The organism is Burkholderia sp. MSMB0856 (genome assembly GCF_001524645.2).
Classification (GTDB): Bacteria; Pseudomonadota; Gammaproteobacteria; order Burkholderiales; family Burkholderiaceae; genus Burkholderia; species Burkholderia diffusa.
Window position 1 is genome coordinate 285,826 of record NZ_CP013427.1, and the last position, 55,767, is coordinate 341,592.

At 63.5% G+C, this 55,767-nt stretch carries 60 protein-coding genes (2 of these 60 cut by a window edge); 56 read left to right on the plus strand and 4 right to left on the minus strand.

The annotated features are described in order from the left end of the window. From rplJ to dsbD, 40 genes are all read left to right on the plus strand, one after another. Positions 1-451: the 3' portion of a 50S ribosomal protein L10 gene (gene rplJ, locus WS87_RS02310; RefSeq protein ID WP_038715103.1), read on the plus strand. The gene continues 47 nt to the left of window position 1, outside the view; 451 of the gene's 498 nt are visible here — the last part of the coding sequence; its start codon lies off the left edge, out of view; the stop codon is at positions 449-451. Between the two features lie 63 nt (positions 452-514). After that, positions 515-889: a 50S ribosomal protein L7/L12 gene (rplL, locus tag WS87_RS02315; RefSeq protein WP_021161757.1), complete on the plus strand. Its 375-nt coding sequence runs from the start codon at positions 515-517 to the stop codon at positions 887-889. A 377-nt stretch (positions 890-1,266) separates the two neighbouring features. Continuing rightward, complete coding sequence (gene rpoB / locus WS87_RS02320; protein WP_059820865.1) at positions 1,267-5,373, plus strand: DNA-directed RNA polymerase subunit beta; 4,107 nt, start codon at positions 1,267-1,269, stop codon at positions 5,371-5,373. A gap of 21 nt (positions 5,374-5,394) precedes the next feature. Continuing rightward, on the plus strand, positions 5,395-9,636 hold the full coding sequence (gene rpoC, locus WS87_RS02325) for a DNA-directed RNA polymerase subunit beta' (RefSeq protein ID WP_059820866.1): 4,242 nt from the start codon (positions 5,395-5,397) through the stop codon (positions 9,634-9,636). A 241-nt stretch (positions 9,637-9,877) separates the two neighbouring features. Next, entirely contained in the window at positions 9,878-11,725 is a 1,848-nt protein-coding gene (gene recQ / locus WS87_RS02330) for a DNA helicase RecQ (protein ID WP_059535570.1), read from the plus strand. Positions 11,726-11,952: 227 nt separating this feature from the next. Beyond that, positions 11,953-12,333: a 30S ribosomal protein S12 gene (rpsL, locus tag WS87_RS02340; protein WP_006400662.1), complete on the plus strand. Its 381-nt coding sequence runs from the start codon at positions 11,953-11,955 to the stop codon at positions 12,331-12,333. A gap of 172 nt (positions 12,334-12,505) precedes the next feature. Further along, a complete protein-coding gene (rpsG, locus tag WS87_RS02345; protein WP_034209730.1) occupies positions 12,506-12,976 on the plus strand; it encodes a 30S ribosomal protein S7 in 471 nt (156 codons plus the stop codon). Positions 12,977-13,099: 123 nt separating this feature from the next. After that, entirely contained in the window at positions 13,100-15,202 is a 2,103-nt protein-coding gene (gene fusA / locus WS87_RS02350) for an elongation factor G (RefSeq protein ID WP_059535572.1), read from the plus strand. A gap of 41 nt (positions 15,203-15,243) precedes the next feature. After that, on the plus strand, positions 15,244-16,434 hold the full coding sequence (tuf, locus tag WS87_RS02355; RefSeq protein ID WP_006482910.1) for an elongation factor Tu: 1,191 nt from the start codon (positions 15,244-15,246) through the stop codon (positions 16,432-16,434). 286 nt (positions 16,435-16,720) lie between these two features. Beyond that, entirely contained in the window at positions 16,721-17,032 is a 312-nt protein-coding gene (rpsJ, locus tag WS87_RS02360; protein ID WP_004199280.1) for a 30S ribosomal protein S10, read from the plus strand. Between the two features lie 178 nt (positions 17,033-17,210). Beyond that, the gene (rplC, locus tag WS87_RS02365) at positions 17,211-17,861 is read left to right on the plus strand and encodes a 50S ribosomal protein L3 (protein WP_006752926.1); all 651 of its coding nucleotides are present in this window, start codon (positions 17,211-17,213) and stop codon (positions 17,859-17,861) included. Further along, positions 17,861-18,481, plus strand: a complete 621-nt coding sequence (gene rplD / locus WS87_RS02370) for a 50S ribosomal protein L4 (RefSeq protein WP_006477192.1) — start codon at positions 17,861-17,863, stop codon at positions 18,479-18,481. Before rplC ends, rplD begins: the two co-directional genes overlap by 1 nt. Continuing rightward, positions 18,478-18,792: a 50S ribosomal protein L23 gene (rplW, locus tag WS87_RS02375; RefSeq protein WP_004199275.1), complete on the plus strand. Its 315-nt coding sequence runs from the start codon at positions 18,478-18,480 to the stop codon at positions 18,790-18,792. Before rplD ends, rplW begins: the two co-directional genes overlap by 4 nt. A gap of 2 nt (positions 18,793-18,794) precedes the next feature. Next, positions 18,795-19,622, plus strand: a complete 828-nt coding sequence (gene rplB / locus WS87_RS02380) for a 50S ribosomal protein L2 (protein WP_006482900.1) — start codon at positions 18,795-18,797, stop codon at positions 19,620-19,622. Positions 19,623-19,632: 10 nt separating this feature from the next. Beyond that, positions 19,633-19,908 carry a 30S ribosomal protein S19 gene (gene rpsS / locus WS87_RS02385; protein ID WP_004199273.1) on the plus strand — a complete coding sequence of 92 codons (276 nt, stop codon included), beginning with the start codon at positions 19,633-19,635 and terminating at the stop codon, positions 19,906-19,908. A gap of 12 nt (positions 19,909-19,920) precedes the next feature. Beyond that, positions 19,921-20,250 carry a 50S ribosomal protein L22 gene (rplV, locus tag WS87_RS02390; protein WP_004199272.1) on the plus strand — a complete coding sequence of 110 codons (330 nt, stop codon included), beginning with the start codon at positions 19,921-19,923 and terminating at the stop codon, positions 20,248-20,250. A gap of 11 nt (positions 20,251-20,261) precedes the next feature. After that, positions 20,262-21,062, plus strand: coding sequence for a 30S ribosomal protein S3 (gene rpsC / locus WS87_RS02395; protein WP_006482899.1), 801 nt, complete (start codon positions 20,262-20,264; stop codon positions 21,060-21,062). Positions 21,063-21,064: 2 nt separating this feature from the next. Beyond that, on the plus strand, positions 21,065-21,481 hold the full coding sequence (rplP, locus tag WS87_RS02400) for a 50S ribosomal protein L16 (protein ID WP_059468475.1): 417 nt from the start codon (positions 21,065-21,067) through the stop codon (positions 21,479-21,481). 9 nt (positions 21,482-21,490) lie between these two features. Further along, positions 21,491-21,685 carry a 50S ribosomal protein L29 gene (gene rpmC, locus WS87_RS02405; protein ID WP_006400652.1) on the plus strand — a complete coding sequence of 65 codons (195 nt, stop codon included), beginning with the start codon at positions 21,491-21,493 and terminating at the stop codon, positions 21,683-21,685. Next, entirely contained in the window at positions 21,682-21,954 is a 273-nt protein-coding gene (gene rpsQ / locus WS87_RS02410; protein ID WP_006752928.1) for a 30S ribosomal protein S17, read from the plus strand. The genes rpmC and rpsQ overlap by 4 nt, the downstream gene beginning before the upstream one ends. Before the next feature lie 309 nt (positions 21,955-22,263). Then, complete coding sequence (gene rplN, locus WS87_RS02415; protein WP_006752929.1) at positions 22,264-22,632, plus strand: 50S ribosomal protein L14; 369 nt, start codon at positions 22,264-22,266, stop codon at positions 22,630-22,632. A gap of 9 nt (positions 22,633-22,641) precedes the next feature. Beyond that, positions 22,642-22,950 (plus strand): 50S ribosomal protein L24, encoded by a 309-nt coding sequence (gene rplX, locus WS87_RS02420; RefSeq protein ID WP_006477187.1) that lies wholly within the window; start codon positions 22,642-22,644, stop codon positions 22,948-22,950. Positions 22,951-22,966: 16 nt separating this feature from the next. Next, the gene (rplE, locus tag WS87_RS02425; RefSeq protein WP_006482882.1) at positions 22,967-23,506 is read left to right on the plus strand and encodes a 50S ribosomal protein L5; all 540 of its coding nucleotides are present in this window, start codon (positions 22,967-22,969) and stop codon (positions 23,504-23,506) included. A 7-nt stretch (positions 23,507-23,513) separates the two neighbouring features. Then, on the plus strand, positions 23,514-23,819 hold the full coding sequence (gene rpsN / locus WS87_RS02430; protein ID WP_006482884.1) for a 30S ribosomal protein S14: 306 nt from the start codon (positions 23,514-23,516) through the stop codon (positions 23,817-23,819). Between the two features lie 14 nt (positions 23,820-23,833). Beyond that, the gene (gene rpsH, locus WS87_RS02435) at positions 23,834-24,229 is read left to right on the plus strand and encodes a 30S ribosomal protein S8 (RefSeq protein WP_006477185.1); all 396 of its coding nucleotides are present in this window, start codon (positions 23,834-23,836) and stop codon (positions 24,227-24,229) included. 18 nt (positions 24,230-24,247) lie between these two features. Beyond that, the gene (gene rplF / locus WS87_RS02440) at positions 24,248-24,778 is read left to right on the plus strand and encodes a 50S ribosomal protein L6 (protein ID WP_006758786.1); all 531 of its coding nucleotides are present in this window, start codon (positions 24,248-24,250) and stop codon (positions 24,776-24,778) included. 12 nt (positions 24,779-24,790) lie between these two features. Continuing rightward, positions 24,791-25,156: a 50S ribosomal protein L18 gene (gene rplR / locus WS87_RS02445; protein ID WP_006477183.1), complete on the plus strand. Its 366-nt coding sequence runs from the start codon at positions 24,791-24,793 to the stop codon at positions 25,154-25,156. A gap of 14 nt (positions 25,157-25,170) precedes the next feature. Continuing rightward, positions 25,171-25,689, plus strand: a complete 519-nt coding sequence (gene rpsE / locus WS87_RS02450; RefSeq protein ID WP_006752931.1) for a 30S ribosomal protein S5 — start codon at positions 25,171-25,173, stop codon at positions 25,687-25,689. A 15-nt stretch (positions 25,690-25,704) separates the two neighbouring features. Next, positions 25,705-25,887 carry a 50S ribosomal protein L30 gene (rpmD, locus tag WS87_RS02455; protein WP_006400644.1) on the plus strand — a complete coding sequence of 61 codons (183 nt, stop codon included), beginning with the start codon at positions 25,705-25,707 and terminating at the stop codon, positions 25,885-25,887. Between the two features lie 26 nt (positions 25,888-25,913). After that, the gene (rplO, locus tag WS87_RS02460) at positions 25,914-26,348 is read left to right on the plus strand and encodes a 50S ribosomal protein L15 (RefSeq protein WP_006482880.1); all 435 of its coding nucleotides are present in this window, start codon (positions 25,914-25,916) and stop codon (positions 26,346-26,348) included. A gap of 42 nt (positions 26,349-26,390) precedes the next feature. Further along, on the plus strand, positions 26,391-27,740 hold the full coding sequence (gene secY, locus WS87_RS02465; RefSeq protein WP_006400642.1) for a preprotein translocase subunit SecY: 1,350 nt from the start codon (positions 26,391-26,393) through the stop codon (positions 27,738-27,740). A gap of 9 nt (positions 27,741-27,749) precedes the next feature. Then, the gene (gene infA / locus WS87_RS02470; protein ID WP_004521905.1) at positions 27,750-27,968 is read left to right on the plus strand and encodes a translation initiation factor IF-1; all 219 of its coding nucleotides are present in this window, start codon (positions 27,750-27,752) and stop codon (positions 27,966-27,968) included. 20 nt (positions 27,969-27,988) lie between these two features. Continuing rightward, positions 27,989-28,105 carry a 50S ribosomal protein L36 gene (gene rpmJ / locus WS87_RS02475; protein ID WP_004199844.1) on the plus strand — a complete coding sequence of 39 codons (117 nt, stop codon included), beginning with the start codon at positions 27,989-27,991 and terminating at the stop codon, positions 28,103-28,105. 38 nt (positions 28,106-28,143) lie between these two features. Continuing rightward, positions 28,144-28,509, plus strand: a complete 366-nt coding sequence (gene rpsM, locus WS87_RS02480) for a 30S ribosomal protein S13 (RefSeq protein ID WP_039323572.1) — start codon at positions 28,144-28,146, stop codon at positions 28,507-28,509. Positions 28,510-28,537: 28 nt separating this feature from the next. Beyond that, on the plus strand, positions 28,538-28,939 hold the full coding sequence (rpsK, locus tag WS87_RS02485) for a 30S ribosomal protein S11 (protein WP_004197937.1): 402 nt from the start codon (positions 28,538-28,540) through the stop codon (positions 28,937-28,939). 155 nt (positions 28,940-29,094) lie between these two features. Further along, positions 29,095-29,718, plus strand: a complete 624-nt coding sequence (gene rpsD / locus WS87_RS02490; protein WP_012362893.1) for a 30S ribosomal protein S4 — start codon at positions 29,095-29,097, stop codon at positions 29,716-29,718. Between the two features lie 124 nt (positions 29,719-29,842). Continuing rightward, on the plus strand, positions 29,843-30,820 hold the full coding sequence (locus WS87_RS02495) for a DNA-directed RNA polymerase subunit alpha (protein WP_006477176.1): 978 nt from the start codon (positions 29,843-29,845) through the stop codon (positions 30,818-30,820). Between the two features lie 136 nt (positions 30,821-30,956). Continuing rightward, the gene (gene rplQ / locus WS87_RS02500) at positions 30,957-31,352 is read left to right on the plus strand and encodes a 50S ribosomal protein L17 (protein ID WP_006477175.1); all 396 of its coding nucleotides are present in this window, start codon (positions 30,957-30,959) and stop codon (positions 31,350-31,352) included. A 208-nt stretch (positions 31,353-31,560) separates the two neighbouring features. After that, complete coding sequence (cutA, locus tag WS87_RS02505) at positions 31,561-31,887, plus strand: divalent-cation tolerance protein CutA (RefSeq protein WP_059820867.1); 327 nt, start codon at positions 31,561-31,563, stop codon at positions 31,885-31,887. After that, positions 31,880-33,727, plus strand: a complete 1,848-nt coding sequence (gene dsbD, locus WS87_RS02510) for a protein-disulfide reductase DsbD (protein ID WP_059820868.1) — start codon at positions 31,880-31,882, stop codon at positions 33,725-33,727. Before cutA ends, dsbD begins: the two co-directional genes overlap by 8 nt. A 115-nt stretch (positions 33,728-33,842) precedes the next feature. Here the strand turns inward: dsbD and hemB are convergent, their stop codons facing one another. Beyond that, complete coding sequence (gene hemB, locus WS87_RS02515; RefSeq protein WP_059686546.1) at positions 33,843-34,841, minus strand: porphobilinogen synthase; 999 nt, start codon at positions 34,839-34,841, stop codon at positions 33,843-33,845. A 253-nt stretch (positions 34,842-35,094) separates the two neighbouring features. Continuing rightward, positions 35,095-35,754 (minus strand): ribosome biogenesis GTP-binding protein YihA/YsxC, encoded by a 660-nt coding sequence (gene yihA / locus WS87_RS02520; protein WP_059505749.1) that lies wholly within the window; start codon positions 35,752-35,754, stop codon positions 35,095-35,097. A gap of 218 nt (positions 35,755-35,972) precedes the next feature. Between yihA and WS87_RS02525 the strand changes: the two genes are divergently transcribed. The 5 genes from WS87_RS02525 to msrQ all read left to right on the plus strand — a co-directional run bounded on the left by WS87_RS02525 (position 35,973) and on the right by msrQ (position 42,098). After that, positions 35,973-36,626 carry a c-type cytochrome gene (locus tag WS87_RS02525; protein WP_059820869.1) on the plus strand — a complete coding sequence of 218 codons (654 nt, stop codon included), beginning with the start codon at positions 35,973-35,975 and terminating at the stop codon, positions 36,624-36,626. A gap of 202 nt (positions 36,627-36,828) precedes the next feature. After that, complete coding sequence (locus tag WS87_RS02530; protein ID WP_059820870.1) at positions 36,829-39,045, plus strand: cytochrome c biogenesis protein ResB; 2,217 nt, start codon at positions 36,829-36,831, stop codon at positions 39,043-39,045. Positions 39,046-39,049: 4 nt separating this feature from the next. After that, the gene (gene ccsB / locus WS87_RS02535; protein ID WP_059692389.1) at positions 39,050-40,240 is read left to right on the plus strand and encodes a c-type cytochrome biogenesis protein CcsB; all 1,191 of its coding nucleotides are present in this window, start codon (positions 39,050-39,052) and stop codon (positions 40,238-40,240) included. Positions 40,241-40,398: 158 nt separating this feature from the next. Beyond that, complete coding sequence (gene msrP / locus WS87_RS02540; RefSeq protein ID WP_059702643.1) at positions 40,399-41,394, plus strand: protein-methionine-sulfoxide reductase catalytic subunit MsrP; 996 nt, start codon at positions 40,399-40,401, stop codon at positions 41,392-41,394. Between the two features lie 20 nt (positions 41,395-41,414). Continuing rightward, complete coding sequence (gene msrQ / locus WS87_RS02545; protein ID WP_059820912.1) at positions 41,415-42,098, plus strand: protein-methionine-sulfoxide reductase heme-binding subunit MsrQ; 684 nt, start codon at positions 41,415-41,417, stop codon at positions 42,096-42,098. An 86-nt stretch (positions 42,099-42,184) separates the two neighbouring features. Here the strand turns inward: msrQ and lptM are convergent, their stop codons facing one another. Further along, positions 42,185-42,466, minus strand: a complete 282-nt coding sequence (lptM, locus tag WS87_RS02550) for an LPS translocon maturation chaperone LptM (protein WP_059535586.1) — start codon at positions 42,464-42,466, stop codon at positions 42,185-42,187. A 36-nt stretch (positions 42,467-42,502) separates the two neighbouring features. Between lptM and cyaY the strand changes: the two genes are divergently transcribed. Then, on the plus strand, positions 42,503-42,829 hold the full coding sequence (cyaY, locus tag WS87_RS02555) for an iron donor protein CyaY (protein ID WP_059820871.1): 327 nt from the start codon (positions 42,503-42,505) through the stop codon (positions 42,827-42,829). 97 nt (positions 42,830-42,926) lie between these two features. Here cyaY and WS87_RS02560 read toward each other — a convergent pair whose 3' ends face one another. Beyond that, positions 42,927-45,314 carry a penicillin-binding protein 1A gene (locus WS87_RS02560; RefSeq protein ID WP_107938097.1) on the minus strand — a complete coding sequence of 796 codons (2,388 nt, stop codon included), beginning with the start codon at positions 45,312-45,314 and terminating at the stop codon, positions 42,927-42,929. 226 nt (positions 45,315-45,540) lie between these two features. Between WS87_RS02560 and WS87_RS02565 the strand changes: the two genes are divergently transcribed. The 10 genes from WS87_RS02565 to ugpE all read left to right on the plus strand — a co-directional run. After that, positions 45,541-46,464, plus strand: a complete 924-nt coding sequence (locus WS87_RS02565) for a hypothetical protein (RefSeq protein ID WP_059820873.1) — start codon at positions 45,541-45,543, stop codon at positions 46,462-46,464. Then, a complete protein-coding gene (locus WS87_RS02570; RefSeq protein ID WP_236873223.1) occupies positions 46,464-47,096 on the plus strand; it encodes a fimbrial protein in 633 nt (210 codons plus the stop codon). Before WS87_RS02565 ends, WS87_RS02570 begins: the two co-directional genes overlap by 1 nt. Beyond that, complete coding sequence (locus WS87_RS02575; protein ID WP_059820874.1) at positions 47,093-47,962, plus strand: hypothetical protein; 870 nt, start codon at positions 47,093-47,095, stop codon at positions 47,960-47,962. Before WS87_RS02570 ends, WS87_RS02575 begins: the two co-directional genes overlap by 4 nt. Further along, entirely contained in the window at positions 47,959-49,602 is a 1,644-nt protein-coding gene (locus WS87_RS02580; protein ID WP_059820875.1) for a type IV pilus secretin PilQ, read from the plus strand. The genes WS87_RS02575 and WS87_RS02580 overlap by 4 nt, the downstream gene beginning before the upstream one ends. A 40-nt stretch (positions 49,603-49,642) precedes the next feature. After that, positions 49,643-50,197 (plus strand): shikimate kinase, encoded by a 555-nt coding sequence (locus tag WS87_RS02585; protein WP_082750778.1) that lies wholly within the window; start codon positions 49,643-49,645, stop codon positions 50,195-50,197. After that, positions 50,194-51,273 carry a 3-dehydroquinate synthase gene (aroB, locus tag WS87_RS02590; protein ID WP_059820877.1) on the plus strand — a complete coding sequence of 360 codons (1,080 nt, stop codon included), beginning with the start codon at positions 50,194-50,196 and terminating at the stop codon, positions 51,271-51,273. The genes WS87_RS02585 and aroB overlap by 4 nt, the downstream gene beginning before the upstream one ends. Positions 51,274-51,314: 41 nt before the next feature. Further along, positions 51,315-52,523, plus strand: a complete 1,209-nt coding sequence (locus WS87_RS02595; protein ID WP_059820878.1) for a deoxyguanosinetriphosphate triphosphohydrolase — start codon at positions 51,315-51,317, stop codon at positions 52,521-52,523. A 90-nt stretch (positions 52,524-52,613) separates the two neighbouring features. Further along, positions 52,614-53,948: a sn-glycerol-3-phosphate ABC transporter substrate-binding protein UgpB gene (ugpB, locus tag WS87_RS02600; RefSeq protein ID WP_059820879.1), complete on the plus strand. Its 1,335-nt coding sequence runs from the start codon at positions 52,614-52,616 to the stop codon at positions 53,946-53,948. Positions 53,949-54,047: 99 nt separating this feature from the next. Continuing rightward, a complete protein-coding gene (ugpA, locus tag WS87_RS02605) occupies positions 54,048-54,932 on the plus strand; it encodes a sn-glycerol-3-phosphate ABC transporter permease UgpA (RefSeq protein ID WP_057924841.1) in 885 nt (294 codons plus the stop codon). Further along, positions 54,929-55,767: the 5' portion of a sn-glycerol-3-phosphate ABC transporter permease UgpE gene (gene ugpE / locus WS87_RS02610; RefSeq protein WP_059820880.1), read on the plus strand. 7 nt of this gene lie beyond the right edge of the window; only the first 839 of its 846 coding nucleotides appear in the window; the start codon lies at positions 54,929-54,931; its stop codon lies beyond the right edge, outside the window. Before ugpA ends, ugpE begins: the two co-directional genes overlap by 4 nt.

Here is a 55,767-nt window from a genome sequence, read left to right on the forward strand (position 1 = left end):
CGCGCAAGTCGCGAAGGCCCAGACCGTTGTGCTGGCTGAGTATCGTGGAATTGCGGTTGGCGATCTGACCAAGCTGCGCGCGAAAGCGCGTGAGCAACAGGTTTACCTGCGCGTGTTGAAGAACACGCTGGCGCGTCGCGCTGTTGAAGGTACGCCGTTTGCTCCGCTGGCAGAGCAGATGACTGGCCCCCTGATCTACGGCATCTCGGAAGATGCAATTGCTGCTGCTAAGGTCGTCAACGACTTCAGCAAGAGCAATGACAAGTTGGTCATCAAGGCTGGTTCGTTCGATGGCAAGGTGATGGACAAGGCTGGCGTGCAAGCGCTGGCAAGCATCCCGAGCCGTGAAGAACTGCTCTCGAAGCTGCTGTTCGTTATGCAATCGCCTGTTTCGGGCTTCGCGCGTGCTCTTGCCGCGCTGGCCGAGAAGAAGCAAGCAGAAGCTGCGTAATCGAGCGTGCATCAGCGTCACTGATCGCTGGCTGTATCCGAATTCAATTTAGGAGTATTTCAAATGGCAATCGCAAAAGAAGACATCCTGGCAGCAGTCGAAGGGATGACCGTTCTGGAACTGAACGAACTGGTCAAGGCATTCGAAGAGAAGTTTGGCGTGTCGGCAGCTGCAGTGGCAGTCGCTGGCCCGGCAGGCGGCGGCGCTGCTGCTGCTGCAGAAGAGAAGACCGAATTCACGGTCGTCCTGGCTGAAGCAGGCAGCAACAAGGTTGCAGTCATCAAGGCAGTTCGCGAACTGACGGGCCTGGGCCTGAAGGAAGCGAAGGACGTCGTTGACGGCGCACCGAAGGCTGTCAAGGAAGGCGTCGACAAGGCTGCTGCTGAAGAAGCCAAGAAGAAGCTGGAAGAAGCAGGCGCGAAGGTCGAAGTCAAGTAAGTTTCGACGCGCTGTGCGAAGGCTGGCGGTATTTTCACCGCCGGCCTTTTTGTGCTTTGTGGGGACGTTATTCTGGCACTCATTCGGGAGCCCGAATAATCGGCCCCAGAAGCCAAAGAAAACCGCCGAATCGTAAGCGATGGTCGCGATCGGCGTTTCTCTTTGTCTTCTGAAGCGACTGCAGAAGGCAAGTTTGGTCGGGTAGCGGGCAACACAGGCATCCGCTGCCGTCAGCCAGCGGTTGGTAGCGGCCAACCACCAAGCTTCTCGGCTCGTTCAAGCCATCGGGCGGCCATCGGGTCTCAGTCGGTGAACACTCGGGTTCGAAACGTCCAGGTATCCCGCCTCGACAGCACCCGCCGTGATTCGGAGATCGTATGCAATATTCCTTCACCGAGAAGAAGCGCATTCGCAAGAGTTTCGCGAAGCGCCCCATCGTTCACCAAGTTCCGTTCTTGCTGGCCACCCAGCTTGAATCATTCAGCACGTTTCTGCAAGCCGATGTGCTTGGCACGCAACGCAAGCCTGAAGGTTTGCAAGCCGCATTCACATCGGTATTTCCCATTGTTTCGCACAACGGTTTCGCGCGCCTCGAGTTCGTGAGCTATGCACTGTCCGCGCCGGCATTCAATATCAAGGAATGCCAGCAGCGTGGCCTGACGTACTGCTCCGCGCTGCGCGCGAAGGTCCGCCTCGTCATCCTCGACAAGGAATCGCCGAACAAGCCGGTCGTCAAGGAAGTGAAGGAGCAGGAAGTGTACATGGGCGAAATTCCGCTCATGACGCCGACGGGCTCGTTCGTCATCAACGGCACCGAGCGTGTCATCGTCTCGCAGCTGCACCGTTCGCCGGGCGTGTTCTTCGAACACGACAAGGGCAAGACGCACAGCTCGGGCAAGCTGCTGTTCTCGGCACGGATCATTCCGTACCGCGGCTCGTGGCTCGACTTCGAATTCGATCCGAAGGACATCCTGTACTTCCGCGTCGACCGTCGCCGCAAGATGCCGGTCACGATCCTGCTGAAGGCCATCGGCCTCACGCCGGAACAGATCCTCGCGAACTTCTTCGTGTTCGACAACTTCACGCTGATGGACGAAGGCGCGCAACTCGAGTTCGTGCCCGAGCGCCTGCGTGGTGAAGTCGCGCGCTTCGACATCACGGATCGCGACGGCAAGGTCATCGTCCAGAAGGACAAGCGGATCAACGCGAAGCACATTCGCGACCTCGAAGCCGCGAAGACCAAGTACATCTCGGTGCCGGAAGACTATCTGCTCGGCCGCGTGCTGGCGAAGAACGTCGTCGACGGCGACACCGGCGAAGTGATCGCGACCGCGAACGACGAAGTCACGGAAAGCGTGCTCGAAAAGCTGCGCGAAGCGGGCATCAAGGATATCCAGACGCTCTACACGAACGATCTGGACCAGGGTCCGTACATCTCGTCGACGCTGCGTGTCGACGAAACGACCGACAAGACGGCCGCGCGCATCGCGATCTACCGCATGATGCGTCCGGGCGAGCCGCCGACCGAAGAAGCGGTCGAGGCGCTGTTCAACCGTCTGTTCTACAGCGAAGAAGCGTACGACCTGTCGAAGGTCGGCCGTATGAAGTTCAACCGCCGCGTCAGCCGTGACGAGATCACCGGCCCGATGACGCTGCAGGACGACGACATCCTCGCGACGATCAAGATCCTCGTCGAACTGCGCAACGGCAAGGGCGAAGTGGACGACATCGACCACCTCGGCAACCGTCGCGTGCGTTGCGTCGGCGAACTGGCGGAAAACCAGTTCCGCGCGGGTCTCGTGCGTGTCGAGCGCGCGGTCAAGGAACGCCTCGGCCAGGCCGAAAGCGAAAACCTGATGCCGCACGACCTGATCAACTCGAAGCCGATTTCGTCGGCGATCCGCGAGTTCTTCGGTTCGTCGCAGCTGTCGCAGTTTATGGACCAGACCAACCCGCTGTCGGAAATCACGCACAAGCGCCGTGTTTCCGCACTGGGCCCGGGCGGTCTGACGCGCGAACGCGCAGGCTTCGAAGTTCGTGACGTGCACCCGACCCACTATGGCCGCGTGTGCCCGATCGAAACGCCGGAAGGTCCGAACATCGGCCTGATCAACTCGCTCGCACTGTACGCGCACCTGAACGAGTACGGCTTCCTCGAGACGCCGTACCGCAAGGTCGTGGACAGCAAGGTGACCGACCAGATCGACTACCTGTCGGCGATCGAGGAAGGCCGCTACATGATCGCGCAGGCGAACGCCGCGATCGACGAGAACGGCACGCTGGTCGACGAACTCGTGTCGTCGCGTGAAGCCGGCGAAACGATGATGGTCACGCCGGACCGCATCCAGTACATGGACGTCGCGCCGTCGCAGATCGTGTCGGTTGCTGCTTCGCTGATCCCGTTCCTCGAGCACGACGATGCGAACCGTGCACTGATGGGTTCGAACATGCAGCGTCAGGCCGTGCCGTGTCTGCGTCCGGAAAAGCCGGTCGTCGGTACGGGCATCGAGCGCACCTGCGCGGTCGACTCGGGCACGACCGTTCAGGCGTTCCGCGGCGGCGTCGTCGACTATGTCGACGCAGGCCGTATCGTGATTCGCGTGAACGACGACGAAGCGGTCGCAGGTGAAGTCGGCGTCGACATCTACAACCTGATCAAGTACACGCGTTCGAACCAGAACACGAACATCAACCAGCGTCCGATCGTGAAGATGGGCGACAAGGTCTCGCGCGGCGACGTGCTGGCCGACGGCGCCTCGACGGACCTGGGCGAGCTCGCGCTCGGCCAGAACATGCTGATCGCGTTCATGCCGTGGAACGGCTACAACTTCGAGGACTCGATCCTGATCTCGGAGAAGGTCGTGGCCGACGATCGCTACACGTCGATCCACATCGAAGAGCTGAACGTCGTTGCACGCGACACGAAGCTCGGGCCGGAAGAAATCACGCGCGACATCTCGAACCTGGCGGAAGTCCAGCTCGGCCGTCTCGACGAATCGGGCATCGTGTACATCGGTGCGGAAGTCGAAGCGGGCGACGTGCTGGTCGGCAAGGTCACGCCGAAGGGCGAGACCCAGCTGACGCCGGAAGAGAAGCTGCTGCGCGCGATCTTCGGCGAGAAGGCTTCGGACGTGAAGGACACGTCGCTGCGCGTGCCGTCGGGCATGAGCGGTACCGTGATCGACGTCCAGGTGTTCACGCGTGAAGGCATCCAGCGCGACAAGCGTGCGCAACAGATCATCGACGACGAACTGAAGCGCTACCGTCTCGACCTGAACGACCAGCTGCGCATCGTGGAAGGCGACGCGTTCCAGCGTCTCGCACGGATGCTGGTGGGCAAGGTCGCGAACGGCGGTCCGAAGAAGCTCGCGAAGGGCACGAAGATCGACCAGGCTTACCTGGAAGATCTCGACCACTACCACTGGTTCGACATCCGCCTCGCGGACGACGAAGCAGCGGCATCGCTCGAAGCGATCAAGAACTCGATCGAAGAAAAGCGTCACCAGTTCGATCTCGCGTTCGAAGAGAAGCGCAAGAAGCTCACGCAAGGCGACGAATTGCCGCCGGGCGTGCTGAAGATGGTCAAGGTGTACCTCGCGGTGAAGCGCCGCCTGCAGCCTGGCGACAAGATGGCAGGCCGCCACGGTAACAAGGGTGTCGTGTCGAAGATCGTCCCGATCGAAGACATGCCGTACATGGCCGATGGCCGCCCGGCAGACGTCGTGCTGAACCCGCTCGGCGTGCCGTCGCGGATGAACGTGGGTCAGGTTCTGGAAGTGCACCTCGGCTGGGCCGCGAAGGGCCTCGGCTGGCGTATCGGCGAAATGCTGCAGCGTCAGGCGAAGATCGAGGAACTGCGCGTGTTCCTGACGAAGATCTACAACGAGTCGGGCCGCCAGGAAGACCTGGAAAGCTTCACCGACGACGAGATCCTCGAACTCGCGAAGAACCTGCGCGAAGGCGTGCCGTTCGCAACGCCGGTGTTCGACGGTGCGACCGAGGAAGAAATGGGCAAGATGCTCGACCTCGCGTTCCCGGACGACATCGCAGAACAACTCGGCATGAACCCGTCGAAGAACCAGGTCCGCCTGTACGACGGCCGCACGGGCGAGATGTTCGAACGTCGCGTGACGCTGGGTTACATGCACTACCTGAAGCTGCACCACTTGGTCGACGACAAGATGCACGCGCGTTCGACCGGCCCGTACTCGCTCGTCACGCAGCAGCCGCTGGGTGGTAAGGCGCAGTTCGGTGGCCAGCGTTTCGGTGAAATGGAAGTGTGGGCACTCGAAGCGTACGGCGCGTCCTACGTGCTGCAGGAAATGCTGACGGTGAAGTCGGACGACGTGACCGGCCGGACGAAGGTTTACGAGAACCTCGTGAAGGGCGATCACGTGATCGATGCAGGCATGCCGGAATCCTTCAACGTGCTCGTGAAGGAAATCCGCTCGCTCGGTATCGACATCGATCTCGACCGCAATTAATCGGACTACGGAGAGAAAGCAATGAAAGCTCTGCTCGATCTATTCAAGCAAGTCCAACAGGAAGAAGTTTTCGACGCGATCAAGATCGGTCTGGCCTCGCCGGACAAGATCCGTTCGTGGTCGTTCGGTGAAGTGAAGAAGCCGGAGACCATCAACTACCGTACGTTCAAGCCGGAACGCGATGGTCTCTTCTGCGCGAAGATCTTCGGGCCGATCAAGGACTACGAGTGCCTGTGCGGCAAGTACAAGCGTCTGAAGCACCGCGGCGTGATCTGCGAGAAGTGCGGCGTCGAAGTGACGCTGGCGAAGGTGCGTCGTGAACGGATGGGCCACATCGAACTGGCCTCGCCGGTCGCGCACATCTGGTTCCTGAAGTCGCTGCCGTCGCGTCTGGGCATGGTGCTCGACATGACGCTGCGCGACATCGAACGCGTGCTGTACTTCGAAGCATACGTCGTGATCGAACCGGGCATGACGCCGCTGAAGGCGCGGCAGATCATGACCGAAGAGGATTACTACAACAAGGTCGAGGAATACGGCGACGAATTCCGTGCCGAAATGGGCGCGGAAGGCGTGCGTGAACTGCTGCGCGCGATCAACATCGACGAGCAGGTCGAGACGCTGCGCACCGAGCTGAAGAACACCGGCTCGGAAGCGAAGATCAAGAAGTACGCGAAGCGCCTGAAGGTCCTCGAGGCATTCCAGCGCTCGGGCATCAAGCCCGAGTGGATGATCCTCGAAGTGCTGCCGGTGCTGCCGCCGGAACTGCGTCCGCTCGTGCCGCTGGACGGCGGCCGTTTCGCGACGTCGGACCTGAACGACCTGTATCGCCGCGTGATCAACCGTAACAACCGGTTGAAGCGTCTGCTCGAGCTGAAGGCCCCTGAAATCATCGTCCGCAACGAAAAGCGGATGCTGCAGGAAGCCGTCGACTCGCTGCTCGACAACGGTCGTCGCGGCAAGGCGATGACGGGCGCGAACAAGCGTCCGCTGAAGTCGCTCGCCGACATGATCAAGGGCAAGGGCGGTCGTTTCCGTCAGAACCTGCTGGGCAAGCGCGTCGACTACTCGGGCCGTTCGGTCATCGTGGTCGGCCCGACGCTGAAGCTGCACCAGTGCGGTCTGCCGAAGCTGATGGCGCTCGAGCTGTTCAAGCCGTTCATCTTCAACAAGCTGGAAGTGATGGGCGTCGCGACGACCATCAAGGCTGCGAAGAAGGAAGTCGAGAACCAGACGCCGGTGGTGTGGGACATCCTCGAAGAGGTGATCCGCGAGCATCCGGTGATGCTGAACCGTGCGCCGACGCTGCACCGTCTCGGTATCCAGGCGTTCGAGCCCGTGCTGATCGAAGGCAAGGCGATCCAGCTGCACCCGCTCGTCTGCGCGGCGTTCAACGCTGACTTCGACGGTGACCAGATGGCCGTTCACGTGCCGCTGTCGCTCGAAGCGCAGATGGAAGCGCGGACGCTGATGCTGGCGTCGAACAACGTGCTGTTCCCGGCCAACGGCGATCCGTCGATCGTGCCGTCGCAGGATATCGTGTTGGGTCTGTACTACGCGACCCGCGAAGCGATCAACGGCAAGGGCGAAGGCCTGTCGTTCACGGGCGTGTCGGAAGTGATCCGCGCGTACGAGAACAAGGAAGTCGAGCTGGCATCGCGCGTCAACGTGCGGATCACCGAAATGGTCCACAACGAAGACAAGTCGGAAGGCGCGCCGGCATTCGTGCCGAAGATCTCGCTGTACGCGACGACCGTCGGTCGCGCGATCCTGTCGGAGATCCTGCCGCACGGCCTGCCGTTCTCGGTGCTGAACAAGCCGCTGAAGAAGAAGGAAATCTCGCGCCTGATCAACACCGCATTCCGCAAGTGCGGTCTGCGTGCGACGGTCGTGTTCGCCGACCAGCTGATGCAGTCGGGTTTCCGTCTCGCGACGCGCGCCGGCATTTCGATCTGCGTGGACGACATGCTCGTGCCGCCGCAGAAGGAAACGATCGTCGGCGACGCCGCGAAGAAGGTGAAAGAGTACGACCGCCAGTACATGTCGGGTCTCGTCACCGCGCAGGAACGCTACAACAACGTGGTCGACATCTGGTCGGCAACGTCGGAAGCGGTCGGCAAGGCGATGATGGAGCAGCTGTCGACGGAGCCGGTGACGGACCGCGACGGCAACGAGACGCGCCAGGAGTCGTTCAACTCGATCTACATGATGGCCGACTCGGGCGCCCGGGGTTCGGCGGTGCAGATTCGTCAGCTTGCCGGTATGCGCGGCCTGATGGCGAAGCCGGACGGCTCGATTATCGAGACGCCGATTACCGCGAACTTCCGCGAAGGCCTGAACGTGTTGCAGTACTTCATCTCGACCCACGGTGCACGTAAGGGTCTGGCTGATACGGCACTGAAGACGGCAAACTCGGGTTACCTGACCCGTCGTCTCGTCGACGTCACGCAGGATCTGGTGGTGGTCGAGGACGATTGCGGCACGTCGAACGGCGTGGCGATGAAGGCGCTGGTCGAAGGCGGTGAAGTCGTCGAGGCACTGCGCGACCGTATCCTCGGCCGCGTCGCGGTCGCGGACGTCGTGAACCCGGAAACGCAGGAAACGCTGTACGAATCGGGCACGCTGCTCGACGAAACGGCGGTCGAGGAAATCGAACGCCTCGGCATCGACGAAGTGCGCGTGCGCACGCCGCTGACCTGCGAAACGCGTTACGGCCTGTGCGCGGCCTGCTACGGCCGTGACCTCGGCCGCGGCTCGCTCGTGAACGTCGGCGAAGCAGTCGGCGTGATCGCGGCACAGTCGATCGGCGAACCGGGCACGCAGCTGACGATGCGTACGTTCCACATCGGTGGTGCGGCATCGCGTGCGGCAGTGGCGTCGTCGGTCGAAGCGAAGAGCAACGGTATCGTGCGTTTCACGGCGACGATGCGTTACGTCACCAACGCGAAGGGCGAGCAGATCGTCATCTCGCGTTCGGGCGAGGCGCTGATCACCGACGATATCGGCCGCGAGCGCGAACGTCACAAGATCCCGTACGGCGCGACGCTGCTGCAGCTCGACGGCGCGGCGATCAAGGCCGGCACGCAGCTGGCGACGTGGGATCCGATGACGCGTCCGATCATCACCGAGTACGGTGGTACGGTGAAGTTCGAGAACGTCGAGGAAGGCGTGACCGTCGCGAAGCAGATCGACGACGTGACCGGCCTGTCGACGCTGGTCGTGATCGACGTGAAGCGTCGCGGTTCGCAAGCTTCGAAGAGCGTGCGTCCGCAGGTGAAGCTGCTCGACGCGAACGGCGACGAAGTGAAGATCCCGGGCACGGAACACGCAGTGCAGATCGGCTTCCAGGTCGGCGCACTGATCACCGTGAAGGACGGCCAGCAAGTGCAGGTGGGTGAAGTGCTCGCACGTATCCCGACCGAAGCGCAGAAGACGCGTGACATTACCGGCGGTCTGCCGCGGGTGGCGGAACTGTTCGAAGCGCGTTCGCCGAAGGATGCCGGCATTCTCGCGGAAGTCACCGGCACGACGTCGTTCGGCAAGGACACGAAGGGCAAGCAGCGTCTCGTCATCACGGACCTCGAAGGCAATCAGCACGAGTTCCTGATCGCGAAGGAAAAGCAGGTGCTGGTCCACGATGCTCAGGTCGTCAACAAGGGCGAAATGATCGTGGACGGCCCGGCCGATCCGCACGACATCCTGCGTCTGCAGGGTATCGAGGCGCTGTCGCGCTACATCGTCGACGAAGTGCAGGACGTGTATCGTCTGCAGGGCGTGAAGATCAACGACAAGCACATCGAGGTGATCGTTCGCCAGATGCTGCGTCGTGTGCAGATCACCGACAACGGTGATACGCGCTTCATCCCGGGCGAACAGGTCGAGCGTTCCGACATGCTGGACGAGAACGATCGCATGATCGCCGAGAACAAGCGTCCGGCGTCGTACGACAACGTGCTCCTCGGTATCACGAAGGCGTCGCTGTCGACCGACTCGTTCATCTCGGCGGCATCGTTCCAGGAAACGACCCGCGTGCTGACCGAAGCGGCGATCATGGGCAAGCGCGACGATCTGCGCGGTCTGAAGGAAAACGTGATCGTCGGCCGTCTGATCCCGGCCGGTACGGGTCTCGCGTTCCACAAGGCACGCAAGGCGAAGGAGATGTCCGACCGCGAGCGTTTCGATCAGATCGCAGCGGAAGAGGCATTCGACTTCGGCACGCCGAGCGCGCCTGCGGAAGAGCCGCAACACCCGGCAGCCGAATAAGCACGGGCGGCGCGAGCCGCCTCACGTTGCGTATTCGCTGTCGTCGAAACCGCCCGGTCCGCCGGGCGGTTTTTTTTATCCGTCGTTCACGTGCATGACGGGCTTGCTGCACGCTTGCGCAGGCCCGTCATGCGCGCGAACGAACTCGGTCGATTGGCCAACGATGCACGATTCGCCGCGCGCTGCGCGAGCGGGTTGTTAAAATCGCGGTCATCGTCCGCCGTCCTCGTTCTCATCATTCATGTCCCGCGCCCTCGAAATCCTCGACGAAGTCTTTGGTTATTCCGCATTTCGCGGCCAGCAGGGCGAGATCGTCGAACATGTCGCCGGCGGCGGCGATTGCCTCGTGCTGATGCCGACGGGCGGCGGCAAGTCGCTGTGCTACCAGATTCCGGCGCTGCTGCGTCGCGAAGCCGGGCAGGGCGCCGGCATCGTGGTATCGCCGCTGATCGCGCTGATGCAGGACCAGGTCGCCGCGCTCAGCGAAGTCGGCGTGCGCGCGGCCTACCTGAACTCGACGCTGTCGGGCGCGGAGGCCGCGGCGACCGAGCGCGCGCTGCGCGAGGGCGAGATCGACCTGCTGTACGTCGCGCCGGAGCGTTTGATGACCGGGCGTTTCCTGGACCTGCTCGAGCGCGCGAAGATCGGCCTGTTCGCGATCGACGAGGCGCACTGCGTGTCGCAGTGGGGGCATGACTTCCGTCCCGAATACATCCAGCTGTCGGTGCTGCACGAGCGTTTCCCGTCGGTGCCGCGCATCGCGCTGACGGCAACCGCCGACGCGATCACGCGAGACGAGATCATCCATCGCCTCGCGCTCGACGATGCGCGCGTGTTCGTGTCGAGCTTCGACCGGCCGAACATCCGCTACCGGATCGTCGAGAAGGACAACGCGCGCGCACAGCTGCTCGACTTCATCCGCGCGGAGCACACGAACGCGGACGGTACGACCGACGCAGGCGTCGTCTACTGCCTGTCGCGCCGCAAGGTCGAGGAAACGGCCGAATGGCTGAAGGCACAGGGCGTGCGCGCGCTGCCGTACCACGCGGGGATGGAGTTCGAGGTGCGACAGAAGCACCAGGAAATGTTCCAGCGCGAGGAAGGCATCGTGATGTGCGCGACCATCGCGTTCGGCATGGGCATCGACAAGCCGGACGTGCGCTTCGTCGCCCATCTCGATTTGCCGAAGAGCGTCGAAGGCTACTACCAGGAAACCGGCCGTGCGGGCCGCGACGGGATGCCGGCGAACGCGTGGATGGCGTATGGGCTCGGCGACGTCGTCCAACAGCGCAAGATGATCGACGAGTCCGATGCGGACGACGCGCACAAGCGCGTGCAGACGTCGAAGCTCGATGCGCTGCTCGGGCTGTGCGAGACGATCTCGTGCCGGCGTGTGCGGCTTCTGAACTACTTCGGCGAGGCGAGCCAGCCGTGCGGAAACTGCGACACGTGCCTCGAGCCGCCCGATTCGTGGGACGCGACGCGCGAGGCGCAAATGGCGCTGTCGTGCGTATTCCGCGCGCAGCGCGCGAGCGGCTTCAATTTCGGTTCGAGCCATCTGATCGAGATCCTGCGCGGCGGCCGCACCGAGAAGGTATTGCAGCGCGGCCACGACCAGCTCAGTACGTTCGGGATCGGCGCGTCGCTGTCCGAGCCCGAGTGGCGCGCGATTTTCCGGCAGCTCGTGGCGTACGGCTATCTGGCGGTCGACCATGGCGGCTTCGGCGCGCTGATGCTCACCGAGGCCGCGAAGCCGGTGCTGAAGAACGAAGAGAAGGTCACGCTGCGCCGCTACGTGAAGCCGCAGCGCACGCGCCAGTCGTCGAGCCGCAGCGGCACGCGGGTCGACCCGACGGCCGGCATGGGCACGCGCGAGCGCGCACGCTGGGATGCGCTGCGCGCGTGGCGCGCGGAAACCGCGAAGTCCGACGGCGTGCCGGCCTATGTGATCTTCCACGACGCGACGCTGGCCGAAATCGCGCGCAACGCGCCGGAGACGATCGACGACCTGCGCCATATCCCCGGCATGGGGGTGCGCAAGCTGGAACGCTTCGGCGACGAGATCATCGACGTCGTCGAATCGGCATGACACAGGTGTTCCGACCCTTCCGGTAAACCGCCCGCGCGGCTGGCAAATCACGCAAGCCGTTGACTTAGTTGGCATTTCCGGAATATCATGCTGGGTTCCGGTATTCGGTGGGCCGAGTCGCGTTCGAAGGTTCGTGTCCGTATCGCCGGTTCGGAAGTCAACTGTGCGTCGATTCTCGCTTTGCCCGAAATCGATGTGCAGATTTTGTTCAATTTCAGGAATAAACAATGCCAACCATCAACCAACTGGTTCGCAAAGGCCGTCAGTCGGAAACGACGAAGAGCAAGAGCCCGGCCCTGCAGGACTGCCCCCAGCGTCGCGGCGTGTGCACCCGTGTGTACACGACGACGCCGAAGAAGCCGAACTCGGCACTCCGTAAGGTCGCCAAGGTTCGTCTGACGAACGGCTTCGAAGTGATTTCGTACATCGGCGGTGAAGGCCACAACCTGCAGGAACACTCGGTTGTGCTGATCCGCGGCGGCCGTGTGAAGGACTTGCCGGGTGTGCGTTACCACATGGTTCGCGGCTCGCTGGATACCCAGGGCGTCAAGGACCGTAAGCAAGCGCGCTCGAAGTACGGCGCGAAGCGTGCAAAGGCTGCCAAGTAAGCAGTTTTTGATCAGGGATCGCCGCAGGGCGGTCAAGGCGGGAGTGCCGGATTGCCGGTGCTGTCGAGTAAGTGGTCACCCGGCCAAGCTGGTTAGTCGTGAAGATGTGATCGGGTTTGTTGGTGACCGCGGGGCTGGATGCAGCTCCAACTGAACAGGTAAAGGAAGAATCATGCCGCGTCGTCGCGAAGTCCCCAAGCGGGAAGTGTTGCCGGATCCGAAGTTCGGCAACGTTGATGTAGCCAAGTTCATGAACATGCTGATGCTGTCCGGCAAGAAGTCGGTCGCAGAGCGCATCGTTTATGGCGCATTCGAACAAATCCAGACCAAGGGTGGCAAGGACCCGCTGGAAGTGTTCACCGTTGCGCTCAACAACGTGAAGCCGGTGGTCGAAGTGAAGAGCCGTCGCGTTGGTGGTGCCAACTATCAGGTTCCGGTCGAAGTGCGCCCGTCGCGTCGTATGGCATTGGCGATGCGCTGGCTGCGTGAGGCTGCGAAGAAGCGCAGCGAGAAGTCGATGGCTCTGCGTCTGGCAGGCGAACTCACCGAAGCGGCCGAAGGCCGTGGCGGCGCGATGAAGAAGCGCGATGAAGTTCACCGCATGGCAGAAGCCAACCGCGCGTTCTCGCATTTCCGCTTCTAAGCGCCTGGCTGGGCTGTTTGCGGAAATAAATTCCGGGCGGGTGCGCTTTTCAGGCGCCTCGCCCGTTTGTGTTGAAGCATGATGCAGCAGGGCTGCATCGTGTTATCCCAGTAGAGGATCAAAGTGGCTCGCAAGACTCCTATCGAGCGCTACCGCAATATCGGTATTAGCGCTCACATCGACGCCGGCAAGACGACGACGACCGAGCGCATTCTGTTTTACACCGGTGTGAACCACAAGATCGGTGAAGTCCACGACGGCGCAGCAACGATGGACTGGATGGAGCAGGAACAGGAGCGTGGCATCACGATCACGTCCGCTGCTACCACGGCCTTCTGGAAGGGCATGGGCGGCAACTATCCGGAACACCGCATCAACATCATCGACACCCCGGGCCACGTCGACTTCACGATCGAAGTGGAGCGTTCGATGCGCGTGCTCGACGGCGCGTGCATGGTGTACTGCGCAGTGGGCGGCGTGCAGCCGCAGTCGGAAACGGTGTGGCGCCAGGCTAACAAGTACAAGGTGCCCCGTCTCGCGTTCGTCAACAAGATGGACCGTACCGGCGCGAACTTCTTCAAGGTCTACGACCAACTCCGTCTGCGCCTGAAGGCGAACCCGGTTCCGGTCGTGGTGCCGATCGGCTCGGAAGAAAACTTCAAGGGCGTGGTCGACCTGATCAAGATGAAGGCGATCATTTGGGACGAAGCGTCGCAAGGCACGAAGTTCGACTACGTCGACATCCCGGCCGAGCTCGCCGAGACCTGCAAGGAATGGCGCGAAAAGATGGTCGAAGTGGCTGCCGAAGCCAGCGAAGACCTGATGAACAAGTACCTGGAAGAAGGCGATCTGCCGGAAGCCGACATCGTCAAGGCGCTGCGCGACCGTACGATCGCGTGCGAAATCCAGCCGATGCTGTGCGGTACCGCGTTCAAGAACAAGGGCGTGCAGCGTATGCTCGACGCCGTGATCGACTTCCTGCCGTCGCCGGTCGACATCCCGCCGGTCAAGGGCGAGCTCGAAAACGGTGAAGAAGCAGAGCGCAAGGCGTCGGACGACGAGAAGTTCTCGTCGCTCGCGTTCAAGATCATGACCGACCCGTTCGTCGGCCAACTGATCTTCTTCCGTGTGTACTCGGGCGTCGTCAACTCGGGCGACACGCTGCTGAACTCGACCAAGGGCAAGAAGGAACGCCTCGGCCGTATTCTGCAGATGCACGCGAACCAGCGTGAAGAAATCAAGGAAGTCCGTGCAGGCGACATCGCTGCTGCGGTCGGCCTGAAGGAAGCGACCACGGGCGACACGCTGTGCGACCCGGCGAACCCGATCGTTCTCGAGCGCATGGTGTTCCCGGAGCCGGTGATTTCGCAGGCTGTCGAGCCGAAGACCAAGGCTGACCAGGAAAAGATGGGCCTCGCGCTGAACCGTCTGGCGCAGGAAGACCCGTCGTTCCGCGTGCAGACCGACGAAGAATCGGGCCAGACCATCATTTCGGGCATGGGCGAGCTCCACCTCGAAATTCTGGTCGACCGGATGAAGCGTGAATTCGGCGTGGAAGCGACCGTCGGCAAGCCGCAGGTTGCATACCGCGAAACGATCCGTTCGACGGCGAAGGACGTCGACGGCAAGTTCGTCAAGCAGTCGGGTGGTCGCGGCCAGTACGGTCACGCGGTCATCACGCTCGAGCCGAACGAACAGGGCAAGGGCTACGAGTTCTTCGACGAGATCAAGGGTGGTGTGATTCCGCGTGAATACATCCCGGCGGTCGACAAGGGTATCCAGGACACGCTGAAGTCGGGCGTGCTGGCTGGCTTCCCGGTCGTCGACGTGAAGGTTCACCTGACGTTCGGTTCGTACCACGACGTTGACTCGAACGAAAACGCGTTCCGCATGGCCGGTTCGATGGCGTTCAAGGAAGCGATGCGCAAGGCGAACCCGGTCGTCCTCGAGCCGATGATGGCTGTCGAAGTCGAGACGCCGGAAGACTACATGGGCAACGTGATGGGCGACCTGTCGGGCCGTCGCGGTATCGTCCAGGGCATGGAAGACATGGTTGGCGGCGGCAAGATCGTTCGCGCCGAAGTGCCGCTGTCGGAAATGTTCGGTTACTCGACGTCGCTGCGTTCGCTGACGCAAGGTCGTGCAACGTACACGATGGAGTTCAAGCACTACGCTGAAGCTCCGCGCAACGTTGCTGAAGCGATCATCAGCGCGAAGTCGAAGTAAATCTGAAGCTACCAACCGATATTTTTTGAAAGAAGAGAATCATGGCAAAAGAAAAGTTTGAGCGGACCAAGCCGCACGTCAACGTTGGTACGATTGGTCACGTTGACCACGGCAAGACGACGCTGACGGCAGCGATCACGACGGTTCTGACGAAGAAGTTCGGCGGCGAAGCGAAGGCCTACGACCAGATCGACGCGGCACCGGAAGAAAAGGCGCGCGGCATCACGATCAACACGGCACACGTCGAGTACGAAACGGCAAACCGCCACTACGCACACGTCGACTGCCCGGGCCACGCTGACTATGTGAAGAACATGATCACGGGCGCAGCGCAGATGGACGGCGCGATCCTGGTTTGCTCGGCAGCAGACGGCCCGATGCCGCAAACGCGTGAGCACATCCTGCTGGCGCGTCAGGTTGGCGTTCCGTACATCATCGTGTTCCTGAACAAGTGCGACATGGTGGACGACGCTGAACTGCTCGAGCTGGTCGAGATGGAAGTTCGCGAACTGCTGTCGAAGTACGACTTCCCGGGCGACGACACGCCGATCGTGAAGGGTTCGGCGAAGCTGGCGCTGGAAGGCGACACGGGCGAGCTGGGCGAAGTGGCGATCATGAGCCTGGCAGACGCACTGGACACGTACATCCCGACGCCGGAGCGTGCAGTTGACGGCGCATTCCTGATGCCGGTGGAAGACGTGTTCTCGATCTCGGGTCGCGGTACGGTGGTGACGGGTCGTGTCGAGCGCGGCATCGTGAAGGTCGGCGAGGAAATCGAAATCGTCGGTATCAAGCCGACGGTGAAGACGACCTGCACGGGCGTTGAAATGTTCCGCAAGCTGCTGGACCAAGGTCAGGCAGGCGACAACGTCGGTATCCTGCTGCGCGGCACGAAGCGTGAAGACGTGGAGCGTGGCCAGGTTCTGGCGAAGCCGGGTTCGATCACGCCGCACACGCACTTCACGGCTGAAGTGTACGTGCTGAGCAAGGACGAAGGCGGCCGTCACACGCCGTTCTTCAACAACTACCGTCCGCAGTTCTACTTCCGTACGACGGACGTGACGGGCTCGATCGAGCTGCCGAAGGACAAGGAAATGGTGATGCCGGGCGACAACGTGTCGATCACGGTGAAGCTGATCGCTCCGATCGCGATGGAAGAAGGTCTGCGCTTCGCAATCCGCGAAGGCGGCCGTACCGTCGGCGCCGGCGTCGTCGCCAAGATCATCGAGTAACATCGACGATCCGCGGATCCCTCCGGGGTCCGCGATTCCGCGGTAGGCAGTCGTACCGTCGAAACCGGGTGTCCAGTTTGATCTGGCACCCGGTTTTGTCTTTGTGGCGCGCGCGTAGCCGTCTTGACAAACGCACACCACCATTCCGATTTTTCGTGTAGAATCGCGGGCTTAGCAGTGGAAGTACCGTTCGGAAGCTGGCGCCTCGCTCCCCGCAGGCAACAGGTTTCGCGTTCTTTTAGTGTCCGGCGATGCAACATCGCCTCGCTCTTTTCAAGGAATCGTCATGCAGCAACAGAAAATCCGCATTCGCCTGAAGGCTTTCGACTATCGTCTGATCGATCAATCGGCTGCCGAAATCGTCGATACCGCGAAGCGGACTGGCGCAATCGTCCGTGGCCCGGTGCCGCTGCCGACGCGCATTCAGCGTTTTGACATCCTGCGTTCGCCGCACGTCAACAAGACGTCGCGCGATCAGCTCGAAATCCGTACCCACCAGCGCCTGATGGACATCGTCGATCCGACCGACAAGACGGTTGACGCGCTGATGAAGCTCGACCTGCCGGCTGGCGTCGACGTGGAAATCAAGCTGCAGTAAGGCTTTCGACGCCATCCGGTGTGCCGGGCGGTGCTAAGTCTTTGTATTGCTTGCGGAAATCGAGAAGTCGGGCTATACTGCTTGGCTTTTCGCGTATTCGCGTAAAAAAGTTGGGCCTTGCGTGCCCGGCATTTTGTAAATCAGCCCCGACCAATCGCAGTCGGGAATGGAGAAAATGATGAGCCTTGGACTCGTAGGTCGCAAGGTTGGCATGACCCGTATCTTCACGGCTGAAGGGGATTCGATTCCCGTCACCGTGCTGGACGTGTCGGACAACCGCGTGACGCAGATCAAGACTGTTGAAACCGACGGCTACACGGCCGTGCAGGTTGCATTCGGCTCCCGCCGCGCATCGCGCGTGACGAAGCCGCTGGCAGGTCATCTCGCCAAAGCCGGTGTCGAAGCCGGTGAAATCCTCAAGGAATTCCGCATTGACGCGGCCAAGGCAGCTGAGCTGTCGAATGGCGCCGTGGTCGGTGCTGATCTTTTCGAAGTGGGCCAGAAGGTCGACGTGCAAGGCGTGTCGATCGGTAAGGGCTACGCCGGTACGATCAAGCGTTACAACTTCTCCTCCGGCCGTGCTACCCACGGTAACTCGCGCTCGCACAACGTGCCGGGCTCGATCGGTATGGCGCAGGATCCGGGTCGCGTTTTCCCGGGTAAGCGCATGACGGGTCACCTCGGTGACGTTACGGTGACGGTGCAGAACCTCGAAATCGCTCGTATCGACGCAGAGCGCAAGCTGCTGCTCGTCAAGGGTGCGATTCCGGGCGCGAAGGGCGGCAAGGTTTTCGTGACGCCGGCCGTCAAGACCAAGGGGGCGAAATAATGGAACTCAAGCTCCTGAACGAAAATGGTCAGGAAGGTGCAGTGGTCAACGCGTCGGACGTCGTGTTCGGTCGTGACTACAATGAAGCGCTGATCCACCAGGTCGTCGTCGCGTACCAGGCGAATGCTCGCCAGGGTAACCGCGCACAGAAGGACCGTGAGCAAGTCAAGCACACCACCAAGAAGCCGTGGCGTCAGAAGGGTACGGGCCGCGCTCGTGCCGGTATGTCGTCGAGCCCGCTGTGGCGTGGCGGTGGTCGCATCTTCCCGAACTCGCCGGAAGAGAACTTCTCGCACAAGGTCAACAAGAAGATGCATCGCGCAGGTCTCTGCTCGATCTTCTCGCAGCTGGCCCGTGAAGGCCGCCTGTCGGTCGTCGAGGACATCATCCTCGAAGCGCCGAAGACCAAGCTGCTGGCTGACAAATTCAAGACCATGGGTCTCGACTCCGTGCTGATCATTACGGACACGGTCGACGAGAACCTGTACCTGGCTTCGCGCAACCTGCCGCACGTGGCGATTGTCGAGCCGCGCTACGCTGACCCGCTGTCGCTGATCTACTTCAAGAAAGTGCTGGTCACGAAGGCTGCGGTCGCCCAGATCGAGGAGTTGCTGTCATGAGCGAGATTCGCAAGAACGATCATCGTTTGATGCAGGTCCTGCTCGCACCGGTGATCTCGGAAAAGGCGACGCTGGTTGCCGACAAGAACGAGCAAGTCGTGTTCGAAGTCGCACCGGATGCCACGAAGCAGGAAGTGAAGGCGGCTGTCGAGCTGCTGTTCAAGGTTGAAGTTGATTCGGTCAACGTGCTGGTTCAGAAGGGCAAGCAAAAGCGCTTCGGCCGTTCGATGGGTCGCCGTAAGGACGTGAAGAAGGCGTACGTTTGCCTGAAGCCCGGCCAGGAAATCAACTTTGAAGCGGAGGCCAAGTAATCATGGCAATCGTGAAAGTTAAACCGACTTCGCCGGGTCGCCGCGCGATGGTCAAGGTGGTCAACAAGAATCTGCACCAGGGCAAGCCGTTCGCGGCACTGCTCGACTCGCAGAGCTCGACCGCCGGCCGTAACAACAACGGCCGCATCACCACGCGTCACAAGGGTGGTGGTCACAAGCAGCATTACCGTATCGTCGATTTCCGTCGCACGAAGGACGGCATCCCGGCAAAGGTCGAGCGTCTCGAGTACGACCCGAACCGTAGCGCGAACATCGCGCTGGTGCTCTACGCAGACGGCGAGCGTCGCTACATCATCGCCCCGAAGGGTCTGACCGTCGGCCAACAGCTGATGTCGGGTTCGGAAGCGCCGATCCGTGCAGGCAACACGCTGCCGATCCGCAACATTCCGGTCGGTACGACGATCCACTGCATCGAGATGCTGCCGGGCAAGGGCGCGCAAATGGCGCGTTCGGCTGGCACGTCGGCCATGCTGCTGGCACGTGAAGGCGTCTACGCGCAGGTTCGTCTGCGTTCGGGCGAAATCCGCCGCGTGCACATCGAGTGCCGTGCAACGATCGGTGAAGTCGGCAACGAAGAGCATAGCCTGCGCCAAATCGGCAAGGCTGGCGCGAACCGCTGGCGCGGTATCCGCCCGACGGTGCGTGGTGTTGCGATGAACCCGGTTGATCACCCGCACGGTGGTGGTGAGGGCAAGACGGCTGCAGGTCGCGACCCGGTGAGCCCGTGGGGTACGCCGGCTAAGGGTTACCGCACCCGCAGCAACAAGCGCACGACGACGATGATCGTCCAGCGCCGTCACAAGCGTTAAGGAGTAGGCAATGGCACGTTCTGTAAAAAAAGGTCCGTTCTGCGACGCCCATTTGCTGAAGAAAGTTGAGGCGGCTGCAGCTTCGCGCGACAAAAAGCCGATCAAGACCTGGTCGCGTCGCTCGACGATTCTGCCGGATTTCATCGGCCTGACGATCGCTGTTCACAACGGCCGTCAACACGTTCCGGTGTACATCTCGGAAAACATGGTCGGCCACAAGCTTGGCGAGTTCGCACTGACCCGTACGTTCAAGGGTCACGCGGCCGACAAGAAGGCCAAGAAATAAGGGGCAATCAAGATGGAAGTGAAAGCAATTCATCGCGGTGCCCGCATCTCGGCGCAAAAAACGCGCCTTGTGGCTGACCAGATCCGCGGTTTGCCGGTCGACAAGGCGCTGAACGTTCTGACGTTCTCGCCGAAGAAGGCGGCTGGCATCGTGAAGAAGGTTGTGCTGTCGGCAATCGCGAATGCGGAGCACAACGAAGGCGCTGATATCGACGAGCTCAAGATCAAGAGCATCTACGTCGACAAGGCTGCATCGCTCAAGCGTTTCACCGCGCGCGCCAAGGGCCGCGGTAACCGCATCGAGAAGCAATCCTGTCACATCACTGTGACGGTCGGGAATTAAGGAGCCATACGATGGGACAGAAAATTCATCCGACTGGCTTCCGCCTGGCTGTCAGCCGCAATTGGGCTTCGCGTTGGTACGCGAACAACAACAATTTCGCGGCGATGCTGCAGGAAGACATCGGTGTTCGTGAATACCTGAAGAAGAAGCTGAAGAACGCTTCGGTCGGTCGGGTCGTCATCGAGCGTCCGGCAAAGAACGCGCGCATCACGATTTACAGCTCGCGTCCGGGCGTCGTCATCGGCAAGAAGGGCGAGGATATCGAACAGCTGAAGACGGAACTGCAACGCCGCATGGGCGTGCCGGTTCACGTCAACATCGAAGAAATCCGCAAGCCGGAAACCGATGCGCAACTGATCGCTGACTCGATCACGCAACAGCTCGAGCGCCGGATCATGTTCCGTCGCGCGATGAAGCGTGCGATGCAGAACGCGATGCGTCTGGGTGCCCAAGGCATCAAGATCATGAGCGCAGGCCGTCTGAACGGTATCGAAATCGCTCGTACGGAGTGGTATCGCGAAGGTCGCGTGCCCCTTCACACGCTGCGTGCCGACATCGACTACGCGACCTCGGAAGCGAAGACGACCTACGGCATCATCGGCGTCAAGGTATGGGTGTACAAGGGCGACACGCTCGGCCGCAATGACGCGCCGGTGGTCGAAGAAGTAGCCGAAGACAAGCGTCCGCGTCGCAATGCGCGTCCGGGCGACCGTCGTCCGCGCCGTGACGGCGAAGGCGGCGCTCCGGGTGCTCGTCGTGGCGCACCGCGCCGTGGCGCCGGCAAGCCCGAAGACGGCAAGACGGGAGAATAACGATGCTGCAACCGAAACGCAGGAAGTATCGTAAAGAGCAGAAGGGTCGTAACACCGGCAAGGCGACGCGCGGCAACGCAGTGTCGTTCGGTGAATTCGGTCTGAAGGCGATCGGTCGCGGTCGTTTGACCGCACGTCAAATTGAAGCGGCGCGTCGTGCAATGACGCGTCACATCAAGCGTGGCGGCCGCATCTGGATCCGGATCTTCCCGGACAAGCCGATTTCGCAAAAGCCGGCAGAAGTGCGTATGGGTAACGGTAAGGGTAACCCGGAGTACTACGTCGCCGAAATCCAGCCGGGCAAGATGCTCTATGAAATGGACGGCGTAACCGAAGAACTGGCACGCGAAGCGTTCCGTCTGGCCGCAGCGAAGCTGCCGCTGAAGACGACGTTCATCGTGCGCCAGCTCGGCGCCTAAGGAGAAAACATGAAGGCTTCCGAACTTCTCCAGAAAGACCAGGCCGCGCTCAACAAGGAGCTGGCGGACCTGCTGAAGGCGCAATTCGGCCTGCGCATGCAACTCGCGACCCAGCAGCTCACGAACACGAGCCAGCTGAAGAAGGTTCGTCGCGACATCGCACGTGTGCGGACCGTCATGACTCAGAAGGCGAACCAGAAATGAACGATAGCGTGAAAACCTCGCTGAAGCGGACGCTGGTCGGTCGGGTAGTCAGCAACAAGATGGACAAGACCGTCACCGTGCTGATCGAGCACCGCGTCAAGCACCCGATCTACGGCAAGTATGTCGTGCGCTCGAAGAAGTACCACGCGCATGATGAAGCGAACACCTGCAACGAAGGCGATCTCGTCGAAATCCAGGAAACTCGTCCTGTTTCGAAGACGAAGGCCTGGACGGTGTCGCGCCTCGTCGAAGCAGCTCGCGTCATCTAAGCGGGCAGAGCAGTAGGCAGTAACAGGCACTTCGCCAAGAAGTGCTTGAAATCGCAAAGTTTTTGCTTGCGTGACCGGGATTATTTGTTATAATCCCGGTCTTCCCTCTTTATGGGAGCCCCGTCGCGGGCGAAGTTGGTGGGGGAAGCGGACTGGCGCCAGCCTGTCCGAAAGATTCACCGAATTGCGATGGCGGGTTTCGTTTGCCGTCGCTGCTGTTCCAACCCAAGCAGCCGATTGGCTGACGGGACCAAGACTGACCGAATGCATCATGGTGGTGCATCCGGATTAAGTTGGGAAAGACAAACCATGATCCAGACCGAATCTCGGCTCGAAGTAGCCGACAACACGGGTGCGCGTGAAGTCATGTGCATCAAGGTGCTCGGCGGCTCGAAGCGTCGTTATGCCGGCATTGGCGACATCATCAAGGTGACCGTCAAAGAAGCAACGCCGCGCGGGCGCGTGAAGAAAGGCGAAATCTACAACGCCGTGGTGGTCCGCACCGCCAAGGGTGTTCGCCGTCAAGACGGCTCGCTGATCAAGTTCGACGGCAACGCCGCTGTGCTTTTGAATAACAAGCTTGAGCCGATCGGCACCCGTATCTTCGGGCCGGTGACGCGTGAGCTGCGTAGCGAACGATTCATGAAGATCGTTTCGCTGGCGCCGGAAGTGCTGTAAGGAGTCGCGATGAACAAGATTCGCAAAGGTGACGAAGTTATCGTCGTCACTGGCAAGGACAAGGGCAAGCGCGGCGTCGTGCTGGCTGTCGGTGCAGAACATGTGACGGTTGAAGGTATCAACCTCGTCAAGAAGCATGTGAAGCCGAACCCGATGAAGGGTACGACGGGCGGCGTGGAAGCGAAGACGATGCCCCTGCATATTTCGAACGTCGCACTGGTCGACGCGAATGGCAAGGCGTCGCGTGTTGGCATCAAGGTCGAGGAAGGCAAGAAGGTTCGCTTCCTGAAGACGACCGGTGCCGTACTGAGCGCCTGACGCAGCGGAGTAAAAAATGGCTCGTTTTCAAGAGTTTTACAAAGAAAAGGTTGTGCCCGGCCTGATCGAGAAGTTCGGTTACAAGTCGGTCATGGAAGTGCCGCGCATCACCAAGATCACGCTGAACATGGGTCTTGGCGAAGCGATCGCTGACAAGAAGATCATCGAGAACGCCGTTGGCGACCTCACGAAGATCGCTGGTCAGAAGCCGGTCGTCACGAAGGCTCGCAAGGCAATCGCAGGCTTCAAGATCCGCCAGGGCTACCCGATCGGCGCGATGGTGACGCTGCGTGGTCGTGCGATGTACGAATTCCTCGACCGTTTCGTGACCGTTGCCCTGCCCCGCGTGCGTGACTTCCGCGGTGTGTCGGGCCGTGCTTTCGATGGCCGCGGCAACTACAACATCGGTGTGAAAGAGCAGATCATTTTCCCCGAAATCGACTACGACAAGATCGACGCACTGCGTGGGCTGAACATCAGCATCACGACGACTGCGAAGACCGACGACGAAGCAAAGGCACTGCTCGCCAGCTTCAAGTTCCCGTTCAGAAACTGAGGTTACCGTGGCTAAACTGGCACTGATCGAACGTGAAAAGAAGCGCGCCCGCCTGGTCGCGAAGTTCGCAGCAAAGCGCGAAGCGCTGAAGGCGATCGTCGAAGACCAAAGCAAGTCGGAAGAAGAGCGCTACGAAGCACGCCTTGAGCTGCAGCAACTGCCCCGCAACGCAAACCCGACCCGCCAGCGTAACCGCTGCGCGATCACGGGCCGTCCGCGTGGCACGTTCCGTAAATTCGGCCTCGCGCGTAACAAGATTCGTGAAATCGCATTCCGTGGCGAGATTCCTGGCCTGACCAAGGCGAGCTGGTAATAGGAGAAACGTAAATGAGCATGAGTGATCCTATCGCCGATATGCTGACTCGCATCCGCAACGCGCAGATGGTCGAGAAGGTATCGGTCGCGATGCCCTCGTCGAAGGTCAAGGTTGCAATCGCGCAAGTCCTGAAGGACGAAGGTTATATCGACGATTTCGCCGTCAAGGCGGAAGGTGCGAAGTCCGAACTGAATATCGCGCTGAAGTACTACGCAGGTCGCCCGGTCATCGAACGCCTCGAGCGCGTGTCGAAGCCTGGTCTGCGCGTGTACCGCGGCCGTAACGACATTCCGCAGGTCATGAATGGCCTGGGCGTGGCAATCGTGTCGACGCCGAAGGGCGTGATGACCGACCGCAAGGCGCGCGCTACCGGCGTCGGCGGCGAAGTCATCTGCTACGTCGCTTAAAGCCGAGGAGAGAGAAACATGTCTCGAGTAGGTAAGAGCCCGATCGCGCTGCAAGGCGCGGAAGTCAAGCTGGCCGACGGTGCTATCACCGTCAAGGGCCCGCTGGGCACCATCACGCAAGCGATTAATCCGCTCGTGAACGTGGCGAACAACGACGGCACGCTGAATCTGTCGCCGGTCGACGAAAGCCGCGAAGCAAACGCACTGTCGGGCACGATGCGCGCGATCATCGCGAATGCCGTGCACGGCGTGACCAAGGGTTTCGAGCGCAAGCTGACGCTGGTTGGCGTCGGTTATCGTGCGCAAGCGCAAGGCGACAAGCTGAACCTGTCGCTGGGTTTCTCGCACCCGGTGGTGCACCAGATGCCGGAAGGCGTCAAGGCTGAAACCCCGACGCAAACCGAAATCGTGATCAAGGGGATCAACAAGCAACAAGTCGGTCAAGTGGCTGCGGAAGTCCGCGGTTACCGTCCGCCGGAGCCCTACAAGGGCAAGGGCGTGCGCTATTCCGACGAGGTTGTGATCCTCAAAGAAACGAAGAAGAAGTAAGGGTGCGCAATCATGGATAAGACTCAATCTCGCCTGCGCCGCGCTCGCCAGACGCGTATCAAGATCGCTGAGCTGCAGGTCGCGCGTCTCGCCGTGCATCGCACGAACACGCACATCTACGCTCAAGTGTTCTCGCCCTGCGGCACCAAGGTGCTCGCCAGCGCGTCGACGCTCGAAGCAGAAGTGCGCGCCGAACTGGCCGACAAGTCGGGCAAGGGCGGCAACGTTAATGCTGCGACGCTGATCGGCAAGCGTATTGCCGAGAAGGCAAAGGCCGCCGGCATCGAATCCGTCGCCTTCGACCGCTCGGGCTTCCGCTACCATGGCCGCGTCAAGGCGCTGGCTGAGGCAGCTCGCGAAGCTGGGCTCAAGTTCTAAGGAAGGAATTCGTCATGGCAAAGATGCAAGCGAAAGTTCAGGCTGACGAGCGCGACGACGGCCTTCGCGAAAAGATGATTTCGGTCAACCGCGTGACCAAGGTCGTGAAGGGTGGCCGTATTCTCGGCTTCGCCGCACTGACCGTGGTCGGCGACGGTGATGGCCGCATCGGTATGGGCAAGGGCAAGGCGAAGGAAGTGCCGGTCGCTGTCCAGAAGGCAATGGAACAAGCTCGCCGCAACATGTTCAAGGTGCCGCTCAAGAACGGCACGCTGCAGCACGAAGTGCACGGCAAGCATGGCGCATCCGCTGTCCTCCTCGCTCCGGCGAAGGCAGGTACGGGCGTGATCGCCGGCGGCCCGATGCGCGCAGTGTTCGACGTGATGGGCGTTCAGAACGTCGTGGCAAAGAGCCACGGTTCGACGAACCCGTACAACCTCGTTCGCGCCACGCTGGACGGTCTGCGCAAGCAGTCGACCCCGGCAGACATCGCGGCGAAGCGCGGCAAGTCCGTCGAAGATATTTTGGGCTAAGCCCGGGTGGTCACCATGTCTGAAAAAACTGTCAAGGTTCAGCTCGTTAAGAGCCTGATCGGGACCCGCGAATCGCACCGCGCGACCGTGCGTGGCCTGGGCCTGCGCCGACTCAACTCGGTTAGCGAGCTGCAGGACACGCCGGCGGTCCGCGGCATGATCAACAAGGTCTCGTACCTCGTTAAGGTCATCGCGTAAGCGGCCCTACGGATCAAGGAGTTGATATGGAATTGAATAACCTGAAGCCGGCCGCTGGCGCCAAGCACGCCAAGCGTCGCGTCGGCCGCGGCATCGGTTCGGGCCTCGGCAAGACGGCTGGCCGTGGTCACAAGGGTCAGAAATCGCGTTCGGGCGGCTTCCACAAAGTCGGTTTCGAAGGCGGTCAGATGCCGCTGCAACGTCGTCTGCCGAAGCGCGGCTTCACGTCGCTGACGAAGGAATTCGTCGGTGAAGTGCGCCTGGGCGACCTCGAGAAGCTGCCGGTCGATGAAATCGATCTGCTCGCACTGAAGCAAGCCGGCCTGGTCGGCGAGCTGACGAAGAGCGCAAAGATCATCGCGACGGGCGAACTGAAGCGCAAGATCGTCGTGAAGGGTCTCGGTGCCACCAAGGGTGCGCGCGCTGCGATCGAAGCGGCTGGCGGTTCGTTCGCCGAGTGACACGCGTAGCGCGTCGTTACTTGCATTCATCGGAGAAGGTACTTGGCTAACAGCCCGAGTCTTGCAAAACCCGGTCGAAGCACGGCGAAATTCGGCGATCTGCGTCGGCGAGCGATGTTCCTGCTCCTGGCGCTGATCGTCTATCGCATCGGCGCGCACATCCCCGTGCCGGGCATCGATCCGGATCAACTGGCGAAGCTGTTCCAGAGTCAGGCGGGCGGCATCCTGGGCATGTTCAACATGTTCTCGGGTGGCGCGCTTTCCCGCTTCACGATCTTTGCGCTGGGGATCATGCCGTACATCTCGGCGTCGATCATCATGCAGTTGCTGGCGATCGTCTCGCCGCAGCTCGAAGCGCTGAAGAAGGAAGGGCAGGCAGGGCAACGGAAGATCACGCAGTACACGCGGTATTTCACCGTGGTGCTCGCGACCTTCCAGGCGTTCGGTATCGCGGCTGCGCTGGAAAACCAGCCGGGCCTCGTGATCGACCCCGGCATGCTGTTCCGGCTGACGACGGTCGTGACGCTGGTTACCGGCACGATGTTCCTGATGTGGCTGGGTGAGCAGATCACCGAGCGTGGTCTGGGCAACGGCATCTCGATCATCATCTTCGGCGGGATCGCAGCAGGGTTCCCGAATGCCGTCGGTGGGCTGTTCGAGCTGGTGCGCACGGGTTCGATGAGCATCATTTCGGCGATCATCATCGTCGTTCTGATTGCCGCGGTGACTTACCTGGTCGTGTTCATCGAACGCGGTCAGCGCAAGATCCTCGTGAACTACGCGAAGCGCCAGGTCGGCAACAAGATCTACGGTGGCCAGTCGTCGCACTTGCCGCTGAAGCTGAACATGTCGGGCGTGATTCCACCGATCTTCGCGTCGTCGATCATCCTGTTCCCGGCCACGATTCTGGGCTGGTTCAGCACGGGGCAGCCGTCGGGAAGCTGGATCTCCAACACGTTGCATAACGTCGCGGAGGCGCTGAAGCCGGGTCAGCCGGTCTATGTGCTGCTGTACACGCTGGCAATCGTGTTTTTCTGCTTCTTCTACACCGCACTGGTGTTCAACAGCAGGGAAACCGCGGACAACCTGAAGAAGAGCGGCGCGTTTGTTCCGGGCATTCGTCCGGGCGATCAGACCGCACGATATATCGACCGCATCCTCACGCGTCTGACGCTGGCCGGTGCGATCTACATCGTCTTCGTGTGTCTGCTGCCGGAATTCCTGGTGCTGCGCTGGAACGTGCCGTTTTATTTTGGTGGAACGTCGCTGCTGATCATTGTCGTCGTCACGATGGACTTCATGGCGCAGGTGCAGTCGTACGTTATGTCGCAACAGTATGAGTCGCTGCTCAAGAAGGCAAACTTCAAGGGCGGCAACATCCCAATGCGTTAATTAAGGACTATGGCCAAAGACGATGTAATCCAGATGCAAGGTGAGGTGATCGAAAACCTCCCGAATGCGACCTTCCGTGTGAAGCTGGAAAACGGCCATGTCGTGTTGGGGCATATCTCCGGGAAGATGCGGATGCACTACATCCGCATCCTGCCGGGCGACAAGGTGACGGTTGAATTGACGCCTTACGATCTGTCTCGTGCGCGGATCGTGTTCCGGGCGAAGTGATTTGAAAAAAGGGTATTATCATGAAAGTGATGGCATCGGTTAAGCGCATTTGCCGCAATTGCAAGATCATCAAGCGCAAAGGCGTCGTTCGCGTGATCTGCAGCTCGGATCCGCGCCACAAGCAGCGCCAAGGCTGACCGCGCGTTTGTTTGCGCTTTTTGTTTGAGGAAAAACAATGGCTCGTATCGCAGGGGTTAACATCCCGAATCACCAGCATACCGAGATCGGCCTGACGGCAATCTTCGGTATCGGCCGCACGCGCTCGCGCAGCATCTGCACGGCAGCTGGCGTGGAATTCTCGAAGAAGGTCAAGGACCTGACCGACGCAGACCTCGAAAAGCTGCGTGAAGAAGTGGGCAAGTTCATCGTCGAAGGCGATCTGCGCCGTGAAGTGACGATGAACATCAAGCGCCTGATGGACCTCGGTTGCTACCGTGGTGTTCGTCATCGCAAGGGCCTGCCGATGCGCGGTCAGCGTACGCGTACGAACGCACGTACCCGCAAGGGTCCGCGTCGTGCAGCGCAAGCGCTGAAGAAGTAAGCGGAACTGACAGTTACAGGAAAACGTAATGGCTAAGGCTTCGAACACCGCGGCGCAACGCGTTCGCAAGAAGGTTAAGAAGAACGTCGCTGAAGGCGTGGTTCACGTTCACGCGTCGTTCAACAACACGATCATCACGATCACCGATCGCCAGGGCAATGCACTGGCATGGGCGACGTCGGGCGGCCAGGGCTTCAAGGGCTCGCGCAAGTCGACGCCGTTCGCTGCTCAGGTTGCTGCTGAGTCGGCCGGTCGCGTGGCGATGGAATACGGCGTGAAGAATCTGGAAGTGCGGATCAAGGGCCCGGGCCCGGGTCGTGAGTCGGCAGTGCGCGCACTGCATGGTCTCGGCATCAAGATCACCGCGATTTCGGACGTCACCCCGATTCCGCACAACGGCTGCCGTCCGCCGAAGCGCCGTCGTATCTAAGAATGTGCTGGCACGTTTGTGCTGGCACATTTGCCTGTCGCCGCGTAGCGTCGACGGGCGTTGCTTTTTTGATTGACTAAGCCCACCGTTCGCCCCAAAGGGCGCGAACTAGCGCGGATTTCGATCCGCGTGACTGATTGATAAAGGAATGCAAAGTGGCACGTTATATCGGCCCCAAGGCCAAGCTGTCCCGCCGTGAAGGCACCGACCTGTTCCTGAAGAGCGCGCGCCGCTCGCTCGCCGACAAGTGCAAGCTCGACAGCAAGCCGGGTCAGCACGGCCGTACCTCGGGCGCACGTACGTCCGACTATGGTACGCAGCTGCGTGAAAAGCAAAAAGTCAAGCGCATTTACGGCGTTCTGGAGCGTCAGTTCCGCCGCTACTTCGCTGAAGCCGACCGTCGCAAGGGCAACACGGGTGAAAACCTGCTGCAACTGCTCGAATCGCGTCTCGACAACGTCGTGTATCGCATGGGCTTCGGCTCGACCCGCGCTGAAGCGCGTCAGCTGGTGAGCCACAAGTCGATCACCGTGAACGGCGTCGTCGCGAACGTGCCGTCGCAGCAAGTGAAGGCGGGTGACGTCGTCGCGATCCGCGAAAAGGCAAAGAAGCAGGCGCGTATCGTCGAAGCGCTGTCGCTGGCCGAGCAAGGCGGCATGCCGAGCTGGGTTGCAGTCGATGCGAAGAAGTTCGAAGGCACGTTCAAGCAAATGCCGGAACGCGCTGACATCGCAGGCGACATCAACGAAAGCCTGATCGTCGAATTGTATTCGCGTTAATCCGATTGACGGCCGAGGTACCCCGATTGCGTTACGCAAGGAGGGGCCTCGGCTGTTTATTTTCTGGTTGTTACCGGTCAGCCTTATCGGTGTAACGAGCCGAGGGTATTGAAAAGGAAAGCCCATGCAAACCAGTTTGCTGAAACCCAAGATCATCGCCGTGGAATCGCTGGGCGAGAACCACGCGAGGGTGGTCATGGAACCGTTCGAACGCGGTTACGGCCACACCTTGGGCAATGCGCTTCGCCGCGTGCTGCTGTCGTCGATGGTTGGCTACGCGCCGACCGAAGTCACGATCGCCGGCGTGGTGCACGAGTATTCGACGCTTGATGGCGTGCAAGAGGACGTCGTCAACCTGCTGCTGAACCTGAAGGGTGTGGTGTTCAAGCTGCACAACCGTGACGAAGTGACGGTGACCCTGCGCAAGGAAGGCGAAGGCGTCGTCACGGCCGGCGATATCGAGCTGGCTCACGATTGCGAAGTCATCAACCCGAATCACGTGATCGCACACCTGTCGAAGGGCGGCAAGCTCGACGTTCAGATCAAGATCGAAAAGGGTCGCGGCTACGTGCCCGGCAACGTCCGTCGCTATGGCGAAGACACGGCCAAGATCATCGGCCGCATCGTTCTCGACGCGTCGTTCTCGCCGGTTCGCCGCGTGAGCTACGCAGTTGAAAGCGCACGTGTCGAGCAGCGTACCGACCTCGACAAGCTCGTGATGAACATCGAGACGAGCGGCGTGATCACCCCGGAAGAGGCGATCCGTCAATCGGCCCGCATCCTGGTCGACCAGCTGTCCGTGTTCGCGGCACTGGAAGGCACGGAAACGGCTGCAGAGGCACCGTCGCGCGCACCGCAGATCGATCCGATCCTGCTGCGTCCGGTGGACGATCTCGAGCTGACGGTTCGTTCGGCGAACTGCCTGAAGGCCGAGAACATCTACTACATCGGCGACCTGATCCAGCGCACGGAAAACGAGCTGCTGAAGACGCCGAACCTCGGTCGCAAGTCGCTCAACGAGATCAAGGAAGTGCTCGCTTCGCGCGGTCTCACGCTGGGCATGAAGCTCGAAAACTGGCCGCCGGCTGGTCTCGACAAGTAAGCCCGGTTGTTGCTGTAGTTGGCAAAGATGCGGATTTTCCTTTAAAATCCGCATCTTGCTTTTTTCGTTACCGGCCCGTGCACCCCAGCGGTGCGATAGAAGAGCTGGATCAAAACTTTGAATCAAGGAAACTGAAATGCGCCATCGTCATGGTCTGCGGAAACTGAACCGCACGAGCAGCCACCGTCTGGCTATGCTCCGTAACATGTCCAACTCGCTGATCGAGCACGAAGTCATCAAGACGACGCTGCCGAAGGCGAAGGAACTCCGTAAAGTCGTCGAGCCGCTGATCACGCTCGGCAAGAAGCCGTCGCTGGCAAACCGTCGCCTGGCGTTCAACCGCCTGCGCGATCGTGACTCGGTGGCGAAGCTGTTCGACGTGCTCGGTCCGCGTTTCGCGAACCGTCCGGGCGGCTACCTGCGCGTGCTGAAGTTCGGCTTCCGCGTCGGCGACAACGCACCGATGGCACTGGTCGAGCTGCTCGATCGTCCGGAAGTCGACGAAACGGAAAACGTGCAAGAAGCCGAGTAAGCTTCCAGCACGCAGCAGTATCTGAAAAGGGCCGGGCAATTGCTTGGCCCTTTTTGTTTTTTGTAGCGCCGCGGGCTGCGATCGATTGTCGCAGCCCGCAGCCGGCAGCGTCGCGCGGGCTGCGCTACGATACGGAACTGTCGGCGCGGGCCTTCGATGGGCCGATCGTGGCGGCGGAAGCCGGTAAAAACCAGCCAGGAGGGCGCGTATGGTGGTGGTGTTGATGCTGACGACGGTGCCGGACGCGGCGACGGCTGCAGCGCTCGCCGACGGCGCGCTCGATGCGCGGCTTGCCGCGTGCGTATCGGAGCTCGGTGCGATCAAGTCGCGCTACCACTGGCAGGGCAAGGTCGAGGCGGCCGACGAGATCCAGTTGCTGTTCAAGACGAGCCCCGTGCGCTCGCTCGAACTGGAGCGATTTATTCTCGCGCATCATCCGTACGAGACGCCGGAAATCGTCTCGTGGCAGGCGACGGCTTCGGCCGCATACGGCCAGTGGGTGATCAGCGAAACTCAACGTCTATTTCATGTTTAACGGTATGGCGCTTTCCGTGCGCGTGCGCGCGCTGCGGGTCCTCGCAGTCCTGTTGTCGTTCATGTTCGTGCTGGGCGGCCTCTCGGTCGCGCGCGCGGCCGACGATTTTCTCGATCCGTCGATCGCATTCAAATTCAGCGCGAGCGAAGCGCCAGGGCAGGTGGACGTCCGCTTCAAGGTCGCCAATGGCTATTACCTGTACCGCGAGCGGTTCGCTTTCGCGGTGAAGGGCGGGCAGGCGACGCTCGGCGATCCACTGTTCCCGGCCGGTCATGTGAAGTTCGACCAGACGTTCCAGAAGGAAGTCGAGACCTATCGCGACGAGGTCGTGATTCATGTGCCGGTCAAGCAGGCGGCGGGGCCGTTCGAGCTCGCGGTGACGTCGCAGGGGTGCGCCGACGAAGGGATCTGCTATCCGCCTGCGGAGCACGTCGTGAAGGTCGACGGCGCGGCGCTGGGCGCGGCCGCGCCGGCCGACGGCGCACCGGCCTCGGGCAACTGGTTCGATAAGGTCACGAGCGCGGATTTCGCGCAGTCGCTGCTCGAGGGGCACGGCTTCTTCACGATCGTCGCGCTGTATTTCGTCGCGGGCGTCGTGCTGAGTCTCCTGCCCTGTTCGTATCCGATGATTCCGATCGTGTCCGCGATCATCATCGGCCAGGGCACGCGGGCGACGCATGCGCGCGGCTTTGCGCTGTCTCTGACGTACGTGGTCGGCATGGCGCTCGTCTATACGGTGCTGGGCATCGCGGCGGCGCTGGTCGGCCAGAGCCTTGGCGCGTGGTTGCAGAACCCGTGGGTGCTCGGCGCGTTCGGTGTGCTGCTCACGGCATTCGCGGTATCGCTGATTTCCGGCAAGGACATCGCGTTGCCCGAGCGCTGGCAGAACGGCGCGGCCGAAGCCTCGCGCGCGCGGCAGGGCGGCCACTTCGTCGCGGTCGCCGCGATGGGTGCGTTGTCGGCGCTGGTCGTCGGCGCGTGCATGACGGCGCCGCTGTTCGCGGTGCTCGCGTTCATCGCGCACACCGGCAATGCATGGCTCGGCGGCGCCGCGCTGTTCGCAATGGGGCTGGGGCTCGGCGTGCCGCTGCTCGTCGTCGGCGTCGGTGCCGGCACGGTGCTGCCGCGCGCGGGCGCATGGATGGATGGCGTGAAGGTGTTCTTCGGCATCGTGCTGCTCGCCGCCGCGCTGTGGATCGTGTGGCCGGTGCTCGCGGGCGGGCTGAAGATGGTGCTCGCTGCGCTGTGGCTGCTCGTCGCGGCGGCGGCGCTCGGCTTGTTCACGCCGCATGCCGGCGCCGCGTCGATCTGGCGCCGTCTCGGTCGCGGCCTCGGTGCGGCGCTCGCGATCTGGGCCGCGACGCTGCTCGTCGGGCTCGCGGCGGGCTCCAACGACCCCGTGAAGCCGCTGGCCGTACTCGCGGCGCGCACGGTTGCGTCGGGCGATGCGTCGGCAGCCGGCGCGGCAGCCGGGCAGGCGGGCCCCGCGTTCGCGGCGGTGCGCTCCAGCGGCGAGCTCGACGCGCTGCTGAAGACGTCGGGCCGACCCGTGATGCTCGACTTCTATGCCGACTGGTGCGTGAGCTGCAAGGAAATGGAGCATCTGACGTTCACCGATTCGCGCGTGCAGGCGCGGCTCGCGCAGCTTCACCTGGTGCGCGCGGACGTCACCGCGAACAATCCGGCCGACCAGGCGCTCCTCAAGCGCTTCAACCTGTTCGGGCCGCCGGGCATCATCTTCTTCGATCGCAACGGCAATGAGATCGGCCGCGTGGTCGGCTATCAGGCGGCCGAGACGTTCCTGCGCAGCCTCGATCGCGCGGCGGTGCCGACGGTGTAAGGCGCGCGCCTCCGCGCATATGGGCGCCTGCTACGCCGACCGGACGATAAATACAAAACGGCGGGACACCGATAAAGTGTCCCGCCGTTTTTCTTGATACGCGCCGTCGTGCGGCTCAGCGCTGCGCTTTCAGCAGACGGGCAGCGTCGAGCGCGAAGTACGTGAGGACACCGTCGGCGCCCGCGCGCTTGAATGCAAGCAGCGATTCGAGCACGACCTTGTCATGGTCGAGCCAGCCGTTCATCGCGGCGGCCTTCAGCATCGCGTATTCGCCGCTCACCTGGTACACGTAGGTCGGGAAGCGGAACTCGTCCTTCACGCGGCGCACGATGTCGAGATACGGCATGCCGGGCTTGACCATCACCATGTCGGCGCCTTCGTCGATGTCGAGGCGCACTTCGCGCAGCGCTTCGTCGCTGTTCGCGGGATCCATCTGGTAGGTCATCTTGTTGCCCTTGCCCAGATTGGACGCCGAGCCGACCGCATCGCGGAACGGGCCGTAGAACGCCGACGCGAACTTGGCCGAATAGGCCATGATGCGCGTATGGATATGGCCGTCGCTTTCCAGCATCTCGCGGACCGCGCCGATGCGCCCGTCCATCATGTCCGACGGCGCGACGATGTCGACGCCGGCTTCCGCCTGCGCGCGCGCCTGATCGACCAGGATCTCGATCGTGTCGTCGTTGATCACGTAGCCGTTTTCGTCGAGCACGCCGTCTTGGCCGTGGCTCGTGTACGGATCGAGCGCGACGTCGGTCAGCACGCCGAGCTCGGGGAAACGCTTCTTCAGCTCGCGCACCGCGCGCGGGATCAGGCCTTCCGGATTGGCCGCTTCGCGGCCGTCGGGCGTTTTCAGCGACGGCTCGATGGCCGGGAACAGCGACAGCACGGGCACGCCGAGTTCGACGCACTGCTCGGCGACATGCATCAGCAGATCGACCGACACGCGCTCGACGCCGGGCATCGACGGGACGGCCTGGCGTTCGTTGGTGCCGTCGACGACGAACACCGGGTAGATCAGGTCGTCGGTGGTCAGGCGGTTTTCGCGCATCAGGCGCCGGGAGAAGTCGTCGCGGCGCATCCGGCGCGGACGATGAAGCGGATGGAAGCTCATGGCGATTTGGCAGAAATCAGGGCAAGAAGGACCTTACGGAACCCTTAGGTCATTTTCGAGATCGTTGGTATATGATAGCGATCGAGCGGCACGCGTCGCGTGCAGCTCCCCGCTTCTCCTCCCTGAGCGGGTGCCTGTCGTTTTTCGATTAGGCTGTTTGACCCGCCGTTCAACGGCGGGTTTTTTTATGAGCCGGCCGAATTCGCAGGTGCCGTCAGGTGCGCACGGCCGATCCCGGCCGCGCGTTGCCCGCTCATTGTGCTACAGGCTCGCCTTTTTCGTCGGCGGCGGACGGCCGCACCCAGCTCTCGATCAGCTCATGCGCCTCGTCGAGCCCCGTGCGCTTCAGCGCCGAGAACAGCTGGACGGTCAGCTTGCCCTTCACGCCTTGGTCGCGATACGCGTCGAGTCCCTTCTGCGTGTTACGCAGCGCATTGATGCTTTCCTGGCGCGTCAATTTGTCGCACTTCGTCAGCAGCGTGTGGATCGGCTTGCCGGTCGGCGCGAACCACTCGATCATCCGGCGATCGAGGTCGGTCAGCGGGCGGCGCGAATCCATCATCAGGATCAGGCCGCACAGCTGCGAACGCGTCGCGAGATAGGACGACAGCAGCATTTCCCAGTGGGCCTTCGCGGCCCCCGGCACTTCCGCGTAACCGTAGCCGGGCAGGTCGACCAAGTTCGCGACGGGCTCGGCGGCCGGGCCGACGGAGAAGTAGTTGATGTGCTGCGTGCGGCCGGGCGTCTTCGACGCGAACGCGAGCCGCTTCTGATTGCACAGCACGTTGATCGCCGTCGATTTGCCGGCATTCGAGCGGCCCGCGAACGCGATTTCCGGTTGCACCGTCGGCGGCAGGTCGCGCAGATGGTTGACGGTCGTATAGAAGCGGGCTTGATGGAGCAAAAAGGCCATGGGGGAAACCGGAGGGACGGGGCGGCGCGAGCCGCTTGGTGGAGGCGGGGTAGCCCCGATAGGCGCGGGAGCTTTCAGCGCGATATTGTACAATACGCCGGTTTTGCCGAAGGGCTGCGGGCGCCTGCCTCGCGCTTTTATGCAGCTTCTGCGGTAGACTGGTCGACGTCGTTTTTTGCAGAACCTCAAATTCCCACAAGACGAAACAGGGTGTGCGAATGAATCGACTGTGCAAGTCTCTGATGGTGCTTCAGGTTGCAGCAGGGTTCGTAGGTTTCGTAGCGGAGGCAAACGCGGCGGATGCGGCAAAGCCGGATCTGGACCGCGGCAAGGCGATTGCCGGGCAAGTCTGCGCGTCGTGTCACGGCGCCGACGGCAACAGCGCATCGGGCAGTTTTCCGAAGCTCGCCGGCCAGCATCCCGAATATCTGGTCAAGCAGTTGAACGACTTCAAGGCCCAGCCGGGCGCGAAGGGGCCGGCGCGGACCAATCCGGTGATGGTCGGGTTTGCGAGCGCGTTGAGCGCGGACGACATGCGCAACGTCGCCGCGTATTACGGATCGCAGACGACGAAGCTCGGCACTGCACGCGATGCGGCGACCGTGCCGATCGGCCAGAAGATCTATCGCGGCGGCATCGCGGACAAGGGCGTGCCCGCCTGCGCGAGCTGCCACGGGCCGACGGGGCAGGGGATTCCGGTCCAGTACCCGCGTCTGTCGGGGCAGTGGGCCGATTACACGGTTGCCCAGTTGACCGCGTTCCAGCAGGGTGCCGGCGCGCGCAACAACAACGAGGCGATGCATCAGATTGCATCGCGTCTGTCGGACAACGAGATCAAGGCCGTCGCGGATTACATCGCGGGCCTGCGTTGAACGGACGGTCGCGAATGAAATGACCGGGCGCCCGAAGGGCGGCCGGAGTCAGAACAAGAAAAGGGTGGGGCGCCGCACCGTTGCGGTTGCCTCGCCCTTTTTTGTCGGCACTCGCCGGGCCGTCCCAAGAGTGCTGACCGCCCCCTTGGGGGGCAGCGAACATAGTGAGCGTGGGGGCTGTTTCCCCTTAGTTGGAGTTTGAATGAGCGTTACCACGTCGGGGTTGCAGTCGAAGTCGGGTCCAAGTGCGTCCAGGCGCGCGGTCGAGTTGCTGAGCTCGATGCGCTTCGCGATCGCGCTGCTGGTGGTGCTGTCGATCGCGAGCATCGTCGGGACGGTCCTGACCCAGGATGACCCGTATCCGAACTACGTGAACCAGTTCGGGCCATTCTGGGCGGACATCTTCCGCTCGCTGGGCCTGTACAACGTGTACAGCGCGTGGTGGTTCATGCTGATCCTGATCTTCCTCGTCGTGTCGATCTCGCTGTGCGTGATCCGCAACGCGCCGAAGATGCTTGCCGACGCGAAGAGCTGGAAGGACAAGGTGCGCGAAGGCAGCCTGCGTGCCTTCCACCACAAGGCCGAATACTCGGCGTCCGGCACGCGCGCGACCGTCGCGGCCTCGCTTGCCACGTTCGTCACCAAGGCCGGCTACAAGCACGTCGTGCGTGAAACCGACGGTGCAACGCTGATCTCCGCGAAACGCGGCGCGCTGACGAAGTGGGGCTACATCTCCGCGCACCTTGCGATCGTCGTGATCTGTATCGGCGGCCTGCTGGACAGCAACTTGCCGATCAAATTCCAGATGTGGATGTTCGGCAAGAGCCCGGTCAACACGAGCGCGACGATCAGCGAAATCTCGCCCGACCATCGGTTGTCCGCGTCGAACCCGACCTTCCGCGGCTACGCGTGGGTGCCGGAAGGCCAGTTCGTGTCGACCGCGATCCTGAACCAGCCGAGCGGTTCGCTGATCCAGGACCTGCCCTTCTCGATCCAGCTCAACAAGTTCATCGTCGATTACTACACGACGGGGATGCCGAAGCTGTTCGCGAGCGACATCGTCGTGATCGATCGCGAGACGGGCCAGAAGATCCCGGCGCGTGTCGAGGTCAATAAGCCGTTCACGTACAAGGGCGTGTCCATCTACCAGTCGAGCTTCCAGGACGGCGGCTCACAGATGGAGATGACGGCCTACCCGATGACGGGCGGCAACGCGAAGACCTTCGCGGTGAAGGGCACGATCGGCAGCACGGCGCCGCTGCAGATGCCGGGCAGCGACGGCGACACGATTGAATTCTCCGACTTCCGCGCGATCAACGTCGAGAACATGGCGGACGCGAACGGCAAGCCGGACGTGCGCGGCGTCGCGAAGACGGAGTCGCTCAAGGAAGCGTTCGACGAGCGGCTCGGTTCGGGCGCGAAGACGTCGAAGCCGATGCAGCTCCACAACATCGGCCCGTCGGTGCAGTACAAGATTCGCGGCAAGGACGGCCAGGCGCGCGAATTCAACAACTACATGCTGCCCGTCGACATGGGCGGCACGCGCGTGTTCCTCGCCGGCGTGCGCGCGAGCCCGAACGATCCGTTCCGCTACATGCGGATTCCGGCCGACAGCCAGGATTCGATCGGCGAATGGATGCGCCTGCGCGCCGCGCTCGAGGATCCGGCCGTGCGTGCCGATGCCGCCGCACGTTTCGCACAGCGTTCGCTGCCGACGACCGAAGCGTCGCTGCGCGGCCGCCTGCAGGACAGCGCGTTCAAGGTGCTGACCCTTTTTGCGGCGAGCGACGACAGCGTCGGCCGCGGCGCCGACGGCCAGCCGGTCGGCGGCTTCCAGGCGGTGGCGACGTTCATCGACCGCTCGGTGCCGAAGGCCGAGCAGGAAAAGGCGGCCAGCCTGCTGCTGCGCATGCTCGAGGGGTCGATGTGGGAAGTCTGGCAGATCGCGCGCGAGCGTGCCGGTGAGCCGGCCGCCCAGCAGGGCACCGACACGATCCGCTTCGTGCAGAACGCGATCAATGCGCTATCCGACAGCTTCTTGTACGGATCGCCGGTCTATTTGCAGCTCGACTCCTTCAAGCAGGTCCAAGCTTCGGTATTTCAGCTGACGCGCGCACCCGGCAAGAATCTGGTGTATCTTGGCAGCCTGCTGTTGGTCGCCGGCATCTTCTCGATGTTCTACGTGCGCGAGCGGCGCCTCTGGTTCTGGCTCAAGGACGCCGGTTCCGGCGTCGATGTGGTGATGGCGATGTCCACGGCCCGCAAGACCTTCGATTTCGAGAAAGAATTCGTGCAGACGCGCGACGCGGCCGGCGCCGCCTTGCGCGCCACGCCGCGCGACGCCGCACCCGCCGGTGCGGCAGCGACTGCCCGTCCGCCCGCCGGCGACGGTTCCGATTCCGAGAATTCCACCCGGTAACATCATGGATCTCACTCAAGTTTCCTCTTCCCGTTCGGGGCCGGTCCAGGCCCCGAATCCGGCGCCGTTGTTCGACGACCGTCCGTTCCTCGCGCGCCTGTCGATCATCGACTGGCTGTTCGCCTTGGCACTCGTGGTCGGCGCGGGCTATGCGTTCGTGCATTACAACGAACACATGAATTACTACGACAAGGCGGTGATGATCGGCACGGTGCCGGCGCTTGTCGTGCTCGGCTGGCGCTGGAAGCCTGCGCGGCTGATGATGGCGTCGATCGCGGTGCTGTCGCTGCTGTCGATCCAGATCTACCAGGGCGATCTCGCGCGCGCCGATTCGGCGTTCTTCCTCAAGTACTTCCTGTCGAGCCAGTCCGCGATCCTGTGGATGAGCGCGCTGTTCGTGCTCGCGACGATCTTCTACTGGATCGGCCTGCTCGCGCGCTCCGAATCGGGCTCCGCGATTGGCCAGAAACTGACGTGGGTCGCGGTGCTGATGGGTTTCACCGGCCTGATGGTGCGCTGGTACGAGTCCTACCTGATCGGTGCCGACGTCGGGCATATCCCGGTGTCGAATCTGTATGAAGTCTTCGTGCTGTTCAGCCTGATCACCGCACTGCTTTACCTGTATTACGAAGGCCACTACGGCACGCGCTCGCTTGGCGCGTTCGTGCTGCTGGTCATCAGCGCGGCCGTCGGCTTCCTGATGTGGTACTCGGTCGCGCGCGATGCGCAGCAGATCCAGCCGCTCGTGCCGGCGCTGCAGAGCTGGTGGATGAAGATTCACGTGCCGGCGAACTTCATCGGCTACGGCAGCTTCGCGCTGTCGGCGATGGTGTCGGTCGCGTACCTGATGAAGGAGCGCGGCGTGCTCGCCGATCGCCTGCCGACGCTCGAGGTGCTCGACGACGTGATGTACAAGTCGATCGCGGTCGGTTTCGCGTTCTTCACGATCGCGACGATCCTCGGCGCGCTGTGGGCCGCTGAAGCATGGGGCGGTTACTGGAGCTGGGATCCGAAGGAAACCTGGGCGCTGATCGTGTGGCTCAACTACGCGGCCTGGCTGCACATGCGCCTGATGAAGGGCCTGCGCGGCGCGGTCGCCGCCTGGTGGGCGCTCACGGGCTTGCTCGTGACGACGTTCGCATTCCTCGGCGTCAACATGTTCCTGTCCGGGCTGCATAGCTACGGCAAGCTGTAAGATTTTCGACGTTGGTCCGACAAAAGACCGCCGGCGCACTGCGTGCCCGGCGGTTTTCTTTTGTAACGGGCGGGCGGTCCGGGCGTCGAACGGCGCAGCACGGGTCGGGTCGAACGCTCATGAAGCGTGCGCGCCGCGCATGCAGGAGGAGCAGCACGATGTGGATCAAACACTCTTTGCGCACCGTACTGACCGGCGGTGATATCGCGCAGAGCCAGATTACGCCGCGCGCGGTATTCGAGAACCGGCGGCGCGTATTGCAGGCCGCCGGCCTGGCGGCGGCGGGCGGATTGCTTGGCGGCAGCGGCGCGGCGTTCGCGGCCTATGCGTCGCCGGACGCGCGGGCCGCGAAGCTTGCGGCGAAAACCAACCCGAGGTTCGTCGCGGCCGACAAGGTGACGCCGTTCAAGGACATCACGTCCTACAACAACTTCTACGAATTCGGCACCGACAAGAGCGATCCGGCCCAGAACGCGGGCACGCTGCGGCCGCGCCCGTGGCGTGTGAGCGTCGAGGGCGAGGTGCTGCACCCGAAGGTGTTCGATCTCGACGAACTGCTGAAGCTCGCGCCGCTCGAGGAGCGCGTGTACCGGCTGCGTTGCGTCGAAGGATGGTCGATGGTGATTCCGTGGATCGGCGTGCCGCTGTCCGAGCTGATCAAACGCGTGCAGCCGACCGGCAACGCGAAATACGTGCAGTTCATCACGCTGGCCGATCCGTCGCAGATGCCTGGGCTGTCGGCGCCGGTGCTCGATTGGCCGTACTCGGAAGGGCTGCGGATGGACGAGGCGATGAATCCGCTGACGCTGCTGACGATGGGCGTGTACGGCCAGGTGCTGCCGAACCAGAATGGCGCGCCGGTGCGGATCGTCGTGCCGTGGAAGTACGGCTTCAAGAGCGCGAAGTCGCTGGTGAAGATTCGCTTCGTCGACAAGCAGCCGAAGACGAGTTGGAACACGTATGCGTCGAACGAATACGGCTTCTATTCGAATGTGAACCCGAACGTCGATCACCCGCGCTGGAGCCAGGCGACCGAGCGCCGGATCGGCGAGGACGGCTTCTTCACGCCGAAGCGCAAGACGCTGATGTTCAATGGCTACGGCGATCTCGTCGCGTCGATGTATCAGGGCATGGACCTGAAAAAGAACTTCTGAGCGCGCCGGTGAGAAACGACATTCCTTCCTCGACGCTGACGCCCGCGCGCGCGTCCGGCATGCGCACGGCTGCCGCCGGTGGTGCCGGTGGGGCGCGTACCGCCTCGCCGCGCTGGCTTGCCCCCGCCAAGGTGCTGGTGTTCGCGGCCGGCCTCTATCCGCTCGCGCGTCTCGTGCTGTTCGGGCTGACCGACCGGCTCAGCGCGAACCCGATCGAGTTCATCACGCGTTCGACGGGCCTCTGGACGCTGGTGATGCTCTGCATCACGCTCACCGTCACGCCGATTCGGCGCGTGACGGGCGTTCCCGCGTTGCTGCGCTTTCGTCGGATGATCGGCCTGTTCGCGTTCTTTTACGCGACGCTGCATTTCACGACGTATCTGTGGTTCGACAAGTGGTTCGACGTGCTCGCGATCCTGAAGGACGTCGGGAAGCGTCCGTTCATCACGGTCGGCTTCGCCGCGTTCGTGTTGCTGATTCCGCTGGCCGCGACGTCGCCGCGCGCGATGGTGCGCCGGCTCGGCCGTCACTGGACGACGCTGCATCGCGCAATCTATGCGATTGCGCTGCTCGGCGTGCTGCATTTCTGGTGGATGAGGGCAGGCAAGCACAATCTCGCGCAGCCGAAGCTCTACGCGACGATCGTCGCGGTGCTGCTCGGCTGGCGGCTGCTTGAATGGGGCTGGCGGCGCATCCGTGCATGACGATGCGGGCCTGAAAAAAACAAAAGGCGATGACGGGAAGTCATCGCCTTTGTTGCGAACGAAACCGCGCGGGCCGCGGGGTGCGATTATTGCGCGACAACCGGGCCGGATGCGGGCGTCGCGGCCCTCGACGCATCGCTCGACAGCTCCGGCGACAGCGTGAGCGGCGTGCCGGAAGAATCGGGAATGCTTTCGGTCGACGCGTTTTCATCGGTCGGCGTGACGTCCGACGGCGGCGTGTCCTGTTGCTGGATGGGCTTCGCCGGCAACGGCGGCACGGTGGGCAGATAGAGCGGGCCGCGTTGACCGCAGCCGGCAAGTATCGCCAAAGCCGCTACAATCGCGCTCATCCGGAAAACGACTCGCATGATCGTCCCTGAACAATTTAACCGATAGAGTTTAGCATGTCCGATACTGAATACCTGGCCCGTGCCGAGGCCGTGCTGGCGGCCGTCGAGCGTACCGTGGATGCCGCGAACGACGGCGACCACGACATCGATCTGGAGCGCAACGGCAGCGTGCTGACGCTGACGTTCGAGAACGGCTCGAAGATCATCATCAATCTCCAGCCGCCGATGAAGGAACTGTGGATCGCCGCGAAGGCGGGCGGATTCCATTACCGTTTCGTCGACGGCGAATGGCGCGATACGCGCACCGGCTCCGAGTTCTTCGCGGCGCTCACAGAGTACGCGACGCAACAGGCCGGCCAGCCGATCACGTTCGGCGCGTAACGTCCGGCGCTCGCCCGGCTGGGCGCCCGATACGCCGGATTGAAGCACAAGAAAAAAGCGCCCTGCGGGGCGCTTTTTTCATGCTCGGCCGTTCGTGTCAATGGCCGCGGAACAGGTTCATGATGTCCTGCTTCTCCTGCTCGTCGACGTGCGGCACGGGTTCGTCGGTGTTTTGCACCGCCGGCGCCTGCGGCACGCCGACCGTCGACACGAAGCCGTGTCCCGGCGTGAACTCGGTGAAGTAAAGCTCGCTGCCGAGCGCCTGGACGTCGTCCGGCATCGTCGGCTTGAACTCCGGCGTGCCCTTCAGCGCCGCGCCCATGTAGTCGATCCAGACCGGCAGCGACAGGCCGCCGCCGGTTTCGCGATCGCCGAGGCTGCGCGGATTGTCGTAGCCGATCCACGCGATCGCCGCGAGCGTGTGCTGGTAGCCGGCGAACCATGCGTCGTGCGAATCGTTCGTCGTACCGGTCTTGCCGGCGAGGTCGGTGCGCTTCAGCACGTTGGTGCGCGCACCCGTGCCGCGCTGCGCGACGCTCTGCAGCAGGCTGTTCATCACGTACGCGTTGCGCGCGTCGATTGCGCGCGGCGCGTTCTGCTCGGCGATGAGCGGCTGCGCGCGGGCGACGATCGCGCCATTCGGATCGGTCACTTCGGCGATCAGGTACGGATTCACGCGGAAGCCGCCGTTCGCGAACACCGAGTACGCGCCGGCCATCTGCAACGGCGTGACCTGGCCCGCGCCGAGCGCCATCGGCAGATAGGCCGGATGGCGGTCGGCGTCGAAGCCGAAGCGCGTGATGTATTGCTGCGCGTACTTCGTGCCGATGTGGTTCAGGATCCGGATCGACACGAGGTTGCGCGAGCGCTGCAGCGCGGTGCGCATCGACATCGGGCCTTCGAAGCCGCCACCGTAGTTCTTCGGCTCCCACGGCTGGCCGCCGGTTTCCGCGGCGCTGAAATACAGTGGGCCGTCGTTGATCACCGTGGCCGGCCCGAGGCCCTTGTCGAGCGACGCCGAGTAGATGAACGGCTTGAACGACGAACCCGGTTGCCGCCACGCCTGCGTGACGTGGTTGAACTTGTTCTTGTTGTAGTCGAAGCCGCCGACGAGCGAGCGGATCGCACCGTCCTGCGGGACGATCGAGATGAACGCGCCTTCGACCTGCGGCAACTGCGTGATCGCCCACTTGCCTGCGTCGTTCTTCACGACCCGGACGATCGCGCCCGGCCGGATGCGGCGGTTCGGCTGCGCGCTGGCCGACAGCGCGCCCGACGCGAATCGCAGGTTGTCGCCTTCGATCGTCGTGCTGCTGCCGTCGATGAAGGCGACGGTGATCTGGCGCGAGGTTGCGGCGGTGACGACCGCCGCGACCAGTTCGCCGTTGTCGGGGTGCTCGAGCAGCGCGTCGTCGATCGCCTGTTCGCGGTCGTCGGCGCCGGCCGGCAGCTCGATGAAGCCTTCCGGCCCGCGATAGCCGTGGCGGCGCTCGTAATCCATGATGCCCTTGCGCAGCGCGGTGTACGCGACCTGCTGGTCGGCGGAGTCGATCGTCGTGACGACGTTGAAGCCGCGCGTGTAGGTTTCCTCGCGGTACTGCGCGTACATCATCTGACGGACCATTTCCGCGACGTACTCGGCGTGCACGCTGAACTCGCGGCCCGCGCCCTTGACGACGAGCGGCTGCGCGACGGCTTCGTCGTACTGCTCGCGCGTGATGAAGTTCAGCTCGAGCATCCGTTGCAGGATGTATTCCTGGCGCACCTTCGCGCGCTTCGGATTGACGACCGGGTTATACGCGGACGGCGCCTTCGGCAGCCCCGCGAGCATTGCCGCTTCCGCGAGCGTGATGTCCTTGAGGTCCTTGCCGAAATAGACCCGCGCGGCGCTCGCGAAGCCATACGCACGCTGGCCGAGATAGATCTGATTCATGTAGACCTCGAGAATCTGATCCTTCGTCAGCGCGCGCTCGATCCGGTACGCGAGCAGCATCTCGTAGATCTTGCGCGTGTAGGTCTTTTCGCTCGACAGGAAGAAGTTGCGCGCGACCTGCATCGTGATCGTGCTCGCGCCCTGCGACGCATGGCCGTTCGTCAGCGCGACGAAGCCGGCGCGGGCGATGCCGGTGAGGTCGACGCCGCCGTGATCGTAGAAGCGCGCGTCCTCGATCGCGAGGATCGCCTTCTTGAGCGAGTCGGGCACGTCCTTGAAATGGACGATGTCGCGGCGTTCCTCGCCGAATTCGCCGATCAGCACGTGATCCGACGTGTAGATCCGCAGCGGTACCTTCGGACGATAGTCGGTCAGCGCGTCGAGCGACGGCATGTTCGGCCACGCGACGACGAGCGCGTAGCCGAGCACGAGGCCGCCGGCCACGACGAGGGCTACGCACATCGCGGCGAGGCCGATCAGGACTTTCAGCCACCAGGACCGCTTCTTCGGCTCGGGCGCGGGAGGCGGGGACGTAGGAGACGTGGATTGCATAGGCATACCGGAAAACAGTCCCGCGATTATAGCTGCCCGGTAAGACGGCCCCTGACGCGGGGGACGTCCGCCGACACGTGGCGGATCGCGGTGCCGCCAGTATGGCCTCTGCGCGGCCGCTCCGTGCCACGACTGGCCGTTCGGCCGACTGTCTGGCGCGCGCGCCGCTTTGCAGAATCAGGCCTCGGAAACGCGGCGTGGGCCGCGACGATCGCGGGAGGCAGGGATGGCAGGACGATGGGCGGCGCGGTTCGCGCCGGGCAGGCACCGTTCGACGGGCATCGACGTCGGGGCGGACGAAGTGAGGGTGGCCGTGCTGAGCCGGCGCGGCCGGACTGCGGATGTGCTGGTCGAAGGACTCGAGCGGGAGCCGGTCGGACTGGCGGGCGGGCCGGAGGACGCGCGCTGGGCCGCGGTCGCACGTGCGTTGGCGGCGGCGGTGTCGCGGCTGTCGGCGGCGGGCGTGCGTTGCGACGCGCGCGGCGTGATGGCGCTGCGCGATGACGAGATGCAGACCGCGACGCTCGATCTGGCCGGGCGCGACGACGTTGCGGACGCCGCCCGGCAGGCGGCCGAACGGATCTCGGGGCTGGCACCTGACGACCTTGCGTTCGACTGGCGGCAGGACGACGACGCGTGCCGGGGCGAGATTGCGGTCGCCGTGGCGCCGCAGGCATTGCTCGAGCGGCGGATCGACGTGGCCGCGCAGGCCGGCATCGATCTGACGGCCGTCGACGGCGAGTCGGCTGCCGCGCTGCGCGCGTTGCGCTACGCCGCGCAGTTCGAGCCCGACGCGCACGGCCCGTATGCCGCATTCTGGTTCAACGACACGGGCTTGCGCGGGTGGCGGATCGACGGCGCGATCGCCGCACCGGTGCTCGCGCTGTCCGGCGACGTGCGGGCGGCGTTGCCGGACGCATTGCGCCAGTGCGTGTTCGAGCCGGTGCGCTGCGTGCTCGTGGCCGGCGACGAGCGCTGCATCGCCCGCTGTGGCACGTCGGCCGCCGATATCGGCGATGCGCTCGGGGTGGCCGTGGTGCCGTTCGACTGCACCGGATGGGACGGTCTGCCGGGCGTGCCCGCCGGCGCGCCGGGCGGTCCGGCGTTTGCCCTCGCGATCGGGCTGGCGCTGCGCGGGGTGTGGGAGTGATGGCCGATATGGGGTTCGGGCGGGCTGCCGCCGGCCATGCCGCGCTCGGGGGCTTCAATTTGCTGCCATACCGTGAGCGGCTGGCGCAGGCGCTGCGGCGGCGCCGTGCCGCGCAATGCGGGGCGGCGATCGTGCTCGGCGCACTCGGGGCCGGAATCTGGACAGGGGTGGCGACAGCGTGGCGATGGCGCGTGGATGCCGAGCGCACGCGAGTGGAGGCGCGGTTGCGGCAATTGCAGCCGCAGGTCGATGCCGCACGGCGCACCGCCGGCGCGGCAGCCGATCTCGCGCAACGCGATGCACGAGCGGCCGTGCTTGCCGCGCCGTATCGGCGCGTTGCCGGACTGCTGGCGACGCTGGCGCAGGTGCGTGACGACACCGTTCACCTCGACGCATTGCGTACGACATCGTCCGGTGCCGAACTCGACGCGCGCGCGACGGGTTACCGGACGGCCGCGCGGTGGCTCGCACGCATCGCGGCCGAGCAGCGCGACTGGCACTTCGACATCGGTGCGCTGACACCGGCTTCGGCCACGCCGGTCGCGGGTTCGGTCGTGCCGTTTCGCTTTTCCGTGCAGGTGCGCTGGCACGACGCGCCGCCGCGACAGACGGCAACGGGAGGCGGCTCATGACGGCGATCGTGCATCAGTCCATGCCTGACGGCGTCGAGTGGCTCGGCCGCGTGACGCGGATGTCGCCGGCCGCCATGCACACCGTTGGTTGCGCGCTCGCATTCGCGTTCGTGATGGGCGTGGGCGTTTATCTGATGAATGCCGTCGATGGAAGCGGACTCGCACGCAGTCATGCATTGCTGACAACGGCGCAGATACGGGCCGCCGACGCACAACGGCTGCTCGCGGCCGCCGCGCCGCGGCGCGATATGGGCCCGGCTGCCGGGCACGACGCCAGCTCACCGCCTGCGCCGGGGTGGCCCGCGCTGATGCTGGAGCTGGCTGACGTGGTCCGAGGAAGCGGACTGCGGGTTGTGTCGATCGAACCGCGGCGCACTGACGATGCGGCGCCGGATGGCCGGCGCACGGTGCGGATCGTCGCGGAAGGCGGTTTTCCGGCGCTGCTGCGCCTGATGGGCGGGCTGGCGAGTTTCCCGGTGCTGGTGGTGCCGTCCGGGCTGCATATCGAGAGGAAACCGCCCGCGTCGCGGGTGGACATGATGATCGACGTGTTTCCGGCGCTGTCGGGGGGCCGGGTTCCGGATGGCGCGGAGGCGGTGCTTGCCGGCGCGCAGAGTGACGATCCCTTCGGCGGAGCCGGTTTGCCGACGGTGGCTGACGATATGACGCCGCGCCTGGCCGGCACCATTCGCGACGGACGCACCGGGCTTGCGCTGTTCGACGCCGGCGATGGCGCATTCGCGACCGTTGCGCCGGGTGAGGCGTTCGGGGTATCGCGTGTGGTGAGCGTCGAAACCGGTGCCGTGACGGTAGCGACGGCCGATGGCGCACGCCGGCTCGCCGTGGACGACGGAGGCCACTCATGACGAAGTATGGATGGTGGGTGATCGCATTCTGGGCCGGGTCGAGCGTGGCCGCCGTGGACGCGGCGCTACCGCCTTTGCCGCCGGCCGGCTGGCCGATCGGGGCGATACGGGTGTATGCCGAGGACACGCCGCTGCCGCAGGGCGTGCCCGACGGCCTGGACGGCGTGAGCGGTGGCGCGCCCGCGCACGATGGTCCACTGCCGTTCGACCAGGCGGCGCGCGCAGCGCTTCAGGCGAACACTCCGGCACCGGTACCACTGCTGGAAGGGCCGCCGATTCCGTTGCCTCCGCCGACGCGCATGAGCGACGCCGCGGCGCGGCACCCCGGCGATGCGGACGACGCACGGCGAATCTCGCTGAATCTACAGGGCGCCGGCCTCGCGGCCGCATTCGACGCGCTCGCGCGATTCACCGGGCTGAACATCGTCGTCGGCGAGCAGGTGCGCGGCACCGTGACATTACGTCTGAACAATGTCCGCTGGCGCGATGCGTTCGATACGTTGCTCGACACGCACGGGCTGGCGATGTCCCGGCGCGGCAACGTGATCTGGGTCACGCCGGCGGCCGAAGTCGCCGCGCGGGAGCGCGAGCGCTTCGAAACGCACGCACGCGCGGCCGAGCTGGAGCCGCTCGCGAGCCGAACCTTCGTGCTGCATTACCCGCGTGCGCAGGACGTGCAGCGGTTGCTGGCCGGGGCGACCGGCCAGCGCCTGCTGTCGAAGCGCGGCGCCGCGGCGGCCGATCCGCGCATGAACTTGTTGTTCGTCACCGATCTGGCGCCGCGCATCGAGCAGATCGCGGGCCTGATCGACGCGATCGACCGGCCGTCGCGGCAGGTCCGGATCGAGGCGCGCATCGTCGAGGGCGAGCAGGGGTTCTCGCGCAACCTCGGCGCACGCGTCGCGCTGCGCGCCCAGGGGCGGGCTCCCGCTGCAGACGGGGCGGCGACCGTGACGGACACACGCAACGCGCTCGATCTGGCCGCGCGACCGCTCGGCGGCTTCGAGGCGGCGACGGCCGGCTTCACGTTGTTCGCCGCGCCGCTCAGCCGCGTGCTCGACGTCGAATTGAGCGCGCTCGAGGCGCAGGGCCGGGGCCAGATCGTTTCGAGCCCGCGCGTGGTGACGGCCGACCGCGTGAAGGCGATCGTGGAGCAGGGCTCGGAGCTGCCGTACCAGGCGAAAGTCGGCAACGGCGTGAGCGGCGTGCAGTTCCGCCGCGCGACGCTGAAGCTCGAGGTCGAGCCGCAGATCACGCCCGACGGGCGCGTCGTGCTCGATCTGGACGTGACGAAGGACAGCATCGGCGAGCCGACGGCGGCCGGCCCGGCGATTCATACGAAGCACGTCCAGACGCGCGTCGAGGTCGAGGACGGCGGAACGGTCGCCATCGGCGGGATTTACGAGCAGTTGAACCGGGACGATGTGACGCGGGTGCCGCTCTTGGGCAAAATACCGGTTCTGGGCGCGCTTTTCCGGCACCGCGCGCGGCGCGACCAGCGCAACGAACTGGTCGTCTTCATCACGCCGACGGTCGTCGGCGCGCGTTGCGAAACGGCCGGCGCGGGCGACGCGGATGCGGGAAAAACGGGGCCGGAAGCCGGTGGCGCAGGCTCGACAAGGCAGCCGCTTTGCCAGTAAGCTGCGCCACACACCAGCAAGATTCAAGCAGAGGAAGCCGTTGCAAGCGCGGGACCCACACGCAAACGTATTTTTCGTCGGCCTTATGGGAGCGGGTAAGACCACCGTGGGCCGTGCGGTCGCGCGCCGGCTCGACAGGACGTTCTTCGACTCCGACCACGAAATCGAGGCCCGCACGGGTGCGCGCATTCCGGTGATCTTCGAGATGGAGGGCGAGGCCGGGTTTCGCGATCGCGAATCGCAGGTGATCGCCGATTTGACGCAGCGCGAGAACATCGTGCTCGCGACGGGCGGCGGCGCGGTGCTGCGCCCCGAAAATCGCGATTGCCTGAAAGGCAACGGCATCGTCATCTATCTGCGCGCCAATCCGCACGATCTGTGGCTGCGCACGCGCAAGGACAAGAACCGCCCGCTGTTGCAGACCGACGATCCGAAGGCGCGTCTCGAAGCGCTCTACGAAGTCCGCGACCCGCTGTACCGCGAATGCGCGGACTTCATCATCGAGACCGGCCGTCCGTCGGTCAACGGCCTCGTCAACATGGTGCTGATGCAACTCGAACTGGCAGGCGTCGTCGCCAAGCCGCTACAAGCATGATTACCGTCAACGTCGATCTGGGCGACCGCGCCTACCCGATTCACATTGGTGCCGGCCTGATCGGCCGCACCGAGCTGTTCGCTCCTCACATCACCGGTTCGTCGGTCACGATCGTCACGAACACGACGGTCGATCCGCTCTACGGCGACGCGCTGCGCGCGGCGCTCGCGCCGCTCGGCAAGCGCGTCTCGACGGTCGTGCTGCCGGACGGCGAAGCCTACAAGAACTGGGAAACGCTGAACCTGATCTTCGACGGCCTGCTGACCGAGCGCGCCGACCGCAAGACGACGCTCGTCGCACTCGGCGGCGGCGTGATCGGCGACATGACCGGCTTCGCCGCCGCGTGCTACATGCGCGGCGTGCCGTTCATCCAGGTGCCGACGACGCTGCTGTCGCAGGTCGATTCGTCGGTCGGCGGCAAGACGGGCATCAACCACCCGCTCGGCAAGAACATGATCGGCGCGTTCTACCAGCCGCAGGCCGTGATCGCCGATATCGGCGCGCTGACCACGCTGCCCGATCGCGAGCTGGCGGCCGGTGTAGCCGAGGTCATCAAGACGGGCGCGATCGCCGATGCGGCATTCTTCGACTGGATCGAGGCGAACGTCGATGCGCTGAACCGCCGCGAGCCCGCCGCGCTCGCGCATGCGGTGAAGCGCTCGTGCGAGATCAAGGCGAGCGTGGTCGCGGCCGACGAACGCGAAGGCGGGCTGCGCGCGATCCTGAATTTCGGCCATACGTTCGGCCATGCGATCGAGGCCGGGCTCGGCTACGGCGAGTGGCTGCACGGTGAAGCGGTCGGCTGCGGGATGGTGATGGCGGGCGACCTGTCGGTGCGGCTCGGCCTCCTCGACGAAGCGTCGCGGCAGCGGCTCGATGCGGTGATCGCCGCCGCGCACCTGCCGGTCCGCGGGCCGGCGCTCGGCAATGCGCGCTACATGGATCTGATGCGCGTCGACAAGAAGGCCGAAGCCGGTGCGATCAAGTTCATCCTGCTGAAGCGATTCGGCGATACGCTGATCACCCAGGCACCCGACGAAGCCGTGTTCGCCACGCTGGCGCAGACGACCCGGTAACGGCGCCCCGGATGCCCCGGCGCCCCTGACATGGAGGAGACGTGAGCGAGACATCCAGCAGCAAACCGTCCAAAGCCGGCCGCGCATCCGTCGCGGCGCCGGCCGAGCCGCCGACGCTGGCGGCGCTGGAAGCCCATCTCGCTCCGTATGCCGCCCACGCGTCGCAGTCGCGCGGCCGCCGCCATCACGAAACCCCGCCGGCGGCGCGCACCGAATTCCAGCGCGACCGCGACCGCATCGTTCATTCCACCGCGTTCCGCCGGCTCGAATACAAGACGCAGGTCTTCGTCAATCACGAAGGCGACCTGTTCCGTACCCGCCTCACGCACAGCCTCGAAGTCGCGCAGATCGCGCGTTCGGTCGCGCGCAACCTGCGGCTCAACGAGGATCTCGTCGAAGCGATCTCGCTCGCGCACGATCTCGGCCATACGCCGTTCGGCCATGCCGGGCAGGATGCGCTGAACGCGTGCATGCGCGAGCACGGCGGCTTCGAGCACAACCTGCAGAGCCTGGCCGTGGTCGATGAACTCGAGGAGCATTACGGCGCGTTCAACGGCCTGAACCTGTGCTTCGAGACGCGCGAAGGCATCCTCAAGCACTGCTCGCGCGAGAACGCGCGCAAGCTCGGCGCGCTCGGCGAGCGCTTTCTGCAAGGGCGCCAGCCGTCGCTGGAAGCGCAGCTCGCGAACATCGCGGACGAAATCGCGTACAACAACCACGACGTCGACGACGGCCTGCGCTCCGGCCTGATCACGATCGAGCAGCTCGCCGAAGTCGAGCTGTGGCAGCGCCACTACGACGCCGCGCTCGCCGAATTCCCGCATCTGGAAGGCCGCCGCCTCGTCCACGAGACGGTGCGCCGCATCATCAACACGCTGATCGTCGACCTGATCAACGAGACCACGCGCAATCTCGCGCGCGTCGCGCCCGCGTCGCTCGACGACGTGCGCGCCGCGCCGCAGCTCGTCGCGCACAGCGAGGCGATCGCTGCGCAGGCGGCCGCCCTCAAGCGTTTCCTGTTCAAGAACCTGTATCGCCACTACAAGGTGATGCGCATGGCGAACAAGGCGCAGCGCGTCGTCACCGGGCTGTTCGACGCGTTCATCGACGATCCGCGCCTGCTGCCGCCGCCTTACCAGTCGGACGACGACGCGCACCAGCCGCGCCTCGTCGCGCACTACATCGCCGGCATGACCGACCGCTTCGCGCTGAAGGAATATCAGCGCCTGTTCGTCGTCAACGACAACTGACTGTCACAAACGATCACTAGACTTCGCCGGTTCAATGGCGACGGGAATGTTGCACACGCTGTTGGTAACGTTTTCATAGGAGAGAGGTCGATGAAGAAGAAGCCCGCGGGGACCATGATTCGCTCGATCGCGCTGGGCGGCGCGTTGATGTTCGGTGTGCAGCATGCGGCGTTCGCCGTGACGGAGATCCAGTTCTGGCATGCGATGGAGTCGGCGCTGGGCGAGCGCGTGAATGAACTCGCCACGCAGTTCAACGCATCGCAGAGCGACTACAAGATCGTGCCGGTCTTCAAGGGCACTTACGATCAGGCACTCGCGGCGGGCATCGCCGCCTATCGCAGCGGCAACGCGCCGGCGATCCTTCAGGTCTACGAAGTCGGCACCGCGACGATGATGCAGGCGAAGAAGGCCGTCGTGCCGGTGTACGACGTGTTCAAGCAGGCCGGCGTGCCGCTCGACGAAAAGGCGTTCGTGCCGACCATCGCGAGCTACTACAGCGATGCGAAGACGGGCCATCTCGTGTCGATGCCGTTCAACAGCTCGACGCCGGTGCTGTACTACAACAAGGATGCGTTCAAGAAGGCCGGGCTCGATCCGAACCAGCCGCCGAAGACGTGGGCCGACGTGCAGGCCGCCGCGGAGAAGCTGCGCAAGTCCGGGATGACGTGCGGCTTCACGACCGGCTGGCAAGGCTGGATCCAGCTCGAGAACTACAGCGCGTGGCATGCGCTGCCGTTCGCGAGCCGCAACAACGGCTTCGACGGCACCGATGCGGCGCTCGAATTCAACAAGCCGCAGCAGATCGCGCACATCGCGTTCCTGCAGCAGATGCAGAAGGACGGCACGTTCACGTATGCGGGCCGCAAGGACGAAGCGTCCGCGAAGTTCTACAGCGGCGACTGCGGGATCCTGACGACGTCGTCGGGCGCGCTCGCGAACGTGCAGAAGTTCGCGAAGTTCAGCTACGGCACCGGCATGATGCCGTACGACGCGAACGTGAAGGGCGCGCCGCAGAACGCGATCATCGGCGGCGCGAGCCTGTGGGTGCTGGGCGGCAAGGATCCGGCGACCTACAAGGGCGTCGCGAAATTCCTCGCGTTCCTGGCCTCGCCGCCGATCGCCGCGAAGTGGCACCAGGAAACGGGCTACCTGCCGGTCACGACGGCCGCGTACGACCTCACGCGCCAGCAGGGCTTCTATGCGAAGAACCCGAGCGCGGAAACCGCGATCAAGCAGATGATGAACAAGCCGCCGCTGCCTTACACGAAGGGGCTGCGTCTCGGCAACATGCCGCAGATCCGCACGGTCGTCGACGAGGAACTGGAGCAGGTCTGGGCGCAGAAGAAGTCGCCGAAGGACGCGCTCGATTCGGCGGCCTCGCGCGGCGACGAGCTGCTGCGCCGCTTCGAGAAGTCGGGCGGCTGATCCCGCGTCGCGTTCGTGCCGCCGGCCTCCGCGTCGCATATGCGAGCGGGCGGCCGGCGGCGCGGTTCCTTTCCCGTTTCGCCTGACCGGATGCCCGCGATGCAATCCCGTTCCCGTTTCGGCGCGAGCCTGCTGCCGTACCTGCTCATCGCGCCGCAGCTCGCGATCACCGCCGTATTCTTCCTGTGGCCGGCCGGCGTCGCGCTGTGGCAGTCGACGCAGATGCAGGATGCATTCGGCACGTCGAGTGAATTCGTCGGCTTCGCGAACTTCACGCACCTGTTCGCCGATCCGCTGTACCTCGACTCGTTCCGCACGACGCTGGTGTTCAGCTCGCTCGTCACTGTGAGCGGGCTCGTCGTGTCGCTGTTGCTCGCCGCGTGCGCCGACCGCGTGATCCGCGGCGCGCGCGTGTACCGCACGCTGCTGATCTGGCCGTACGCGGTCGCGCCGACGATCGCGGCCGTGCTGTGGGCGTTCCTGTTCAACCCGAGCATCGGGCTCGTCACCTATGCGCTCGCGAAGGGCGGCATCGTGTGGAATCACGCGCTGAACGGCGGCCAGGCGATGTTCCTCGTCGTGCTCGCGTCGGTGTGGAAGCAGGTGAGCTACAACTTCCTGTTCTTCTACGCGGGGCTGCAGGCGATCCCGCGCTCGCTGATCGAGGCGGCGGCGATCGACGGTGCCGGGCCGGTGCGGCGCTTCTTCAACATCGTGCTTCCGCTGCTGTCGCCGACGAGCTTCTTCCTGCTGGTCGTGAACCTCGTCTACGCGTTCTTCGACACGTTCCCGGTGATCGACGCGGCCACCGCCGGCGGCCCCGCGCAAAGCACGAAAACGCTGATCTACAAGATCTTCACGGAGGGCTTCCAGGGCCTCGACATCGGCAGTTCGGGCGCGCAGTCGGTCGTGCTGATGATCATCGTCGTCGGCCTGACGGTGATCCAGTTCCGCTTCGTCGAACGCAGGGTGCAATACGCATGATCGAAAATCGCAAGGGCTTCGACCTGTTCTGCCACGCGGTCTTGATCGCGGGCGTCGTGCTGATCGTGTTTCCGGTGTACGTCGCGTTCTGCGCGGCGACGATGAACGCGCAGGAAGTGTTCACGATCCCGCTGTCGCTGGTGCCGAGCACGCACCTGCTGGAGAACATCGCTTACATCTGGGGGCACGGCAGCGGCGGCACGACGGCGCCGTTCGGCCGGCTGCTCGTCAACAGCCTCGTGATGGCGCTCGGGATCGCGGTCGGCAAGATCGCGGTGTCGATCCTGTCCGCGTACGCGATCGTCTATTTCCGCTTTCCGTTCCGCAACACCGCGTTCTGGCTGATCTTCATCACGCTGATGCTGCCGGTCGAGGTGCGGATCTTCCCGACCGTGCAGGTCGTGTCGACGCTGCACCTGACGAACACATACGCGGGGCTTTCGCTGCCACTGATCGCGTCGGCGACCGCGACGTTCCTGTTCCGCCAGTTCTTCATGACGCTGCCCGACGAGCTGATGGACGCCGCGCGCATCGACGGCGCGGGGCCGCTGCGCTTTTTCTGGGACGTGGTGCTGCCGCTGTCGAAGACGAGCATCGCGGCGCTGTTCGTGATCACGTTCATCTACGGCTGGAACCAGTATCTGTGGCCGATCCTGATCACGACGGAGGCGTCGCTGTCGACGGCGGTGGTGGGCATCAAGACGATGATCGCGAGCGGCGACGCCGCGACCGAGTGGCAATACGTAATGGCGGCGACGCTGCTGGCGATGATTCCGCCGCTCGTCGTCGTGCTGGCGATGCAGCGCTGGTTCGTGCGCGGCCTCGTCGATTCCGA

Bases quoted from the DNA above. Each gene is read 5' to 3' on its own strand.
- rplC (WP_006752926.1), top strand. From the start codon at position 17,211: ATGAGCCTTGGACTCGTAGGTCGCAAGGTTGGCATGACCCGTATCTTC.
- WS87_RS02575 (WP_059820874.1), top strand. From the start codon at position 47,093: ATGACGGCGATCGTGCATCAGTCCATGCCTGACGGCGTCGAGTGGCTC.
- rpsL (WP_006400662.1), top strand. From the start codon at position 11,953: ATGCCAACCATCAACCAACTGGTTCGCAAAGGCCGTCAGTCGGAAACG.
- cutA (WP_059820867.1), top strand. From the start codon at position 31,561: ATGGTGGTGGTGTTGATGCTGACGACGGTGCCGGACGCGGCGACGGCT.
- WS87_RS02530 (WP_059820870.1), top strand. From the start codon at position 36,829: ATGAGCGTTACCACGTCGGGGTTGCAGTCGAAGTCGGGTCCAAGTGCG.
- msrP (WP_059702643.1), top strand. From the start codon at position 40,399: ATGTGGATCAAACACTCTTTGCGCACCGTACTGACCGGCGGTGATATC.
- rplN (WP_006752929.1), top strand. From the start codon at position 22,264: ATGATCCAGACCGAATCTCGGCTCGAAGTAGCCGACAACACGGGTGCG.
- rpsH (WP_006477185.1), top strand. From the start codon at position 23,834: ATGAGCATGAGTGATCCTATCGCCGATATGCTGACTCGCATCCGCAAC.
- aroB (WP_059820877.1), top strand. From the start codon at position 50,194: ATGATTACCGTCAACGTCGATCTGGGCGACCGCGCCTACCCGATTCAC.
- tuf (WP_006482910.1), top strand. From the start codon at position 15,244: ATGGCAAAAGAAAAGTTTGAGCGGACCAAGCCGCACGTCAACGTTGGT.
- ccsB (WP_059692389.1), top strand. From the start codon at position 39,050: ATGGATCTCACTCAAGTTTCCTCTTCCCGTTCGGGGCCGGTCCAGGCC.
- rplV (WP_004199272.1), top strand. From the start codon at position 19,921: ATGGAAGTGAAAGCAATTCATCGCGGTGCCCGCATCTCGGCGCAAAAA.
- yihA (WP_059505749.1), bottom strand. From the start codon at position 35,754: ATGGCCTTTTTGCTCCATCAAGCCCGCTTCTATACGACCGTCAACCAT.
- WS87_RS02570 (WP_236873223.1), top strand. From the start codon at position 46,464: ATGGCCGATATGGGGTTCGGGCGGGCTGCCGCCGGCCATGCCGCGCTC.
- WS87_RS02560 (WP_107938097.1), bottom strand. From the start codon at position 45,314: ATGCAATCCACGTCTCCTACGTCCCCGCCTCCCGCGCCCGAGCCGAAG.
- rplX (WP_006477187.1), top strand. From the start codon at position 22,642: ATGAACAAGATTCGCAAAGGTGACGAAGTTATCGTCGTCACTGGCAAG.
- rplO (WP_006482880.1), top strand. From the start codon at position 25,914: ATGGAATTGAATAACCTGAAGCCGGCCGCTGGCGCCAAGCACGCCAAG.
- rplD (WP_006477192.1), top strand. From the start codon at position 17,861: ATGGAACTCAAGCTCCTGAACGAAAATGGTCAGGAAGGTGCAGTGGTC.
- rplQ (WP_006477175.1), top strand. From the start codon at position 30,957: ATGCGCCATCGTCATGGTCTGCGGAAACTGAACCGCACGAGCAGCCAC.
- rpmD (WP_006400644.1), top strand. From the start codon at position 25,705: ATGTCTGAAAAAACTGTCAAGGTTCAGCTCGTTAAGAGCCTGATCGGG.
- rpsG (WP_034209730.1), top strand. From the start codon at position 12,506: ATGCCGCGTCGTCGCGAAGTCCCCAAGCGGGAAGTGTTGCCGGATCCG.
- rplR (WP_006477183.1), top strand. From the start codon at position 24,791: ATGGATAAGACTCAATCTCGCCTGCGCCGCGCTCGCCAGACGCGTATC.
- rplL (WP_021161757.1), top strand. From the start codon at position 515: ATGGCAATCGCAAAAGAAGACATCCTGGCAGCAGTCGAAGGGATGACC.
- WS87_RS02525 (WP_059820869.1), top strand. From the start codon at position 35,973: ATGAATCGACTGTGCAAGTCTCTGATGGTGCTTCAGGTTGCAGCAGGG.
- infA (WP_004521905.1), top strand. From the start codon at position 27,750: ATGGCCAAAGACGATGTAATCCAGATGCAAGGTGAGGTGATCGAAAAC.
- ugpB (WP_059820879.1), top strand. From the start codon at position 52,614: ATGAAGAAGAAGCCCGCGGGGACCATGATTCGCTCGATCGCGCTGGGC.
- rpsJ (WP_004199280.1), top strand. From the start codon at position 16,721: ATGCAGCAACAGAAAATCCGCATTCGCCTGAAGGCTTTCGACTATCGT.
- hemB (WP_059686546.1), bottom strand. From the start codon at position 34,841: ATGAGCTTCCATCCGCTTCATCGTCCGCGCCGGATGCGCCGCGACGAC.
- dsbD (WP_059820868.1), top strand. From the start codon at position 31,880: ATGTTTAACGGTATGGCGCTTTCCGTGCGCGTGCGCGCGCTGCGGGTC.
- lptM (WP_059535586.1), bottom strand. From the start codon at position 42,466: ATGCGAGTCGTTTTCCGGATGAGCGCGATTGTAGCGGCTTTGGCGATA.
- WS87_RS02580 (WP_059820875.1), top strand. From the start codon at position 47,959: ATGACGAAGTATGGATGGTGGGTGATCGCATTCTGGGCCGGGTCGAGC.
- rpoC (WP_059820866.1), top strand. From the start codon at position 5,395: ATGAAAGCTCTGCTCGATCTATTCAAGCAAGTCCAACAGGAAGAAGTT.
- rpsQ (WP_006752928.1), top strand. From the start codon at position 21,682: ATGAACGATAGCGTGAAAACCTCGCTGAAGCGGACGCTGGTCGGTCGG.
- rpmC (WP_006400652.1), top strand. From the start codon at position 21,491: ATGAAGGCTTCCGAACTTCTCCAGAAAGACCAGGCCGCGCTCAACAAG.
- rpoB (WP_059820865.1), top strand. From the start codon at position 1,267: ATGCAATATTCCTTCACCGAGAAGAAGCGCATTCGCAAGAGTTTCGCG.
- rpsK (WP_004197937.1), top strand. From the start codon at position 28,538: ATGGCTAAGGCTTCGAACACCGCGGCGCAACGCGTTCGCAAGAAGGTT.
- rplP (WP_059468475.1), top strand. From the start codon at position 21,065: ATGCTGCAACCGAAACGCAGGAAGTATCGTAAAGAGCAGAAGGGTCGT.
- rpmJ (WP_004199844.1), top strand. From the start codon at position 27,989: ATGAAAGTGATGGCATCGGTTAAGCGCATTTGCCGCAATTGCAAGATC.
- recQ (WP_059535570.1), top strand. From the start codon at position 9,878: ATGTCCCGCGCCCTCGAAATCCTCGACGAAGTCTTTGGTTATTCCGCA.
- rpsC (WP_006482899.1), top strand. From the start codon at position 20,262: ATGGGACAGAAAATTCATCCGACTGGCTTCCGCCTGGCTGTCAGCCGC.
- rplB (WP_006482900.1), top strand. From the start codon at position 18,795: ATGGCAATCGTGAAAGTTAAACCGACTTCGCCGGGTCGCCGCGCGATG.
- rpsE (WP_006752931.1), top strand. From the start codon at position 25,171: ATGGCAAAGATGCAAGCGAAAGTTCAGGCTGACGAGCGCGACGACGGC.
- rpsS (WP_004199273.1), top strand. From the start codon at position 19,633: ATGGCACGTTCTGTAAAAAAAGGTCCGTTCTGCGACGCCCATTTGCTG.
- ugpA (WP_057924841.1), top strand. From the start codon at position 54,048: ATGCAATCCCGTTCCCGTTTCGGCGCGAGCCTGCTGCCGTACCTGCTC.
- cyaY (WP_059820871.1), top strand. From the start codon at position 42,503: ATGTCCGATACTGAATACCTGGCCCGTGCCGAGGCCGTGCTGGCGGCC.
- rplF (WP_006758786.1), top strand. From the start codon at position 24,248: ATGTCTCGAGTAGGTAAGAGCCCGATCGCGCTGCAAGGCGCGGAAGTC.
- WS87_RS02565 (WP_059820873.1), top strand. From the start codon at position 45,541: ATGGCAGGACGATGGGCGGCGCGGTTCGCGCCGGGCAGGCACCGTTCG.
- rplW (WP_004199275.1), top strand. From the start codon at position 18,478: ATGAGCGAGATTCGCAAGAACGATCATCGTTTGATGCAGGTCCTGCTC.
- rpsM (WP_039323572.1), top strand. From the start codon at position 28,144: ATGGCTCGTATCGCAGGGGTTAACATCCCGAATCACCAGCATACCGAG.
- WS87_RS02495 (WP_006477176.1), top strand. From the start codon at position 29,843: ATGCAAACCAGTTTGCTGAAACCCAAGATCATCGCCGTGGAATCGCTG.
- rplE (WP_006482882.1), top strand. From the start codon at position 22,967: ATGGCTCGTTTTCAAGAGTTTTACAAAGAAAAGGTTGTGCCCGGCCTG.